The 57,671-nt window shown below is 34.6% G+C and carries 41 protein-coding genes (1 of these 41 running past the window's edge); 22 read left to right on the forward strand and 19 right to left on the reverse strand.

What is annotated here, in order from left to right; genetic code table 11:
- Positions 1–446: 446 nt before the first annotated feature.
- Positions 447–950: a SixA phosphatase family protein gene (locus ABID42_RS15470; RefSeq protein WP_367284431.1), complete on the reverse strand. Its 504-nt coding sequence runs from the start codon at positions 948–950 to the stop codon at positions 447–449.
- 16 nt (positions 951–966) lie between these two features.
- Positions 967–3,066 carry a DNA primase gene (gene dnaG, locus ABID42_RS15475; RefSeq protein WP_367284432.1) on the reverse strand — a complete coding sequence of 700 codons (2,100 nt, stop codon included), beginning with the start codon at positions 3,064–3,066 and terminating at the stop codon, positions 967–969.
- Between the two features lie 98 nt (positions 3,067–3,164).
- On the opposite strand from dnaG, the gene ABID42_RS15480 reads away from it, so the two are divergent.
- The 4 genes from ABID42_RS15480 to ABID42_RS15495 all read left to right on the forward strand — a co-directional run bounded on the left by ABID42_RS15480 (position 3,165) and on the right by ABID42_RS15495 (position 9,360).
- Positions 3,165–4,334: an aminotransferase class V-fold PLP-dependent enzyme gene (locus tag ABID42_RS15480; protein WP_367284433.1), complete on the forward strand. Its 1,170-nt coding sequence runs from the start codon at positions 3,165–3,167 to the stop codon at positions 4,332–4,334.
- Between the two features lie 552 nt (positions 4,335–4,886).
- Positions 4,887–7,235: a ChbG/HpnK family deacetylase gene (locus ABID42_RS15485; RefSeq protein WP_367284434.1), complete on the forward strand. Its 2,349-nt coding sequence runs from the start codon at positions 4,887–4,889 to the stop codon at positions 7,233–7,235.
- Positions 7,236–7,331: 96 nt separating this feature from the next.
- Positions 7,332–8,195, forward strand: coding sequence for a DMT family transporter (locus ABID42_RS15490; RefSeq protein WP_367284435.1), 864 nt, complete (start codon positions 7,332–7,334; stop codon positions 8,193–8,195).
- A 58-nt stretch (positions 8,196–8,253) separates the two neighbouring features.
- Positions 8,254–9,360 (forward strand): M15 family metallopeptidase, encoded by a 1,107-nt coding sequence (locus ABID42_RS15495; protein ID WP_367284436.1) that lies wholly within the window; start codon positions 8,254–8,256, stop codon positions 9,358–9,360.
- A 61-nt stretch (positions 9,361–9,421) separates the two neighbouring features.
- Here ABID42_RS15495 and ABID42_RS15500 read toward each other — a convergent pair whose 3' ends face one another.
- Complete coding sequence (locus ABID42_RS15500) at positions 9,422–9,766, reverse strand: response regulator (protein ID WP_323256303.1); 345 nt, start codon at positions 9,764–9,766, stop codon at positions 9,422–9,424.
- A 329-nt stretch (positions 9,767–10,095) separates the two neighbouring features.
- Here ABID42_RS15500 and ABID42_RS15505 point away from each other — a divergent pair, with 329 nt between their 5' ends.
- The 3 genes from ABID42_RS15505 to ABID42_RS15515 all read left to right on the forward strand — a co-directional run bounded on the left by ABID42_RS15505 (position 10,096) and on the right by ABID42_RS15515 (position 11,367).
- Complete coding sequence (locus ABID42_RS15505) at positions 10,096–10,404, forward strand: YtxH domain-containing protein (RefSeq protein WP_323256301.1); 309 nt, start codon at positions 10,096–10,098, stop codon at positions 10,402–10,404.
- Positions 10,405–10,496: 92 nt separating this feature from the next.
- Positions 10,497–10,871, forward strand: coding sequence for a hypothetical protein (locus tag ABID42_RS15510; RefSeq protein ID WP_367284437.1), 375 nt, complete (start codon positions 10,497–10,499; stop codon positions 10,869–10,871).
- Positions 10,852–11,367 carry a hypothetical protein gene (locus ABID42_RS15515; protein WP_367284438.1) on the forward strand — a complete coding sequence of 172 codons (516 nt, stop codon included), beginning with the start codon at positions 10,852–10,854 and terminating at the stop codon, positions 11,365–11,367. The genes ABID42_RS15510 and ABID42_RS15515 overlap by 20 nt, the downstream gene beginning before the upstream one ends.
- Here ABID42_RS15515 and ABID42_RS15520 read toward each other — a convergent pair.
- Positions 11,360–11,806 carry a response regulator gene (locus tag ABID42_RS15520; RefSeq protein ID WP_367284439.1) on the reverse strand — a complete coding sequence of 149 codons (447 nt, stop codon included), beginning with the start codon at positions 11,804–11,806 and terminating at the stop codon, positions 11,360–11,362. The two genes, ABID42_RS15515 and ABID42_RS15520, sit on opposite strands and share 8 nt — an antisense overlap.
- Positions 11,807–11,817: 11 nt before the next feature.
- Positions 11,818–13,215, reverse strand: coding sequence for a sensor histidine kinase (locus ABID42_RS15525; protein ID WP_367284440.1), 1,398 nt, complete (start codon positions 13,213–13,215; stop codon positions 11,818–11,820).
- A gap of 363 nt (positions 13,216–13,578) precedes the next feature.
- On the opposite strand from ABID42_RS15525, the gene rpoN reads away from it, so the two are divergent.
- The 5 genes from rpoN (at position 13,579) to ABID42_RS15550 (ending at position 20,594) form a co-directional block, all read left to right on the forward strand.
- On the forward strand, positions 13,579–15,036 hold the full coding sequence (rpoN, locus tag ABID42_RS15530; RefSeq protein WP_323256291.1) for an RNA polymerase factor sigma-54: 1,458 nt from the start codon (positions 13,579–13,581) through the stop codon (positions 15,034–15,036).
- Positions 15,037–15,127: 91 nt separating this feature from the next.
- Positions 15,128–16,594, forward strand: coding sequence for a sigma-54-dependent transcriptional regulator (locus tag ABID42_RS15535; RefSeq protein ID WP_367284441.1), 1,467 nt, complete (start codon positions 15,128–15,130; stop codon positions 16,592–16,594).
- Between the two features lie 77 nt (positions 16,595–16,671).
- Positions 16,672–18,690 (forward strand): ATP-binding protein, encoded by a 2,019-nt coding sequence (locus tag ABID42_RS15540; protein ID WP_367284442.1) that lies wholly within the window; start codon positions 16,672–16,674, stop codon positions 18,688–18,690.
- Between the two features lie 11 nt (positions 18,691–18,701).
- Positions 18,702–19,145, forward strand: coding sequence for a response regulator (locus ABID42_RS15545; RefSeq protein WP_323256285.1), 444 nt, complete (start codon positions 18,702–18,704; stop codon positions 19,143–19,145).
- 12 nt (positions 19,146–19,157) lie between these two features.
- Positions 19,158–20,594: a hybrid sensor histidine kinase/response regulator gene (locus tag ABID42_RS15550; RefSeq protein WP_367284443.1), complete on the forward strand. Its 1,437-nt coding sequence runs from the start codon at positions 19,158–19,160 to the stop codon at positions 20,592–20,594.
- Here the strand turns inward: ABID42_RS15550 and ABID42_RS15555 are convergent.
- Positions 20,578–21,423 (reverse strand): TspO-related membrane protein, encoded by an 846-nt coding sequence (locus tag ABID42_RS15555; protein ID WP_367284444.1) that lies wholly within the window; start codon positions 21,421–21,423, stop codon positions 20,578–20,580. The two genes, ABID42_RS15550 and ABID42_RS15555, sit on opposite strands and share 17 nt — an antisense overlap.
- 4 nt (positions 21,424–21,427) lie before the next feature.
- Positions 21,428–22,375 (reverse strand): YihY/virulence factor BrkB family protein, encoded by a 948-nt coding sequence (locus ABID42_RS15560; protein WP_367284445.1) that lies wholly within the window; start codon positions 22,373–22,375, stop codon positions 21,428–21,430.
- Between the two features lie 220 nt (positions 22,376–22,595).
- Between ABID42_RS15560 and ABID42_RS15565 the strand changes: the two genes are divergently transcribed.
- The 4 genes from ABID42_RS15565 to ABID42_RS15580 all read left to right on the forward strand — a co-directional run bounded on the left by ABID42_RS15565 (position 22,596) and on the right by ABID42_RS15580 (position 26,214).
- Positions 22,596–22,772, forward strand: a complete 177-nt coding sequence (locus ABID42_RS15565) for a DUF5670 family protein (protein ID WP_367284446.1) — start codon at positions 22,596–22,598, stop codon at positions 22,770–22,772.
- A 261-nt stretch (positions 22,773–23,033) separates the two neighbouring features.
- Positions 23,034–24,206 carry an AI-2E family transporter gene (locus ABID42_RS15570; protein ID WP_367284447.1) on the forward strand — a complete coding sequence of 391 codons (1,173 nt, stop codon included), beginning with the start codon at positions 23,034–23,036 and terminating at the stop codon, positions 24,204–24,206.
- Positions 24,207–24,595: 389 nt separating this feature from the next.
- A complete protein-coding gene (locus tag ABID42_RS15575) occupies positions 24,596–25,036 on the forward strand; it encodes a hypothetical protein (protein WP_367284448.1) in 441 nt (146 codons plus the stop codon).
- A 566-nt stretch (positions 25,037–25,602) separates the two neighbouring features.
- The gene (locus tag ABID42_RS15580) at positions 25,603–26,214 is read left to right on the forward strand and encodes a hypothetical protein (protein WP_367284449.1); all 612 of its coding nucleotides are present in this window, start codon (positions 25,603–25,605) and stop codon (positions 26,212–26,214) included.
- Positions 26,215–26,270: 56 nt separating this feature from the next.
- Here the strand turns inward: ABID42_RS15580 and tamL are convergent, their stop codons facing one another.
- From tamL to ABID42_RS15600, 4 genes are all read right to left on the reverse strand, one after another.
- Positions 26,271–28,649, reverse strand: a complete 2,379-nt coding sequence (gene tamL, locus ABID42_RS15585) for a translocation and assembly module lipoprotein TamL (RefSeq protein ID WP_367284450.1) — start codon at positions 28,647–28,649, stop codon at positions 26,271–26,273.
- A gap of 23 nt (positions 28,650–28,672) precedes the next feature.
- A complete protein-coding gene (locus ABID42_RS15590; RefSeq protein WP_367284451.1) occupies positions 28,673–33,607 on the reverse strand; it encodes a translocation/assembly module TamB domain-containing protein in 4,935 nt (1,644 codons plus the stop codon).
- Positions 33,608–33,770: 163 nt separating this feature from the next.
- Positions 33,771–34,496: a hypothetical protein gene (locus tag ABID42_RS15595; RefSeq protein ID WP_367284452.1), complete on the reverse strand. Its 726-nt coding sequence runs from the start codon at positions 34,494–34,496 to the stop codon at positions 33,771–33,773.
- 219 nt (positions 34,497–34,715) lie between these two features.
- Positions 34,716–36,548, reverse strand: a complete 1,833-nt coding sequence (locus ABID42_RS15600; RefSeq protein WP_367284453.1) for an alpha-amylase family glycosyl hydrolase — start codon at positions 36,546–36,548, stop codon at positions 34,716–34,718.
- A 266-nt stretch (positions 36,549–36,814) separates the two neighbouring features.
- Here ABID42_RS15600 and ABID42_RS15605 point away from each other — a divergent pair, with 266 nt between their 5' ends.
- Positions 36,815–37,627, forward strand: coding sequence for a tRNA threonylcarbamoyladenosine dehydratase (locus ABID42_RS15605; protein ID WP_323256263.1), 813 nt, complete (start codon positions 36,815–36,817; stop codon positions 37,625–37,627).
- A gap of 42 nt (positions 37,628–37,669) precedes the next feature.
- Here ABID42_RS15605 and ABID42_RS15610 read toward each other — a convergent pair whose 3' ends face one another.
- The 3 genes from ABID42_RS15610 to ABID42_RS15620 all read right to left on the reverse strand — a co-directional run bounded on the left by ABID42_RS15610 (position 37,670) and on the right by ABID42_RS15620 (position 40,599).
- Positions 37,670–38,491 carry an aminotransferase class IV gene (locus tag ABID42_RS15610; RefSeq protein ID WP_367284454.1) on the reverse strand — a complete coding sequence of 274 codons (822 nt, stop codon included), beginning with the start codon at positions 38,489–38,491 and terminating at the stop codon, positions 37,670–37,672.
- A gap of 187 nt (positions 38,492–38,678) precedes the next feature.
- Positions 38,679–39,413: a proteasome-type protease gene (locus ABID42_RS15615; protein ID WP_184130190.1), complete on the reverse strand. Its 735-nt coding sequence runs from the start codon at positions 39,411–39,413 to the stop codon at positions 38,679–38,681.
- A 190-nt stretch (positions 39,414–39,603) separates the two neighbouring features.
- The gene (locus ABID42_RS15620; protein WP_323256257.1) at positions 39,604–40,599 is read right to left on the reverse strand and encodes an alpha-E domain-containing protein; all 996 of its coding nucleotides are present in this window, start codon (positions 40,597–40,599) and stop codon (positions 39,604–39,606) included.
- A 363-nt stretch (positions 40,600–40,962) separates the two neighbouring features.
- On the opposite strand from ABID42_RS15620, the gene ABID42_RS15625 reads away from it, so the two are divergent.
- Positions 40,963–43,668, forward strand: coding sequence for a TonB-dependent receptor (locus ABID42_RS15625; RefSeq protein ID WP_367284455.1), 2,706 nt, complete (start codon positions 40,963–40,965; stop codon positions 43,666–43,668).
- Between the two features lie 69 nt (positions 43,669–43,737).
- Here the strand turns inward: ABID42_RS15625 and ABID42_RS15630 are convergent, their stop codons facing one another.
- The 3 genes from ABID42_RS15630 to ABID42_RS15640 form a co-directional block, all read right to left on the reverse strand.
- Positions 43,738–45,537 carry an acyl-CoA dehydrogenase FadE gene (locus tag ABID42_RS15630; protein WP_367284456.1) on the reverse strand — a complete coding sequence of 600 codons (1,800 nt, stop codon included), beginning with the start codon at positions 45,535–45,537 and terminating at the stop codon, positions 43,738–43,740.
- A 130-nt stretch (positions 45,538–45,667) separates the two neighbouring features.
- Positions 45,668–46,135, reverse strand: a complete 468-nt coding sequence (locus ABID42_RS15635; protein ID WP_323256251.1) for a MarR family winged helix-turn-helix transcriptional regulator — start codon at positions 46,133–46,135, stop codon at positions 45,668–45,670.
- Positions 46,136–46,355: 220 nt separating this feature from the next.
- Entirely contained in the window at positions 46,356–47,495 is a 1,140-nt protein-coding gene (locus ABID42_RS15640) for an MFS transporter (RefSeq protein WP_367284457.1), read from the reverse strand.
- A 122-nt stretch (positions 47,496–47,617) separates the two neighbouring features.
- Here ABID42_RS15640 and ABID42_RS15645 point away from each other — a divergent pair, with 122 nt between their 5' ends.
- Positions 47,618–48,490 (forward strand): AraC family transcriptional regulator, encoded by an 873-nt coding sequence (locus tag ABID42_RS15645; RefSeq protein WP_367284458.1) that lies wholly within the window; start codon positions 47,618–47,620, stop codon positions 48,488–48,490.
- A gap of 76 nt (positions 48,491–48,566) precedes the next feature.
- Here ABID42_RS15645 and ABID42_RS15650 read toward each other — a convergent pair whose 3' ends face one another.
- Both ABID42_RS15650 and ABID42_RS15655 read right to left on the reverse strand, forming a co-directional pair.
- Positions 48,567–49,112 (reverse strand): hypothetical protein, encoded by a 546-nt coding sequence (locus ABID42_RS15650; RefSeq protein ID WP_323256247.1) that lies wholly within the window; start codon positions 49,110–49,112, stop codon positions 48,567–48,569.
- A gap of 262 nt (positions 49,113–49,374) precedes the next feature.
- A complete protein-coding gene (locus ABID42_RS15655) occupies positions 49,375–50,607 on the reverse strand; it encodes an ROK family protein (protein ID WP_367284459.1) in 1,233 nt (410 codons plus the stop codon).
- 653 nt (positions 50,608–51,260) lie between these two features.
- On the opposite strand from ABID42_RS15655, the gene ABID42_RS15660 reads away from it, so the two are divergent.
- The 3 genes from ABID42_RS15660 to ABID42_RS15670 form a co-directional block, all read left to right on the forward strand.
- The gene (locus ABID42_RS15660) at positions 51,261–54,347 is read left to right on the forward strand and encodes a SusC/RagA family TonB-linked outer membrane protein (protein WP_367284460.1); all 3,087 of its coding nucleotides are present in this window, start codon (positions 51,261–51,263) and stop codon (positions 54,345–54,347) included.
- 16 nt (positions 54,348–54,363) lie between these two features.
- Positions 54,364–55,971: a SusD/RagB family nutrient-binding outer membrane lipoprotein gene (locus ABID42_RS15665; protein ID WP_367284461.1), complete on the forward strand. Its 1,608-nt coding sequence runs from the start codon at positions 54,364–54,366 to the stop codon at positions 55,969–55,971.
- 254 nt (positions 55,972–56,225) lie between these two features.
- Positions 56,226–57,671, forward strand: partial view of a VCBS repeat-containing protein gene (locus tag ABID42_RS15670; RefSeq protein WP_367284462.1) — the start only. Its footprint extends 1,803 nt past the window's final position; 1,446 of the gene's 3,249 nt are visible here — the first part of the coding sequence; it begins with the start codon at positions 56,226–56,228; the stop codon falls past the right edge of the window.

Consider the following 57,671-nt stretch of genomic DNA (forward strand, 5'->3'; position numbering starts at 1 on the left):
CAAAATTGTCAGGAGTCTCCATAATAAAGTGTGTCTGAGTAAAAGTAAAAAAATAAACTTAAATTTAAACTGACACAGTTCGGTGAACAGACTCAGAACAAGTGAAAGCTACTTTAGTCATTATCAACCAAGGTCAATAAAAGAAGCTTTTCGAAAAAACAACCCAATTCCTGATAATTTTAAAACTTTGAGCGAATTATGGGATTGGCATAAACCATTAATTGAAGCAGAAAAAAGGAAGAAAAATGAAAGCTGACACAAGTGGTTTTACTCATCTCGTTCAAGACTATATCTTGGACGTTTGCTTTAATTCAGTTTCAAACGGAATTAAAGTTTATCACAAGTGACGCTTTGCTTAACACTTGGGCTAGTTATGTCAATATCCTCAGAGCCTGACATCGAACAAAAAAGCGGTCAAAAAACTAATTTTGACCGCTTTTTTTATACTAACTATTATACCCCAAAATACTTTCTGGAGAGTCATAGAAAATTAAATCTCCTGATTTCTTCCCTACTTCTGCCCAAGCCTGATTTTCTATTTTCATCCCAACTACTGCACAAGTTGGCATTGCACCAATATCTGCATGTGTTAAGTACTCTGCAAAATAACTAATACTTGGATTATGCCCCACAATCATCACGTGGTTAAGATTGGCGGGAATGGCATTCACTGCATCTAAATAATGTTTTGGCGAGCTTTCATATAAATCACTCAATACATAAACTTTCTCTTCTGGAATACCCAATTGTTCACAAAGTACTTTTGTTGTCATTTGTGTACGTTCGGCATTTGAAGTAATGATTAAATCAATTGGGCTGATTTTGGTAGATAAATTTCTGCCCATTCTTGCGGTATCAATCATACCACTTGAGGTAAGCGGACGAACAATATCGGGACTTACTGAATCTGAAGCTTTGGCATGGCGAACCAAATATAATGTCTTTGTCATGTTGATTAATTAATGTCTATCTACCTACAACCGTTCCTAATTCTTTGGCGATTTCTTTTTCTATTTGCTTGGCTTCCATAAATAAGCCTAACAAATGCGTTTGTTCATCGGCATCCGAAGTTTTGGCAAGTTTTTGCATCAAATCCTTCATTTGCTGTTCGTTGTATGCTTTTTTCAAGCGTAAAATATTCTGAAAAGCTAAATCTGCCAACTTATCGTCTTCTGTCGGTACAATGATTTCGTGTTTCAACCAAGCTTCCGAAGCTGCATAACGTTCGGTAACTAAATTGATGGCTTCTTGTTGAATAATGGGATTAATGTGTGCAATAAAAAACTTAGTATCTAATACAATTCCCTGAATGAATTTCTCACGACACATCGCTAAAAAATTATCATAAATTGGGGTAGTAAAATTCATGCCATCAATTTCTGATAAAATATATTGCATTAAAGTAACACCTGGGGCAACACCTGGATCTACTTCTTTTACGCCATGACTCACCAATAGTCGCACACATTCTCTTTCTTGCAAAGCAATTCCTGTTGGTGTTACTTTAGTGTTTGGCGGAATATTAGCAGGTGTGTTGGATACTGGAGTACTTGTACTTGGAACAAAATCTGTTGGAAAACCTGAAAATTCATCTTCTTCCGAAAAACTTGGTAAATCATCGAAATTTACATTCGGTTGTGAAGTTGGTTGACTAAGTGTTACGCCAGCAGGTAAATCATTTTGCAATCGCTGACGATTGGCATCTCTTTGACTGTCTTTTTCTCGCTGTTTACTTCTTTCAAAGGCAATTTTGTTACTTTCAGTAATTAAAATTGCTTCATCAATCTGCATTAAACTCGCTGTTTTTTGAAAGAAAACAGACCTTGTGATAGAATCAGGTATTTTAGAAATACTCCCCACCATGTCTTTTATCAACTCAGCTCTTTTGAATGGGTCGCTTCCCGCTTCTTTGAGGAATAATTCTGCTTTGAAAGTAATAAAATCGCTAGCGTTTTTGTGGATATATTCTACAAAAGCATCTGAACCGATTTTCTGAACATAACTATCAGGGTCTTCGCCTTCTGGAAAAACGACTAATTTTACATTCAGCCCTTCTTCCAAAATCATGTCCATTCCTCGCAAAGATGCCTTGATTCCCGCAGGGTCACCATCATACAAAACGGTGATATTTTGCGAGAAACGAGCGATTAATCGAATCTGTTCTATCGTCAAAGAAGTACCCGAAGACGCTACTACGTTTTCGATTCCTGCTTGATGCAAAGAAATAACATCCGTATAACCTTCTACCAAATAACAAACATCCTTGGTTCTGATAGCATTTTTGGCTTGGAAAATACCATAAAGTACATTCGATTTATGATAAACTTCTGTTTCAGGCGAGTTCAAATACTTTGCCTGAGATTTATCATTTTTCAGAATTCTTGCTCCAAAAGCAATTACTTTTCCCGAAACATTATGAATAGGAAATGTTACTCTATTTCTAAAACGGTCGAATGTTTTTTGGTTTTGCTGAGGATTTTCTTGCTCATTTTGCTTCAAAATCGTCAGCCCAGCCTTCACCAAAATATCTAAATTATAGCCATTTTTTAGGGCTTCTTTGGTAAAAGCATCCCAGTTTTCAAGGCTGTAACCTAGTTCGAAAGTACGAATTGTTTTATCTGAAAAACCTCTTTCTTTAAAATAAGGATAAGCAATTGACTGCCCTTCTTCATGTTGAAAAAGGTTATTTTGGTAATAATTCTTGGCGTAATTAAGAGCAATTAATAAGCTTTCACGCTCGTTTTGGGCTAATTGCTGTTCGTCGGAAAGCTGTGTTTCTTGGATTTCGATGCCATACTTTTTGGCTAAATGTCGAAGTGCTTCTCCATATCCCAAGCCTTCAATATCCATGATAAAACGGATAGAATCGCCTGCTTTTCCACAACCAAAACATTTATAAATTCCTTTCGCTGGCGAAACTGAAAAGGAAGGAGACTTTTCGCCATGAAAAGGACAGCAAGCCCAAAGGTTTGCGCCTTTTTTCTTCAAAGAAACATAATCGCCAATTACATCGGCAATATCAGCACTTTGTCGGATTCGTTCTATGGTGGCTTCATCTATTCGCATAATTCAAAATTACATCTTTTTGATTTGAACAAATCATTTTTGATTTAAAATCGTCAAGAATCTGTATTTTTGAAAAATTTCAAATCAACATCAGCAACATGAATTTATCTTGTCAAAAACATCTTTTTAGCCTCGAAGAAGGCACACATTATATCAATTGTGCCACGATGGCACCCAATTTAAAATCGGTAGAAGAAGCTGGCATTCAAGGAATTTTACGCAAATCGCAACCGCAGTATATTACTTCTCAAAGTTTTTTTGAAACGACCGAACCCGTCAAAGAAGCATATTCAACATTGATTAATTGTCCCGAACCCCAACGCATCGTTATTCTTCCCTCATCGTCTTACGGCATGGCGATTGTGGCAAAAAATCTTTATCGAAAACCTAATTTGCAAGCGGGACAAGAAATTGTGATGGTCAGTGAAGAATTCCCTTCAGATGTTTATGCTTGGGAAGAAGTTTGTGCAGATAAAGGTTTGGTCATGAAAGTAGTGTCTCCGCCTGAAGGATTAGAAAATCGTGGAAAAATCTGGAATGGAAGGTTGTTAGAAGCCATCACGACTAATACTTGTTTAGTAGTGGTGTCGCCAACACATTGGGCAGATGGTACTTCGTTTGATACTGAAATTATCGGAAAGCAATGTCGTTCGGTGGGTGCATTACTCGTTTTAGACGGTACGCAAAGTATCGGAGCGATGCCTTTTGATGTACAAAAAGTACAACCAGATGCCATTATCAATCCCGGATACAAATGGCTTTTAGGTCCATATTCGGCAGGAGTGGCATATTTCGGTGCTTATTTTGATGAAGGAACTCCTTTAGAACGCAACTGGATTAATAGAGTAGGTTCAGAAGATTTTAAAAACCTGATAAATTACCAAACTCAGTATAGAAGTATGGCTGACAGATATAATATGGGCGAAAAAAGTAATTTTATCTTAAACCCAATGTTAGCGGCGGCTCTAAGTCAAATCAATACTTGGGGGGTAGATTCTATAAATCAATATTGTGATGAATTGTTGAAAGAACCTTTGAAGCTTTTACAAGAAAAAGGCTATTGGGTAGATGAAAAACCCTACAGAAGTAGTCATTTGGTAGGGATTAGGATTCCGCCAAAAGCTGATTATCTAACCATACAAAAGGCTTTGCAAGAGCGTAAAGTATTTGTTTCGTTCAGAGGCGAAGCCATCCGACTAGCCCCACATGTTTATAACGATGCCAATGATATTGATGTGTTGATGGATGGGTTATTGAAGGGGATTTAAGGGGTGGTTTAAGATTTTAATTAGTTATTGGGCTTGATATAACCAATGATTCGTATCAGAATACCAATTTTGGTTATAAAAGGATAAAATTTTCTTCTTTTAGTAGGAAAATTGATTAAAAAAGAGGAAAATTTTATCCTTTTAGTAGAAATGTTGCTACTTCAAGTAGAAATTTTCCTTCTTTTTTGCGGATAATTGCGGTTTTTAGTGCCAACTTTCCTATTTTAAGTACCAAAGTTCACTCTTTAACTATCAAATGTCCCTCTTTTTTGCGGAATTGTTCGGTTTTTATAAGCATTGTTCCCTTTCACTCATGGCATGACTGACAGAATATTTCCATATTCAAAATAACTCCATGAGTCATGCCATGAGTATTTTAGGGTATTTACTCGACTGACAGAATCTTTCCCTACTCAAAATAACTCAATGAGTCATGTCACGAGTATTTTAGTGTATTTACCCAACTTACAGAACAGGATTATCGGATATAAGTATTAGCTTTAATTTGTTTAAAAACAATCAGCTTTTCATCTTTAATCATCTTCTTCGGTAATGAGAAAAATATTGATTCTCCTCTTCGTTAGTGTTCAGTTATTGGCTCAAAAGCCTGTTGTTCTTCCAAGAAGTACGCCTGAAGCAGAAGGCGTTTCGTCTGAAGCTATCATCAATTTTTTGGAGGCTGCCTCAAAAAGTAAACATGAATTTCATAGTTTCATGATGCTTCGCCACGGGAAGGTCGTGGCTGAATCTTGGTGGAATCCTTATCGTAATGATTTAAAACATACCATGTATTCGGTGAGTAAAAGCTTTACAGCTACGGCGATAGGTTTTGCGGTATCGGAAAAGAAAATTACGGTGGAGGATAAAGTAATTTCGTTTTTTCCTGATGATTTGCCAACACAAGTAAGTCCGTATTTGGCAGAATTGAAGATTAAAGATTTGTTGACGATGAGTGTGGGACATCAAACTGACCCAACTGGTGAAATTGGTGCTAAAAATGAAAACTGGGTGAAGGCATTTTTGCGTACTCCGATTGTGAATAAACCGGGTTCAAAATTTCTGTATAATTCTGCCGCTACTTATATGCTTTCGGCAATTGTGCAGAAAGTAACGGGTCAAAAAGTAATTGATTATTTACAACCAAGATTATTTGAACCTTTGGGAATTACAGGAATCGACTGGGAAGTTGACCCCAAAGGCATTAATACTGGCGGTTGGGGAATCCGTTTGAAAACCGAAGACATGGCGAAATTTGGGCAATTGTTTCTGCAAAAAGGATTGTGGAAAGGCAAACAGATTTTGCCTGCTGCTTGGGTGGAAGAAGCAAGTACCATGAAAATCATGCAAGACCCAAATGCCACACAAGCTAAAAAAGATTCAAGCGATTGGCTACAAGGTTATTGCTATCAGATGTGGCGAAGTAGAAATAATGCTTACAGAGGCGACGGTGCAAATGGTCAATTTATCATTGTATTGCCAGAAAAAGATGTGGTGATTATTGTTACTGCCGAAGCTCCCGATATGCAAGGAGAGTTTAATTTACTTTGGAGATACCTTTTACCAGCGATTAAAGACCAGAAATTGCCCGCTAATCCTGCAATGTTAGCCAAATTGAAAGAGAAATCGACATCTTTAGCCTTACCGATTCCTAATAAAAATGTTAGTTCAGGTATAGAATCAAAGGTTTCTGGCAAAACTTTTGGCATGGTAACGGGCGATAGAAGTTTTGAAAATGTAAAATTCGATTTCAATAATGGTGTTTGTAAAGTAAGTTTCAAAACAGATTCGGCTACGCATCAAATTCCGTTTGGAGCAGGCAAATGGGAATTGTCTGAAACTACCAAATTTGGTCCATATTTAGTAGCTGCCGCCAAAGCCAATAGGGTAGGACTTCCAGCTTTTAAAGTAGCGGGAAGTTATACTTGGAAAGACGAAAATACATTAGCCTTAACACTCCGTTATATCGAAAGTCCACATACAGAAACGATTATTTGCTCTTTTGATGGCGATAATGTTTCGATAGATTTCCAAAGTATTTTTAATATCAATCGTAAAAGAACCATTTCAAAAGGTATTGTATTTACGCCAAAAGCCAATGCACCGAAATTAATCGTCAGAGGTGATGACATGGGTTATGCACATTCGGGGAATGAAGCCTTGATAAAATCGTACAAAGAAGGCATCGAAACTTCGATAGAAGTAATTGTGGCTTCGCCGTGGTTTCCAGAAGCAGTAAAATTACTGGCTGAAAACAAAAGAGTAGATGTTGGTTTGCATTTTGCTATTACGAGTGAATGGGACAATGTAAAATGGCGACCACTCACCGAAGCCAAAAGTTTAAGAAATGCCGATGGATACTTTTATCCGATGCTTTTCCACAACAATAATTATCCAAAACAAGCAGTGCTTGATAATGATTGGAAAATAGAAGACATTGAAAAAGAGTTAAGAGCGCAAATAGAAATGGCATTGAAGTATATTCCAAGACTAAGCCACGTTTCTGGACACATGGGAAGTACTGCTTTTACACAAGAAGTAAAAGATATGGCAAGAAGAGTAGCCAAAGAATACAAATTGACGATGGTGGATGTAGATTCGATGAAAGACCTAAAAGTAGCCTACACAGGTTTTGATTTCAACAATAAAAATACCGAGCAAAGAATAGAAGGATTCATCGGAATGTTGGATAAACTAGAAGACGGCAAAGCGTATGTTTTTGTAGAACATCCTGGTTTAGATAACGAAGAACTCCGTGCAATTTCACATATTGGTTATGAAGATGTAGCACAGGGTCGTCAAGATGTAACGACGATTTTTACCAGTGAAAAAGTAAGAACAGCGATTCTTCAAAAAGGAATTCAATTAGTAAGTTATAAAGAAGTAATAGCAGGAAGTAAATAATTGTTGGAAAAATATTGACCTTTTGCATCAATAAAGCATTGTTTTAAACTAAAATTGTCAATTTTGATGAATTATTGAAAAGGCTAATAGTTTAAAATGAAAAATTTCTTAGCAGGATTATTCTTTGCGATGCTTTGGGCTTCCGCTTCGGCAGCCACCAAAATAGGGCTTTTATCGGCTCAACCCTTTGTAATTGGTACTTGTAGATTTTTCTTGGCGGGCATATTAATGATGGTTTATAGCCATCTCGTCAAGAAAAATCCACTACCAAAAGCTAAAGAATGGAAACAAATTGCGATTTATGGTTTCTTGAATGTTACTGTTTATTTAGGCTGTTTTGTGGTGGCACTCAAATACGTTTCTGCGGGAATCGGCAGTTTGGCTGTAGCGACCAATCCATTAATTATCAGTATTTTGTCTGCTTTTTGGTTAGGTCGTTCAGTAAAACGTACAGAAATATTGGGTTTAGCCTTGGGTATTTTAGGCGTGGCGATTGCTACTTATCCACTTTTTCAACAAAGTTATGCAAATGTTGAAGGGCTACTCATTCTTTCAGCAAGTATGATTGCCTATTCGGTAGGAACAGTTTATTATTCAGCGCAAGAATGGCATTTGCCTTTATTTACCATTAATGCTTGGCAAGTATTGTTAGGTGGGATTTTCTTGTTGCCCATTACTTATTACTTTACCGATTGGTCACAGAATGTTTATGATTTTAATTTTAGCATGTCTGTACTTTGGTTGGCTATTCCAGTATCCATCGGGGCGGTGCAATTGTGGTTATATCTCCTTAAAATAGACCCAGTCAAAGCCTCACTTTGGCTTTTTCTTAATCCTATTTTTGGTTTTATTTATGCGGCTGTTATTTTAAATGAACCCATCAGTAGTTTCACTTATATCGGTACTTCTTTGGTGATTGCGGGTTTATATTTGGCGCAACGAGAAAAACTAAATTCCTAAATACATTAGAATTCCCTGCTATTTTTTGTATTTTGGTATTTATAATCCTTAATACTTTATGATTTTATCTGCCTTAGTGTTTAGAAATTTCCTTAAAATACTCTTTGCTTCTGTTTCCTTATTTGCCTGTAATTTGATAGACAAAACATCAAATTTATTTGAAGATAATTCGTGGAAAGACTTCACTTGCGATACTGCCCAACACGTTAGTGAATTAAAGATTTATACTTTAGCACAGCCATATTACTTAGCCGATACTTTACTGAAACAAGCCTTGAAACCCAGAAATATTTATGTAGCTTTTGCGGATGCTACAGGTAATATTCAAACAATGGCTTTGCAGGCTGACAGAGAGGAGACTTCTCAATTGCTTCAAACAACAGCTTTTCCTACTTTAAATACTTCTTGGCAAGAACAAGCTTACCTTTGGGCTTTGGTCAAACAGCCCAATTATTTATATAATCGTTGGGAAAATTTACTGACAGATGAGCGTAAGATTTTTCTTGAAAAAAGAGATTCTATCGTAGCGATTATGAAAGAAAAACACCGTTCTATTAAAGTAATTTCTGACTTACGTTCTACAAGCCGTCAATTACATTATTTAGGAAAAAAAAGAACAGCGACGCCACTTTCAATGCACAATTTTGGCTTGGCGGCAGATGTAGCCATTTATACACGTCGTAAAAGAATTTCGAATAATCTTGCATTGTATCGTCCACTAGATAGTTTAACCGAAGCTTACGGACTTACTTGGGGCGGGAATTTTGTAGGTTTTATTGATTCTGGACATTTACAATTGTATAAAAATGGAGCAGAATTATTGAGGAAACATCCTGAGTTAGTTTTTGAATTTGAACCTTTCAGACCACAGTATAATGCTTGGATGAATAAAATGATAAGTTTAGGAAAAGAAAGTAAAGCAGAAGATACCAAAGAATTATTGCAGGAATTGAATAAAATTAAACAAGATCAGCCTTGCCAATGTTTGAATATACAAGGTAAAACGCCTTATGCTTTGATGGAAAAAATTCAGGCACAATTGGCAAATTCAGATGATTATCAATACGAGAATGACTTATTATTGGTTGGCGATTTGGCTTCGCAAACGGTGACTTTAGTAAGTGCAAAAAATAAAATTACTTTTCCTTTGGGCTTGTGGAAATAGCAAATGCTTGAATGGGTAGCAATAGCTTTAAATGGCATGGATGGCGGTATCCGATGCCATTTTATAAAGCCATTGATTTTTCAATTTTATTGAAGTCGAGTGGTTTCTCGATGAATGAATCAGCACCAACACTTGAAGCAAGCTCAAACAAATTCCCCATCGCACTAATCATAATAATTTTAGAATTTGGTGAAAGAGATTTAATTTCTTTTACACGGTCAATCCCAAAACCATCAGGTAAGTTATTATCTAAAAATAACCAATTTGGTTTTACTTCCAAAGCCTTTCCAATTCCTTCTTGAAGCGTTAGTGCATAGTATGAATAAATTCCTTTTCTTTTAAGAAAATGTTTTAATAAAAGACAGGTGTCTTTCTCGTCATCGATAATTAAAGCTACATTTTTCATGACATTTGGCAGTCCAAATCGTTTCGTCTTGTCAGCCTTTTAAACAAAATTGTTATAGGGAACAGCATAAGATTTCTGATGAACTCTTTTAGTTACACTTTTTTGAATAGACATTGTTAAAAAATCGTGCCAGAGATTAATTGATTAGGCAGAATTAAAAAGATAAATTCCACAATTTGAGGATACTGTACCTCAAAACTATCCAAAAAAACAAGCACAAGGTTTAGGTATGAAAATTTTGAGATTTAGAGAAGAAATGATGCAATTGAATAGATTTGATAAACTATTCAGCTAAGGTATTAAAGATTCACGCTAAAACAATTTTTATCATGTCAAACAACGCAAAAATTATTATTGGAATTGCTGCCGCCGCAGCGGTAGGTGCAGCAATTGGATTAGTGTTTGCCCCAGAAAAAGGAGCTGATTTGAGAAAAAAAGTAAAGAAAAATGCCAACACTTGGGCTGATGAATTATTGACCCTAATTAAAAAAGGCGAAAATCAAGCTAAAGGTTTAGTAGATGATGCTGAAAACCGAGCAAGAAATTGGAAAAATAAAGCGAAAGATGAATTTGACGAAATCGCAGAGACGGCAACCGGTTCTGTAAAATCAATTCAAAGAGATGTAGCAGCGATATAGTTTTTTAAGCTGACCAAGTAATTAAAGGCTTGGTCAGCTTATCATTTACTCTTTGATTTTCCTAAAAATTTGTTTCTAACTTAATTCTTAAAATGATGGCAGCCTTTGAACAAACAAATGATATTGCTGAAGACATCTTCGAACACGCTAGTGATTATGTTGAGGCTCGCTGGAAGTTAGGAGTATTGAATACCTCATCAAAAGCAGCCAATGGTATTGCAGACCTTGCAACGATTTTACTTTTTATTTTACTTTTTATGATTGTCTTATTATTTATGAGTTTGTCGGTGGCTTGGGTGCTGGGACAATACTTCAACAGTGTGGCATTGGGCTTTTTTGGTGTTGGTGTTTTTTATGTAATAGCAGGAATTTTACTTTGGTTTATCAAAGACGAATATATTAAACTGCCTTTGGTTAATTCTTTTTTAAAGAAATTTTATAGCGAAGATGAAGATAGAAAATATTGAACAGCTAAAAGTCGAAAAGCTAAGGCTTGAAAATGATATTTTAATAGCCAAGGCAAAACTTACTGAAGATATTAAAATGCTTCAGACTGAAATTCAACCCGTTCGACAAATGGTTGATGTTTCTAAAAATCTATTTGTGGAGAGTAACCGCAACAATAGCCTCGTAAATATTGGGCTAGATTTAGGAGTGGATATGCTACTAAGAAATACACTTTTACGCAGTTCATCTTGGTTGGTTCGACTTGCCGTTCCTTTTTTTGCCAAAAATTTACTGAGTAATTATGTTGCCAAAAATAAAGATGAAATGGTGAATCAGTCAGTTGCTTGGTTCAATGAAAAGACTAAGCCCGAAAATACTTTGCAGCTTCCACAAGCCAAAGCAAAGCAAGGCTTGCTGGAAAAATCTTTACTTTGGGTAAAAAAAGTTACCAGCGAAAAGCCTACAGAAATGATTGAGCATTCGGGAAATCAGCCTAAACTAGCCATTACTACATAATAGCAGGTGGAAGTGTTACGATTTCTAACCAAAACTTTGTCATAGTTGACAGAATTTCAGTGAGTTCAGTAAACGAATTAGGTTTTACGATATAAGCGTTCGCACCCGAAGAGTAACATAGATTTACATCTTCTTCCGCTTTTGAAGTCGTCAAAATGATGACTGGAATTTTCTTGAAAAGTGGATTCGCCTTGATTTCCTTCAAGGTTTCTCTGCCATCTTTTTTAGGCATATTCAAATCCAAAATAATGATTGAAGGCTTAGGGAAAGTATATTTATCAGCAAATTGTCCTTCATTTTTTAGATATTCTAGTACTTCAACGCCATTTTCAACAAAATGAATGGGGGTGTTCGAGGTACAATCCTCCAAGGCTGATTTTACCAAAAACTTATCATCATCATCATCATCAGCAATTAAGATATTACATCTTTTATTCATTTTATCAATTTTTAAGCAGTTATCGGGAAATAGACACTGAAAGTGGCTCCTTCGTAGGGATTGCTATCGGCAAAGACAAAACCATTGTGGTTTGTCATCACTCTTCTGCAAATCGCTAAGCCAACACCAGTACCTTGATAGGTATTACGGTTATGTAAACGTTGGAAAATTACGAATATTTTCTCGGAATATTCACCTTCAAAGCCAATTCCGTTGTCCTGTATGGAGATTTTATGGAAAAAACGCTCTTCATGAACACTAGATAGCTGAGGTATCGTATTTCCTTGAACGGTAGAGTATTCGATGATAGTATGTGGGTTTACGCCTTCTTTCGTATATTTCAGAGAATTGCTGATTAAATTCATAAAAAGTTGATTCATCTGAAAATTATAGGCTTTCAATTCTGGAAGCTTTGCAATAGAAAATGTAGCTTTTTTCTGAGTAATGATTTCAGAAAAATCACTCAATACATTATCAATAATTTGGTTGAGATTCACAGAAGTCAAACTATGAGTTTTATGATTTACTAATCTTGAAAAGTTCAGTAAATCATCAATCAATACTTGCATTCTGGCTGCTGAGGTAGAAATCTTATCCAATGTTTCCTTTCCGTCATCGTTCAAAAACATTTTTTGTTTTACTTGCAGTTTATCACAAAATGCCCTGATTTTTCGGAGTGGTTCTTGTAAATCGTGCGAGGCTACATAAGCAAATTGCTCTAGTTCAGAATTTGAACGGTTCAATTCTTCAATTTTACTTTCTAATGCTTGCTGGAATTTAAAACGGTTTTTAAGTTCAGTATAAACTAAGTAAAAAGAAATTAACAAAAGAGCAAAAGAAGCAACAGCCAACATGATTTGATAAATTGGCAAAAGCGATTGCCCATGTATTTTAGAGCGTACTCTGGTTTCAAGAATCGATTTTTCGTTATTTTGAAAGGTAGAAATCCAAATTCTGAGATTATCCATTGCCTTTCTGCCCTGCTCAAATTTATTGATTTCTAAAGGTCTATTATTTTTGATAGTTTCAATGTTATAATCAACATACTTAATTTTCTCATAAACCATTTCTTCAATTTTTGCCAAACTTCTTAACTGTACAGGATTATCCGCCACCAAAATCTTTAGTGTATCCAATCTTGAAAATACTTTTGCTTTCCCTTCTGTATAATGAATTAAATTGCTTTTTTTCCCAGTGATGATATAACCTCTTTGTCCTGTTTCCACATCTTTCATGGAAGAAATAAGTTCTTCGCTTACCCACAAAACCGATTGTGTGTGTTCCACAAGTTGAGTATATTCCGTATTCTGAGCGATTTGTTCGAAAGAAACCCATGATAAACCGCCAAGCATAAAGGCAAAGCCTATAAATGAAGCTATGATGAACTGTAGGGTCTGAGATTTTTGCATCGTTTTAAAATAGCTTGTTAAAGCAACATGTTGATTAAATAGTAATGGAAAATGTTTTAAATTTTAAGCGAGAACACAAGTAATAAGAAGGAATCTTCTTTTTGGCAAATAAGTTAATTTAAAACACTTTCTACAAAGTGTGGATTTTTTTACACAACTTGTACCAAAGTATCGCAATATGTTATTTGTCTGTTTTCAGAAATAATAAAATATATAATTTTGCTATAAAATATTTGCTATATAAGTAATTGATTTTCAGGTGTTTGTTTATTTTGTTTTTGATTTTCTGAAAAAAATAAATCAAAAACAAAATTACGGCTCATTAATTGAAATTAGGTAGTAGTCTCCTAAAACTATGTCAACATGATGAATTTATCACAGAGCCAGCGTCAGACTTTCAAAATTACGCCTTTGCAAATACAAATGCTTAATTTTTTGCAATTATCAACGCTTGAGTTAGAAGAGCGTATCAAAAACGAATTAGAAGAGAATCCATTATTGGAGGAAGGTGCTACAACTTCTGACGATTCATCCGATGATTTTGAAGCTGATGGCGATTCAGATGAATTCCCAACACTTACTCAGCCTGATAATGATTATGCCGATTGGGATGAGTATGCTCATGATGATATTCCTGATTATAAAACCAAAGTAAATAACCATAGTGAAGACGACGAACTCTACAGTTTGCCTCTTGCACAAAATACTGATTGGCGAAGTGAGCTGAAAAGTCAAGTACATTTTTTGCCTTTGAATGAAAAACAAAGTGTTTTAATTGATTATATCATTGACTCATTGACCGATGAAGGTTTTTTAACCTATTCAGCAGAAAACATTGCAGATGATTTTTCTTTTGCCAATGGTGTTTATGTAGATATTGATGAGGTAGAAAAGTTATTGAAGGTACTCAGATTGATGGAACCTGTTGGAATCGGTTCGGCTGATTTACAGGAATGTTTGATGAGACAACTTCAGCATAAAAAAGAAAAAGGCTTAGAAGTCTCTTTGGCAATTGATATTGTGGCTTTTAATATGGATGAACTTGCGGTGCGTAATTATGAAAAAATTATGCGTTTAAGAGAAGTAAGTTCGGATGAATTAAAAATGGCTCTTGCCCAAATCAGTGCATTGAATGCCAAGCCAGTAATTGATGGAGAAACGTCGTCTATTGCCATTAAGGATAATATCATTCCAGACTATATCATTACTTATGAAACCAATATGTATGGCGATACGCAAATAGATATTGCTTTGAATAATAGCAGAATTCCATCTTTGAAAATTAACCAAGATTTTGCTAGTTCAATTGCTTCAAGTAAAGATAAAGCTGCTAATCAATATGTTAACAGTAAAATTAATACGGCTAATTGGCTAATCGAAGCCATTCAGCAAAGAGAAATGACGATGTTGAAAACGATGCAAGCCATTGTTTTTTTTCAGAAAGAATTTTTCAAAAATGGTGATGTCAGTAGTTTGAAACCGATGATTTTGAAAGATGTGGCGAGCCAAATTAATATGGATATTTCAACGATTTCAAGAGTAACGAGTGGGAAGTATGCACAGACACCTTTTGGGATTATCAATTTAAAAGATTTATTTTCAGAAGGAATTAAGATGGATTCTGGCGGCGAGGTTTCAAATCGTGAAATTCAGCAAGCTATCGCCAATTTAATTGCTAATGAAAACAAAAAAAGTCCATTCAATGATTTTCAATTGATGGAACTGCTGGCTCAACAAGGCTATCATATCGCCAGAAGAACAGTAGCTAAATACAGAGAAAATTTGAATATTTCTTCAGCACAACTCAGACGACAATTATAAAACGCTGAAGAGTAATTAATAACGAAGTTGATTCATGGAAATACGGTTTGTGGTAATTTCATAATTGTCTCTTTCCTTTAATAATAAAACTATGCAACGGATTTTAGTAATCGACGACGATACAGATATATGTTTACTTCTTCGTCGTTTTTTGACCAAAAACAATTACGAAGTTGCTATCGCTCATGATGGCAGTACTGGCTTGGCTTTGCTTCAAGAATTCAGACCTGATTTAATCATGACTGATTTCAGATTGGGCGATACCGATGGCGGTACTATACTTCTGAAAATTAAAGAAAAATTTCCTTTTGTGCCTGTATTGATTATTACGGGTTATTCAGACATAAAAATTGCAGTGAATGTCATGAAAATGGGTGCTTATGATTATATCACAAAGCCACTTTTTCCAGACGAAATTTTACTGACCATCAAAAAAGCCTTAGAAAGTGTAGAAACTGAAAAAGGAAGTATGCAAGATTTGGGTGAAGAACATGATGGTATAACGACTTCACATCAAAAAAAGAAAAGCTCGAAACCTGCCAATTATATTTTTGGCGATGGAGCAGAATCAAAATTCTTGATTCGTCAGATTGAACTTGTTGCGCCAACCAATTATAGTGTACTGATTTATGGCGAAAGTGGTTCTGGAAAAGAAGCCATTGCACAAGAAATTCATTTACATAGCAAAAGAGCGAATCAGCCTTTTGTGGCGATGGACTGTGGTGCTATTTCTAAAGATTTAGCTGGTTCAGAATTGTTTGGACACGAAAAAGGTTCGTTCACAGGAGCATTAAACCAGAAAATCGGACACTTTGAAATGGCAAATGGTGGAACGATTTTTTTGGATGAAGTTGCTAACCTTCCTTATGAAGTACAAGTACTTTTATTGAGAGTTGTTCAAGAAAGAAAAATGAAACGAATTGGAGGGACAAAAGAAATTCCTTTAGATGTTAGAATTTTGGTTGCCTCTAATGAAAAATTGATTGAGGCTTCTAAAAAAGGTAAATTCAGAGAAGATTTATATCACCGTTTTAATGAATTCAGTATTGATGTTCCGCCACTTCGTGAACGTAAAGCTGATATTATGACTTTCGCTAAGTTTTTCTTGGATCAAACCAACGAAGAGCTTGGTAAAAAAGTAAAAGGTTTTTCGAATGATGTTATTGATAATTTTATGAATTACGCATGGTATGGTAATCTTCGTGAAATGCGAAATGTCATTAAAAGAGCCACTTTATTAACCGACGGAGAATGGATTGAATCAAAAACATTGCCTTTCGAAATTTCTAATTACGCAAAATTACTCTTTACTGAAACCTCAACTCCGCCAGTTACAGTTTCAGTGCCAGTTGTAGAAGTTGTTCATAATGTTTCAGAAAGTAATGCTTCGAATGAAGTTGTCTCTAAACCTTCCTTGAAGTCGGCAGCGATTGAAGCTGAATATGATATGATTTTGAAAGTACTAAAAGAAGTAAATTTCAATAAAAGTAAAGCCGCCAGAATTCTTGGAATAGACAGGAAAACACTTTACAATAAAATGAAAGTTTTTGAATTGTAAGCTGCTGCAAAGTTGGATTATTTCCTTGCTCAAGTTTTCTGAAATTACACAAGTAGTTTCTTTAATAATAGAAATTAATGGACGTGCCTAATCATTTTTTTGAAGTATTTAACACTGATAATCAGTCTGATTTTTTGAATGGCTTTCTGGAAGCCATACCTAGTTTCGTTTATCTGTTAAATTTAACAGATAAAAAAGCCGTTTACCTCAATGCCAAAACTGAAATTGTTGCTAACTATTCACCAGAAGAATTATTAACGACCGACCTTTCAGTTTTTCCAATCGAAAATTTCAGTTCTTCCGAACATCTGTTTCAATATTTACAAAAAACTTTTGAAGACGTAGCCATTAATGCAAGTGAAAGCTTTATCCTGAAAATTGTTAGTAAATCAGGCAAAAACATCACGATTAATAATAAGTGTACTTTAATTAAAAAAGACGTTTCGAACCATCCAAGTATGTTATTGGTTTTGGCGGATGATATTACGATTGAAAATGAATTGCTCGAAAAAACGAAGCAAGTTCAAAATCAATCGAATGAAACAGAGCGTTTATTTAATTATGGAAGCTGGGAATGGAAGGTTAATAATGATTACGTAATCTGGTCGAATGGGTTATTTGAAATATTCGGATACGATCAAGCGGCTTATGAAAGTTCTCAGATGCCTTATGGTACTTATCAAAAGCATATTCCTGAAGAAGACGTACAACGAGTACGAGAGCTGTCGTTGAATGCCATAAAAGAGAAAAAAACTATTTATGAGTACGAACATGAAATCATAGATTTAAAAGGAAATAGAAAACAAATTGCAGTAAGAGGAAGGTGCTTTTTGGATGACAAAGGTGAAGTAATGCGAGTAATTGGTACTTCGCAAGACATTACTGAAATCAAGCAAATCAAAGGAGAATTAGAAACCAAGGTTGAAGAATTGTCTGTAGCTTATGAAGAACTCAAGAAAAACAAAGATTTATTCAAAGAAGCAGAAGCTTTGATGAGTTACGGAAGTTTTGAATGGGATGTTAATAAAGATGAAATACAATGGTCGGATGGTTTGAAAAAATTGTACTCTGGAAGTGATATTTCTAGGCTACCTGTAAAAATTAATATTGAATTTTATTATGCCAGAGTACATGATGATGATATTGCCAATGTTAAAAAAGTAATTCAAGAAGCAGCAGAACAAAAACAACCTTATGCTTTTGAACATAAAATTGTTGATTTAGACGGCGTTGAAAAATACGTTCAAACGAAAGGTTGGGTAAGTTCAGACGAAGCAGGAAAAGTATTGAAGTTTATAGGAAATACAGTTGAAGTAACAGAACTGAAAGCTTATGAAAAGGAATTAGAACGAAAGTTAGAAGAACTCAATCACTCCAATCAAGAATTAGAGCAATTTGCCTATGTGGCTTCGCACGATTTGAAAGAACCTCTGCGAAAAATAACGGCTTTCGGTGATAGGCTTAATCAAAAATACAAACAACAACTAGACGATGATGCTAGTTTTTATTTGACAAGAATGATTGATTCTGCCAATAGAATGGAAGTATTGATGGAAAATCTACTCTCGTACTCTCGTTTATCAAGAAAATTAGTCGCTTTTGAACAAGTAGATTTGAATAAAACTCTTGAAAATGTTTTGAGCGATTTAGAACTCAAAGTAGGAGAAACGAATGCACAAATTCATGTAGGAACAATGCCGACACTGGAAGCTTCTGCGCCGAAAATGCAACAATTATTTCAAAATTTAATTAGCAATGCCCTGAAGTTTGTAAAGGCTAATCATTCACCCAATATTTGGGTCGATGCCAAGGAAGCCACAAAAGCAGAACTAAGTAAATTGGGCTTAGATTATAAAAATAAGCGTTATTATAAAATTACAGTTAAAGACAGTGGCATTGGCTTTGAGCCAGAATATGCCGAACGAATATTTGTAATCTTTCAACGATTACATGGCAGGTCAGAATTTGAAGGAACAGGATTAGGTTTGGCAATTTGTAAAAAAATTGTTGAGAACCATCAAGGAATTATCTATGCTGAAAGTGAACTAGGAGCAGGTGCAACGTTCATTATGTATTTGCCAATACGCCAGGCATAAACAGTAAAACTATGAATCAAAAAAAAAGTATCGTAATTCTCGTCGCTGATGATGATCCTGACGATAGAATGATGACTCAGGAGGCATTAGAAGAGAATCATATTATCAATCAAATTAAATTTGTTGAAGATGGAGTGGATTTGATAGATTATCTTCGACAAAACGGTAAATTCAATAACTCAAGCGAATTTCCACGCCCAGATCTTATCCTATTGGATTTGAATATGCCTAAAGTGGATGGGAGAGAAGCGCTTAAAATCATAAAATCGGACCCTGATTTGTGCAAAATCCCTATCATTGTGCTTACTACTTCAAAGTCGGATGTTGATATTATAAAAAGCTATGATTTAGGTGTAAATTGTTTTATATCAAAACCTGTTACTTTTACCCGTTTTATAGAAGTAATTCGCACAATCGGACAATATTGGTTTGAAATTGTTCAGTTACCAGATTGATAAAAATAAATCATGAAAGATAGTACTATTAAATTATTATTGGTTGATGACGACGAGGATGATTTCTTGCTTACAAGTGATTATCTCAAAGATATTGAAAATCAAAAATTTGATATAGATTGGGCATTTTCATTTGATAATGCCATCGAAAAAATCAAAAAAAAGCAATATGATTTATGTTTTTTTGATTTTTTATTGGGTTCTAAAACGGGTATTGATTTACTCAAAGTAGGCATTGAACATGGCTTAAAATCGCCAGTGATTTTGTTGACTGGTAAAGGCGATCAACGCATTGATGTTGAAGCCATGACACTCGGTGCTTTTGATTATTTGGTAAAAAGTGAATTAGATTCCGAAAAGTTAGAACGTTGTATTCGTTATTCTCTCGAACGTGCCAGTACACTTTCTACCCTTCGTGAAAGTGAGCGAAAATACAGAAATATTTTTGACCAAACCAAAGAAGCCATCTTTACTGCTCGTTTAGATGGTACATTCAATTACTTCACACCCTCTACTGCCGAACTCTTTGGTTATACCGAAGAAGAACTCTATCAGTTAAAAAGTTACTCCGTTTTTGTTCGTGCTGCCGACCGCCGTCAATTCATCAATCAATTGGAAGCTGAAGGTGAAATCAGTGATTTTGAAGTACTTTTGGAAACTAAATTTGGTGAAAAAAAACAATGTTCAATTCACTGCAATCGCCAATTAGATAGTGATGGAAATCCTTATTATTTAGGTATTATTCATGATATTACTGCTAGAAAAAAAGAAGAGCGAGATTCTTTACTTTTTCAAAAAATGGCAGCTACTGGGCGTTTGGTTCGTACTTTGGCACACGAAGTTCGTAATCCTTTGACGAACATAAATCTATCAATAGAGCAAATGGAAGTTGATTTTGAAGATGAAGACGCCAAGTTTTTTATTGATATAATCAGAAGAAATAGCCAACGAATCAATGATTTAATAACCGAATTATTGAATACTTCCAGACCTTCAGAAGTAACTTTTAGTCGATATACTTTACAGGAAATTCTAGAAAGTACCATTGAACAAGCAATAGATAGAATCAACCTGAAAAATATTAAATTAATCAGTAATTATCCTTCTGATATTTGGATTGATGTTGACAAAGCAAAAATTCAGATTGCGCTATTAAATATTATTATCAATGCTGTGGAGGCAATGAAAGAAGGAGAAGGCATTCTGAAAATTCAAGCTACGCAAAGGAATAAATTTGCCATCGTTACCATCGAAGACAATGGAGTAGGAATTAGCCAAGAACATATTGAACGCCTTTTTGAACCTTATTTTACTTCAAAAAACAATGGTATTGGCTTAGGTTTAGCCGCAACATTGAATATTATTCAATCTCACAAAGCTAGGGTGGAGGTTGAATCTGAATTGGGAAAAGGCACAAAATTCATTATCACTTTCACTCTGGTATCGTAGTGTCTTCGGGCAGTTTTTTCTTGGAAGTAAACATTAAAATAGTTGAAGCCATAATTGTACTAATAACTACAATGACGATTCCTAAAATAGCACTAAAAACAATGTATTTATAAAATACTTCTGCTTGATAACGAGCTAAAAGAATACCTAATAATGCCCAAATAACGGCTAGCCCTATGTAGCCGTTTCTTAAATCAATTACGAGCAAAAAGGTAATAAAACTACCCGCTAAAATCATGATACTTGCCCAAGACTGTCCAAGTATATAACCGTCAGTCCAGCCAAAATGAACCAGAAAAGCTGTTGCATTGGCGATTGTCGCAATACAAATCCAGCCCAAGTACATTCCGAAAGCAGCTTTCAGAATAATCTTTGTATAGCCACTAAGATACACCTGAGTAGTTTTTATATGAAGATTTATTTTAACTAATGATATTAAAATTCCAATCATGATAAGCATCGACGCAATCATGAACTCAAAATGCCAAGCCAAAATCCAAAGTGAATTCAAAACGGCATTAACGATAAACCAATAACCAACTCCATTCACAACAAGCCCTAAAGTAGTATCGGGTTTCTTTTGGAAAAGAGATTTTGACTGCTCAATACAAAAGAGCAACAAAAGAAAGTAAATAATTCCCCAAATAGAAAAAGTAATACCAGCTGGAACGAATAAATTAGGGTATTGATTCGATAATTGTCCAGTCGTTTTACCATTCAATGGTAAGCCATTTGCCAAACCATTCATTATTACCATTACAATAAAGAATACAAAATTCAGTACTTGTAATGCTTTTATTTTAATAGGATTAATCGTGTTAGTTTCCATAAAATTATGCTTTTTGTTGAACTGTGGACTGTTTTTTTACTTCAAGTTCTTGTTTTAAAATAAAAACAGCATTGCTATTGGGTTGAATAGGAGTACCGTATCTCAGTGTATATACTTTAGTAAATTCTGCGCCGAAGTATAAAATGATAGAGGAATAATACACCCACAAAAGGATTAAAACAATCGAACCAGCCGCACCGAAAGCTGTGCTAACAGTTGACTGTCCAAGATATACACCTATCAAAAACTTCCCAATCATGAATAATAATGAGGTAATACCTGCACCCACGAGGGTGTCTTTCCATGAAATTTTACCATCTGGAAGTACTTTGATGATGACCCCAAACAATAGGGTAATAATTGCCCAGATAACCAACGTATTTACCAACATAAAAACGAATACTGTAAAGCTACTTTCAAAATACATTTGCAATTGCTTATCGAATAAACTCAATAGTGCATTAATTGTTAAAGAAATTAATAAAAGAAAGCCCAATGCCAAAATCAGCGAAAAAGAGAGGAAACGATTGATTAAGTACTTTACCCAGCTATTTTTTGGTTTTGCTTTTAATGACCAGATGAAATTGATGGAATCTTGAATTTCGGCAAAAACACCAGTTGCACCTATTAAGAGTGTAACAAAACCAATGATAGCAGCCACGCCAGATTTTTTAGACTGCTCTGCATTTTTAATTAATTCCTGTACCTGTTTGGCAGCTTCGTTACCAATCAAGTTGTTGATTTGCCCAAAAAGCTCGCCTTCTATGGCTTCTTTCCCTAAAAAAATACTTGCTACGGAAATTACTATCAATAGCATTGGTGCAAGCGAAAATATCGTGTAGTATGATAAAGAAGCGCTTAGCTTTGTAGCATTGTCATTTGAAAATTCTCGAAAAACTTCTCCTGTAAAACTAAATAATTCTTCGATTTTTTCTTTGAAGGAGTATTTCATTATTTGTATTATTTTGATGTTATTGTATTGCGTAATATTATAATACCAGTCCTTTTTTTGTTAAACTGTAGAAAATGCTCTACAATTTTTAATGTTGAGGTTTTAAATGTTAGATTTTTATTTCTGGTATGGAAATTTAGGCAAAATTATTGTTAGTAAAATGTTACTTATTGTATTTTTTATCGTTTCAAGTAATTGAAAATCAACAAGTAATTTTTATATGTATAATTTTTGTAAAGTATTAGTAGTGAAAAATGTTTTTTATAAGATTGCCCTTTTATTAGTATTGAGCTGGGCTGTTAGCGTTTTTGTATTAGGAATTAAAGGATTGATTCATCTTTTTTTAGTATTTGCTGTAATTGTAATTTTAATTTCAATTATCAAGCATGAAATGTAATTATTCTAATTTTTAATAAAGTGCTGAGAATATTGATTTTTGGTAAGTACTTTCGTTTTCAGTCAATGCAAGTATTATTAAGGATTATGGTCTTAAAATTTCTTTTTTTCTTTGTTTGGTAATCATGCCAGATGATAAGTAGGCTAAAGGGATGTAAATTAATACAGCCCTTTTTTATTGAGAATGATAAATGTTTTAAATTACAGTTATAATTCTTGCACAAAAAGTTAATTGCTATTACAAAATATAAACTCTATTCCGATGGCTCAACGATTTCCCTTTATTATAAAATTTGCTTTCTCACTCATTTCTGTCACTATTCTGGTGTATTGGATGATGGTTTTGCAAGATATTTTAGTGCCTTTTTTTGTAGCTGTCATTCTTTCGATGGCTTTATTCCCATTATCTAATTTTTTGGAAAAAATTGGCTTAGGGCGTACTTTATCGATTACTATTTCATTATTATTTTTCTTAATGATAACCGTGGGAGTAATTTGGCTGGCATCTACCCAAATAGCAAGCTTTAGCGAAATGTTTCCACAATTAGAAAAACGATTTGAACATTTGTTTTTACAAGGTCAACGTTGGACGGAAGAACATTTTCATGTTGGACGAAAAACACAGAATGCTAAATTGCGCCAGTATGGAACAGGTATTTTAAGCAGCGGTGGTTCAGTTTTTACTTCTGCACTTTCAATGACGGGCAACATGATTGGGAATCTTTCATTGATACCGATTTACATGTTTTTCCTGTTGTATTATCGAGATTTCTTCAAATTGTTTTTTTACAGAGTTTTTAAAAATACAAGTAAATATTCCATTGATACTGTACTGACAAAAATCTATGAAGTAGTGCATAGTTATTTAAAAGGGCTTATTACTGTAACCATCATCGTGGGAAGTTTAAATACTTTGGGCTTACTAGCACTTGGGATAGATTATGCCATTTTCTTTGGTTTTTTGGCAGCGGCTTTATTGATTATTCCTTTTGTGGGTATTTTGATAGGTTCAATTTTACCAATTATTATGGCTTTAATTACCAAAGACTCACCGATGTATGCAGTAGGGGTAGCAGGCGTTTTTATTTTTGTTCAGTTTTTAGAAGGAAATTTTATTACACCTCAAGTGGTTGGTTCTAAAATAAGTATCAATGGTTTGGTTGCAATTATTGCTTTGTTACTTGGTTCGGCGTTGTGGGGAATTGCTGGTATGGCGCTTTCTTTACCAACAGTTGCTATTTTAAAAGTAATATTCGACTCTGTGCCAGATTTGAAACCATTTGGCTTTTTATTGGGCGAACCAGACCATAATAGAATCATGAAAGAAAAGAAAAAGAGAATGTTGGAATTTGTGCCAGAATTGGTTGAAACCATTACAGAAACTACTGAAGATGTAAAATCATTAGTAAAAGGGAGAAAAAAGAAATCAGAGTAAAAGACATTCATTAGCATATTTTAAAGGCTTTATCATGGCGAGTATCATTTTGATACTCGCTATTTTTTTTACCCAATATGATACGATAGGTGATAAATTTCCCCCGAATTGTGGTGCTTTAACCTCATAAGTTTCATTCAGCTTTATGGTATGTATTTTTTATGATATTAAACAAATACAGAAATCTATCAACAGTGGTATTATCATTTTCCTTGTTGATTTAGTGTATAGAGAGCCATTTTTCTATATGAAAACAGATGGTTGTGTATAATTTTCTACACAATTCCCCATAAATCATAAAAATGAGGCATTGCTTGCCCGCTTTTTTTGAAGGCTCAATTTTTTTTAAATTGGTATATTTTTTTTGTTTCAAATTAAATCATAAAAGAATGAAGAATTTAATAATTGCTTTTATTGTCGTTTCGACCTTTTTCTCTTGTTCTAGAAATGAGAAAAAAGATATAGCCGAAAAAACACAAGATGCTCAAGACCTTGTTGAATCTAAAGCCGACAGCGTAGTGGATGATTTGAAAGATGGAGCTGAAGAGGCTAGCCAGAGTATTCTATTAGAAAAAGAAGCCTTGGTAAGCAAAATTGATGATAAAAAAGACGAAATCAACAAAAAGCTGAAAGAAGCTGATGAAGAAATAAAAAATGCTACAATTCAAGAAAAAGCCAGATTGGCTTCCAAAAAGAAAGAATTACAGAATTCTTTGGATGAATTAGATAAAGCATTAAATGATTTGAAAAGTGAGAAAAAACGTGATTGGAAGGACTTTAAAAAAGATTTGAATAAGCAAATTGATAAAATTCAAGAGAAGATTCAATAGTTTATTTAATCCTTTTCACGAAAAAATATTAGTCTTTTTCATAGTGGTTAGATTGTGATAAATGGGGAGTGGTACTCTACTCCCATATTTTTAATCTAATCAGTATGAATAAGTTAAAAGTGGTTATAGCATAGTTAAACAGGGAAGTTGAATGGATTTCCCTGTTTCTTTAAAACTTAGTTTTGACTACTTCAAAGATTATTAATTTAGTAATGGTTAGGTATTCGATAAAGGATAGGGAGAATCCTCCCTTTGCCTTTTTACCAAAAAACATTACTGAATTTGCCAAAATAGATAGGGTTGTAGCGTTGAGTTGGCATTTTTTAAGAGAATCTTTATAGATAACAATACTAATTAAGCAGTTAGGGTTTTTGGTTAAAGGAACAGCTTCTATAAGCTATTCCTTTTTTGTTTTATAGTGAAAAATTTTAATCTTGCTTTCCAAAACATTCATTTTAAATACTTAAATTACCCCGAAATAGGGACAAAATTACCCTAAAATACATAGTTTAGTCGTGGAATAATTTATGTAGTATTTTATAAACAATTTCTAAAAATTAAGATTTATGAAAAACTTACTAGCTGTAAAAGCACACTTATTAATACTATCGTTAGTATTAATTGCTTTATCAACCAATGCTCAAAAATCAGATACTATTAAGCGAACGGTTGTAGTAGAAATAGATACCGTCGTGAAAGGAGCGAAGCAAAATGTAAATAAAGTAGCAACAGAAAAGTCTGGAGAAGTAGTTACTTCGGCAGATGCCAAGGTTCAACCTGTATTTTACAGAGGCTTATTAGTGGTAGAAGGTGGTATTATGTACAAAGATAATGTACTCCCTGTTTTATTAGCGGGCGAATTTGGCTTGGCAAGAAACATTGGTTTAGAAGCCAGAACTTGGTATGGCAAAAATGGAATATATGAAGACGGTTTCTTGGGAGTAGGTTTGAACTATCACTTCTCTGGAGAAGATAACCAAAAGCCAAGTAAGTTTGACCCTTACGTCGGTGGAATGTACGGTAAAATCTTAGACGGTTCTGGAACAGCATTTTATGCACAAGCTGGTGGAAGACTTTTCTTATTTAAGAATTTAGGTGCTTTTGCTAACTTAAATGTAGGACTTGTTGGTAAACGAGGAACAAATTTATCGTTCGGGCTTTCTTATAAAATACATTAAGAGTAATTAATATTTAAGCAAAAGCCTCTTCAAGATTATTTGAAGAGGCTTTTTGTTTAAAAAGGATAACCAATGGCAATATTTAAAACCAGATTTTCTTTTCGCCATTCAGGATTTCCCAAATTGAAATCTTTTAAAACCCATCGTTCATTTTCAGGTAAATATGGTTTTCTGACGGGCGTTGCTAAATCAAAACGGAGTACTAAATAACTAAAGTCAAATCGTAAACCAATTCCAGTACCGATGGCTACTTGCTTGTAAAAGTCTTTTGTAAAAACAGCGTCAGCACCATAAATATCTTCATCTTTTTGCATCCAAACGTTTCCTGCATCCACAAAAATAGCTCCATGAATGTATTGATTAAACTTTGCTCTTAATTCGCTATTAAATTCCAATTTAATATCACCAGATTGTCCACCAATGGTTTGTTCTAACAATGAGCCTGTTCTCAAATAACTTCCCGGTCCGATGGTTCTTGCTGGAAAGGCACGAATACTGTTATTCCCGCCTGCTACATATTGTTTAACTGTTGGCAAAAAATAAGAATTTCCGTAAGGTAAACCATAACCTACCAAGAAACGATTTGCCAAACGAAGGTTTTGTGTTAAACGATAACCGTATCTAAAATCAGCATCAAATCTTGCATATTGTGGATAAGTAACTCCAAAAACAGTAGAAACAGAAGCATCATTGTTTGAACCTAATTTTGCCAATAAACTCGCTAAATTTCCTGCTACTTCAACACCGCCAGTGAATGAAAAGTTGTGTCGGCTACTGGCTTTGTTTTGTGGCATATACGAGAATGTATAAGCCGTACTCATGATAATTTTATTATCCAAAATCTCTTCATACAAAATCGGGTTTCGGAAATACTCTAGTGCAAAATCTTCACTAAAATTAGAAGCTTTTACTAAATTGACTAAAAGTGGTGTTACAGAATGTTCAATGGAAGCATTTTGTTTCCAAGCATAAGTCAAAGACGTTCTGAGCGAAGTAAGGTTGTACAAACCACCTCTTTTGAGCTGCTCGTAGCCAATATTAATATTTGTTTTAGGTAAAGCTTGGTTTTTAGCTGGATTGATCGTTACAAATGGGATGGTAAATCTTGGCAATGAAAGATTACTTTCTATTGAAAAACGAGTCGTATTCAAAGCCCCAAGTGTACTGCTTGCTCCACCAACTTGGAATTCCAAACCTGCATTTGCCGTAATTTTTAATAATTCTGCTCCTTTAAAAGCATTTTTGTTGAGCCACGAAATACTAATGTTTGAACCCGTGTAATTATTTGATTTTGTTGTTGCGTTTAAGTCGGCTACAACAGATTTTGCTTTTAAAGGTGTCAAGAAATAAAATACATCTAGCAGTGCTGAATCTGAACGAGGCACTAATTCAAAAGTATTTTTAACAAATTTGAAATTTCCATTTAAGTTGATTAATCTCGACAAGGATACGTCTTGAATAGCACTTCCATATTTTCCTCCACGACGAAAACCAATCGCATCTGCAAAAATTTTAGGTCGGAATGAACCTGTTCTATCGAATATTTTGATGCCTTTATAATTACTTTCTAAGTCTTTAATACTATCGTTTACTGCACTTTCGCCATAATCAGCTAAAACGTGTACATCTCTGATAAAGTACATTTTTTTAGCAACCTGCGAGGTCGAAGGTTTAACCTCAAAACTAAGATTTACTTTATGATTAGCCAATGAAGAATCTGCCTTGATGATGATAAAATCGGGTCTGAAATAATAGAAACCTCTTCTTTTTAGCAAATTGTCAATTCTTTCTCGTTCAGCACTAATGAGGTCGAATTGGTAAGGTGTTCCTTTTTTGATTAAAGACCTTGCTTGTGCAGCTACAAAGGCTTTTCCGAAAGCAGAAGTATCTTTAGTGGAAAATTTAATGGTATCAATAATGTATCTTTCATGTAAATTGATGGTGTAATTTGCCGTCGCTTTTCGTTTTTTTTCAGTCAGTACTCCAGAAGCTGAAGAACGGAAATATCCTTGATTATTCAGTAATAAACCAATTTGTTTGGCATTGGCGCCAATTACACTTTTACTTGCCAATACTGGCGGTTCGCCAAATCTTTTTCTGAAAAAACTTTTAAATCCTGATTCACTTTTTGGCTCACCGAAAAGGTAATAAAACCAAACTTTGTAAGGAAAACCTAAAATTGCAGAATTCGGCTTGGGCTTTACAAAAGCTTCAAGCTGTGTTTTTACGGTAGCAATTTCTTTTTTATTGACAGCTGAGTCGGCTTGCATTTTAATATTTGCGCCAACGTAAAGGCTTTCGCCAGCGGGTAATTTTTTAGTAACCGAACAGCCAGAAATGAACAATGCTGTGCATAAAAATAGGAGAGACAGTATCTTTTGTAAAGACAACTTTTTCCCGAATGTTGAAGAATATGTAAATGTTTGATTATTCATGTTGATTTCTTGCTGGAGAAAAGCTATTTACTTTTTGGCTTTTTGAAAATTTCTTTGAAAGTCCCATATTCTATTGTCACGGTGAAACCTACGCCTGTTTCAACCACAAAACCATCTAAAACAGACTGGAACTGATTTTTTCTGAATGCTTTGAAAAGATAACGGCCATCATTTGTTAGTTTGTAGTTGACAGTAATGTTATCAAATACTTCTGCTGAGTTCCTCGTGATGCTCGTTTTGTTTTCTAATTCAAAGTTTCTACCTACTTTAATTTCAATTTTATCATTGAAGAAAGCTTTCGACAAACCCAAACTTAAATCTGTTCTAGCACTTGATTTTCCATTGAAAAAATCTTGTGTTGATGATAAATTCACGTCTAAATCAACACCTTTGATTAGGTCGGAAGCCAACATGTCTAATTGGTCGGAAAGTAATTTACTCACACTTTGTCGTGCCAAAGCTTCTGGATTTGCACCGCCGCTGCTAGAGAAAAAGTCGGAAGATTTTTCTGAGAAAAATCTATTCAAAATCAGCAAAGCAAATACTTGTTTGTTTACTTCGTTAGCGTCTAGCTTGTTCAAGCGGTTTTGTACATCCGTAATCACTGAACTGCTGACTAATTTTTGTGTTTTTGAAGGACGAATTTTGAAGGAAATATCTGGTTTTGTCAATCGTCCAGCCATCGTTAATAAAACATCAAATTGAATTTTTTGTCTGAAACGAGTGTCATCATCCGTTTCGTTTGACATCAAATCTAGCGGAGCAGTTTCGGTATTATAAACAGCCGTAATGTTTACTTCTGCATTCATTGGGTCGCCAGACCAAATAATATTACTGCCTTTTTCGATAGAAAATTGTCGCTTTAATACTTCAAAGGTTAAGCCATAACTGCCTTCTGTTAAATCGTAAGAACCTAAAATAAATGGTTGTCCATCAGCACTTAATCCAGCGTTTAGTCTGGCATTTCCTTTTACTTTAAGATTGTCGCCATTCAATTCATCAACCACAATGGTAAATTCAGATTTATCGTCAGCTTCAATATTCAATGACATTTCCGAAACGAAATCGTTCATGAGTGATACTTTTGTCGTAGAATCTTCCTTGACGAGTGCTTCGTTTTTATGGTTGACAAAAACCACAACTCCGTCACTTTCGCTTTGTTCGTCGAAGCTTTCGGGAACGATGATAGAAATATTACTATTTTCACGTACTTTAATATCGCCTTCAATTTTAGCTGCCGCCGAAATTCCCTGAACCGATAAACTAGCGTCAACAAAGCCTTTTCCGTAGAAAAAATCATTGTCTTTTCGGCTAGAATTCAACACCATGAAGTTTTTGGTATTAATCGTTAAATCATATCTAACTTCTGGAATATTTGCCAGCGAAATATTTCCATCAATTTTCAATGGTTGATTTAAGGTATCACTGAGTGTAAACTGTTTGAGTTGAATTGTTTTTCCTTCAAAAAACAGTTTTTGTTTGTCAATCAAATAACGGCTACCCAATTGCGTAATGTTGAAGCCAACATTGCTAAAACCTAAATCTCCAAGAATTTGTGGTTGAGTACTTGAGCCTTTGATGGTGGCTTGCCCTTGTAAAATACCTTTGGCTTGTTTCAATTGCCCAAAACTGAAAGCCTGTACTGTTTCTGCACCAAGTTTATTGATGGATAATTTAAAATCGAGTGGGTTTTCGCTATTGAGGTAATAATTTCCAGTGAGTTGTAAGTCGTTTTTAGCACTTAATAAAGTAACTTTTGCGGTAATTTTTTCAGCAGTTTCGTTAAATACATTTACGTCTAAGTTCCCTATTGGACTTTGTTGAAAAGTAAAATCTGTCACCTTTACATCGCCAGTAAAAGATGGCGACGCCATGTAATTACTCAGTAAAATTTGTCCGTCAATTTTACCACTAGCCATCAATGAATCTGTCACGAAAAGTGTAACAAAGTTCTCAATTCTGAAATTTTCGGCTGTAATATTAATGGGTCCATTGGCCTCTGTAGAAGTACTGTTGACGAACAAACGCTGTTTTTGTTGCTCCATTTGGAAATGATTGACGAGTAAACCCGCTTTTCCATATTGCACAAAACCCGTTGAATCAACTTCCCAATTTTTATAATTTAATTTTAAACCGCCTTTAACTAATCGGACTCTATATTGATTGTCAAAATTCTGAACTAAACCTGCTACTTCATTTCTGTTTTGGTCGATAGAATCTTTAAAAATAGCTTTAAAAGTTGCCGTATTATTAGCTACACTTCCATTTAAAAATGTCTTTCGGATTCTAAAGCTATTCATTTCAACACCCGAAAGTCCGGCTTGATAAGTCAACTTTTCAGCATTTGCACTCAGGTTTACTTTTACATTGGAAACTTTGATGGTATCATATTCCAGATTGGGCGAAAATATAGACATTTTCATCAGCGTATCAGTCTGACTATTCAGTAAAGCCGAAAAGCGAACAGTATCAAGTTTGGTAAGACCGGGTAAAAAAGCCTTGAAAACTGGATGTTTTACCATTTTTGCCTCAATAGAAAGTTTGTAAGGCTCGGTAATTGGTGTGAAAGTAATATCAGGAATTGTAAAATAGCGATTGATATTGCTGATGAAAATATCAGATAGTTGTAAATAATTAAAATCACCTTTGATATTGGCTATCAAGAATGGCGATTGAATATCAAACCTTCTGCCATCTTTCGTATTTTGGGCAGTCAGCGTTGTGTTTTCAAGTTTAATGGGCTTACCGTCTTGATAGATTGTTGCCTCGTGAATTGTTATTTTTCCATTTGGATTGTTTGGGTCAGTTGATGGCATATCTACATCAATATCTCCATGAATTCCAATGTTATCGGCATAAAATCCTAGTGGTTTTAGATTTAATTCAGCAATTTCAATATTCCCTTTTACGCCTGGAAAATTTTGAGATAAATCAACTTTTGTGTCGATTTTTAATGAAATGTTTGGATCAGTAATATGCGCATCGATTTGTGCGATTTGATTAGCGATATTAGTCTGAAATACTAAATTTTTATAATTATATCCTTTTACTTCCGCTTGCTGAATAGTGCCTTCAATAGCAGTATTCATCGTTTTTAAGTCTAAACCTTTCCCTTTTACTTTTGCATTGAGCGTTAGCTTGCCTACATTTCCTGTTTGTTTAATGAATTTGCCCATTTCAAAAGCATCCAAACTCATTACACCTTCATATTGCTGATTTTTATCGGCAGTAATATTGACCAGTTTTCCGTTAAAAGAAGCACCGCCCATATCGGTTTTTACTTTGGCATTAATGGCTAAGTTTTGGATTTTTCCATTGATTGTTCCTACTAAATTTACTTTTTGTGGCAACTCTATATTACTAGGAATACTATTGGCTGGTGCTAGTTTTAAAATATCATTTTTAGTAAGAGAAACCTCTTTGATATTCAGTTTTAAAGCCATTTTATTGGCGTCTGGCAAACCAGTAATTACTCCTTGTAAATTGGCTTTAGTTTGTCCGAACCCAGTTAATGAAAACTTGCTAACATTTAAATTATTGACTGTTCCCGTTGCTAGTCCATCAACTTTCAGTAAAACTTTTTCATTGCCTTTAAAAGGAGGCATTTGAGCAAAATCTGGCATTAACAATAAAATATCTTTGAAAGCAATCTGACTATTTTTGAGATTAAGTTTGATTTTTGAAGCACCAATATTTTTACTGAATTGCTCAAAAGATGTGTAACTCAACGATAATTCATCTCTTAAAATCGTGTTGGGCGTTTTTACATAGAGTTTCTTCAAAAACGTCTGACGATTGGTATAGGCAAAATCTGTCTGGAATTTTTGTAATTCAAAACCAGATTTTTCTTTGAATGAACTTGAATACAACCAACCAGAAATATTGTCGGGAGAAAAACGAAAACGTTCTAAATTTACTTTTAAATTATTGATTTTTAAATTATTGTAATCTAATCCTTTTTTTAAAGCAACTTGGTTTTGGTCTTGATACTGAATGTTATTACCATCTAAAATTATTTTATCGACCAATACTTTCCAGTTATTTGGTGACGATGTTTCTGTTTTAACCTTTACTTTTTCTTTCTTTACTTTTTTCAAGAAACTTACTTTTGCGTCGGTATTGTAAAGATTTACCGATTTTAAATGTACTTGTTCGCCTGCTAAGTAAAGTTTGTCGCCTTTTACATTTAATGAACCCAATTTTACGGTATTGACCAACCCCGCACTTTCTTCAGTGATTTTCCATTGAATATTTTTAGCATCAAATTCTCCAAAAGCTAAGTCCAAGCTGTCTGATTTTACAGTACTTTCAGATGTTTTTGTCAACGCTTCATAAATGCGAAGAGATAAGTTTCCGCCATTTAATGATACTTTGTCTAAGTGATATTTTGAAGTACTTGGGTCAATGTCTTTGAAAGAAGTTTGAGCATTTGCTAGGCTGACTTTTGCATCTACGCCAGTGACATCATCGAGATAAGCGATGTTAACTTGTTTAAGAAGAATATTAGATAGCTGATAATTGAGAGGAGTGCCTTTAGTTGTGTCGGTACTTTTATCAGGACTCTCAAATGCTTTTAAGATGTAGTTGAAATTGAAAGTAGTATCTGGAAGTGTACGTTTTAAATTAAGATTGATATTATCTAACTCTATTTTATTGATACTTACCTTGTTTTGTAATAAAGCCAACATATCAATATCCAAACGCATTTTGTTTCCGTAAAGCAATGTATCATTCTGATTATCGGGCAAATAAACGCCTTCCAAAGCAATCCAATCTGGAATGTTGTAGCTTATTCTTTTAATTGAAAATGGTTTGTTGAGTTTCTTTTGAAGATAGAAAACTACTTTTTCGGTTAGGTATAATTCACCAGCGGGCGTTCTGAAATAAAAGATTAGACTTATCAGAATAAGTACTAAACTTAGAAAAATGATGCCTGCTATTTTTACAAACTGTTTCATTTAGTCTTTTTCATGTGGTTTAAAGCTCATTAAAGTATGTCAGCCTTTAATGTCAATTACAAAAGAAAAGGTAATAGGTATATTTTATTTTGATAGACTATTCTTTATTACAAAAAAATATCAATCCTACCTTTCGATTGGATTGATATTAAACCTAAGCATATTAACGTTTGAAAGTTGTTGTTTCAAAAGTTGGATTGAAAATAAAAACATTCGTCAATTTAACCGTTTTTTTATCAATACTACTATAATAAGTACCTGCTGAAGGGTATTTTAAACCAAAATCAGAAGTTGTATAAACGTTATAGTCTTGTGTGATTTCTTCTCCACTTGGTAATTTGTATTTTGCTTTCGTTAAGAAATTCGTGATGTTATCGAAATACAAATCGTGTTTGATGTCTTTCCCTTTTAATTCAATATGATGTAATCTTTGTGCCCCGATAACTTCTAAACCAACATAAGTAGCAATGTAGCCTTTTTGCTCGTAATTCAGAAAAGGTAAAAGGAAATCATCTACTTCTCTTTTCATATTACTTTGTTCTTTAGCACTCAAATCTTTCACATCATAAACGATGGCTTTATCACGGCTTCCCGTCGGAATTTTCAAGAAAGCATCTGCTGTACCTACGCCATAAATAAAACTACGTTTCATGATAGTTTTGGTCTTTAGCATAGATTTATCCGTTAATGAAGCCTTCACTTCCATATCATAATCTGTTGCAGCATTGGCTACGAACGACTGTTTCAACGTATAAGTTTTTACTTTTTTCCAAAGTGGCAATCCGCCAGTACTTTGGTAATATTTATTGAAAATCGTATCAGGCGATTGTGCAAAAGCATTGATAACGAACAAACTCATCATCAAGGTAATGATACTTAATTTTTTCATGAGATATATTTGAAATTTAAGGTTTTAATACTGTTTGTCTATGGAACTCTAAAATACTCACTGATATTGTTTATAGAAAGAAGTGTTCATTATTTTAATATAAATACCGCATAAATAAATGGAATAGTTATATTTTGAGGAAAGATTTTTTTCTTTATAAAACAACACAAGGAATGCCGTAACATTCCTTGTGAATATATGCCCTCTGCCCACCGCTAATTATTCGTCTTTATCTTGTGAAAATATCAATGCTGTATAAGCTGCAATAGATATTGTAGCATAATGTTGCATGTTATCATATTCGCCTGCTTGGGTGTTGATATGATGGGAATCAAAATTATCGAAGTCTTTATCATAGCCTTCCCAATCGCTATTGAATCTTAGTTTCCAAAGTCCTGCTTGTGGAAAACCTATTGCCAAATCTTCATAAGATTTATTCGAAAAATTAAGGATAATGACGGTATTATCGCCTTGTCCACCTTTACTCCATCTTTGAAAAGCAATGATTTTATGCGTTTCATCTACTCTGATAATTTGAGTATTTTGCCCTGTTAAGCCTTCGGTATTATTGTAATAATTAAGGCGAAGTTTTATTAAATCTTTATGTAAACCAGTAAAAGCTTTGAACTTTTCAGCCTTAGTCCAGTCAATCGGGTCAGTATCCGAAAACCATTTATCTTCCAATAATTCTTGTCCTTGAAATAACATCGGAATTCCTCCAGTTGTCATCACTAAAGCAGTACCCAATGATGCTCTTTTTTTAGAAAACCAATTGTTCACATTATCAGAAGCAATTTCTTCTGCTACTCTTGCTTTGCCATTGGCTACCTCATCATGCGATTCTGTATAAATTACTCTTTTAAAAGTATCACCAGAATATTTATTAAGAAGTGCCAAACAAATACTTTCCATATTTCGATATTCGTCTTCTTGCTCAATCAAAGCTTTACGGATAGGATGAACAAAATCAGCATCCCATTGGCTACCAAAACCCAAACCACATTCGTTTCCTAGATGGTCTGTTATGGAATCTAATCCATGTAAATCTTCTGCAATGATTATTTTCCAAGGGAATTTTTCAGCTACTTCGCTATTAATCCATCTGATTAAACTTAATCCTTCTTGTAAAATAGAGCTTGAATCTTCATTGGCTTTTACATTTCTAATGTAGGGCGTCATGTCCATTCTTAGTCCATCTACTCTAAATTCTTCAAGCCACATCATTGCATTATCACGAATGTATTGGCGTACTTCTGGTCTGCCATAATCAGGGCGAGTATCTCCCCAAGGAGTGTTCGCTCGCCAATCATTATAGAAATAAATACCACCCATTCCGTTTTCTTGCCAGCCGTCAAATTGCCAAAGATCCATATCTGTCGGTCCAAAATGATTGTAAACAACATCCAGAATTACAGCGATACCATGCTCGTGTGCAGCTTTGATAAAAGCCTTAAAAGCATCTGGCCCACCATAACTTGATTCTATAGCAAATGGATAGGATGGATTGTAACCCCAAGAAAAATCACCTGGGAATTCAAAAGGAGGCATTACTTCTATGGCATTAATACCAAGGTCTTTTAAATAGTCTAGCTTTTCGATAAGACTGTAGAAATCACCAACCTGTCCTTTGTTTTTTACATGGTAAGTACCCACATGCAGTTCATAGATAACCAATTTATTCCAAGTTGGCATCTGAAAATTATCTTCTTCCCAGTCAAAATTATTGGGGTCATATACAATTGAATTCCCTGCGGAATTAGTTAGTTTGCGTGAATAAGGGTCATTTCGTTTGAGTTCCCCAGATGGTGTTTTTAGATAATATTTATACTCATCTCCTGCTTTTGCTTCAAAAACATTTGTACTCCAATAACCATTTCCTTCTTTTTCAAGGATTGCTTCATTAGGATTCCAATCATTGAACGAACCAATAACACTTACTTCTTGCGCATTTGGTGCCCAAACTCTAAAAAATACTCCGTTGTCGTGGATGATAGCACCCATTCCATCAACGTTTATTTTGTCACTGACTGTATTGTTCGTCTTGTTATTCATCCTTTTCTTGTTAATAGTTGTGAGAAATGTTGTGAGTAATATTATCGTACATTCAGAACTTAAATTTATATGCCAGTTATAAAAACATAATCGGACGTAATTTTTTTGCTACAAATTCTACAAAAAGAAATTTGTTGTGGCTTTTTCTCTACAATTCTAGTGTAGATTTAAAAAATTAATGATAGTTCTGTAATTTTGTAAAATCGGGGAGAATAGCCCTTTTATCGACTCATAACATTGAAGTTTATGAGTATAATTTTTGAAAAATGAGTGATTTAGCTTGGCTTGGAAGAACCAAATTATTAATAGGAGACGAAGGAATCCAGAAGTTACAGAATGCTCACGTTTTGGTGGTGGGGCTTGGTGGTGTAGGCTCTTTTGCCGCTGAATTTATTGCTCGTTCGGGTGTTGGTACCATGACTATCGTTGATGGTGACGTGGTTGATCCTTCTAACAGAAACAGACAATTACCCGCACTTTCTACCACACATGGACAACCCAAAGCAGATTTAATGGAAGAACGTTTGTTGGCAATCAATCCTGAATTGAAGCTGACAAGTATTCGTCAATTTCTTTCGCCAGAAGCGGTTGAAGAGATTTTAACCAATAATAATTTTGATTATGTGATGGACTGTATTGATTCAATCACTCCAAAATTAATGTTACTGACAACGGCACATCAGAAAAACCTTAGAATTGTAAGTTCGATGGGAGCGGGCGGTAAGGTTGACCCAACAAAAATCCGTACCGCAGATTTGTTTGATACTCGTGAATGTTACTTGGCTTCACTTGTCAGAAAACGACTGCGTAAACTTGGTATTCGTTCGGGTATCAAGGCGGTTTATTCTACTGAAAAAATGATGGAAGAATCGTTGATGTTGACTGATGGTTCAAACTACAAAAAATCTGCTTATGGTACGATTTCCTATATGCCAGCAGCTTTTGGTGGCGTTTGTGCGTCGGTCGTTTTAAGGGATTTATTAGGTTTCCCAGTAGAAATGGAAAAGAAATTAAAAGCTTTGGCAAGTCGAGAAAAGAAGCAACAAGAATTAGAGAAAAAACGAAAAGCGGCTAAATAAAAAAGAGAGGCAATTGTTTATTATGACAATTGCCTCGTTTTTTTAACTAAAATTTTTTTCATGTTCCAAGAACAACTCTTGAAGCTTCTTCGTGATTTTCCCAACTTTACCTTCGCTAAATACTGTATTGTCGGTTTGTGTAATAGCAACAATTCTTTTGGTACTTCCAGTTGTAAATACTTCGTCGGCATCGTAATATTCTTGTGTACTTAGGTCTCTTTCCTCTACTACAAAATGCCTTTTAGCGATATTCAGTACGTGTTTTCTTGTTACTCCAAACAATGCGCCATCTACAGGAGTAATAATCTTTTCGTTTTTAATGACAAAAATATTACTTCTTGAAGATTCTGAAATGAAACCATTTTGATGGTACAGTACATCATCAGCACCAAATGCCTTCATTTTGGCTAAAGCCCTGATGGGTGTAATATAATTTAGAGTTTTAATTTCTGGGATTTCTCTTCGGTACTCAACACTCATCAGTTTCATTCCCACATCAGCAGGTTTGAATTCAAATGGTTTTCCCATAACGATTAAATTAGATTTTTCCGCAGGAGTATAACCATCAGCAGAGTAACCGCCCGTCATTACCATTTTCACGCCTAATAAATGTTGTGGATGTAAGCGAATGATTTCTAAAATGATATTCCTGAGTTCATCACGAGAAGCAGGAATTTTTAAACCCATTAAATTGGCAGAATTCTCAAAACGGTCGAGATGGTCTTCTATAAAAATAGCTTTTCCATCAATGGCACGAAAAAAATCAAAAATGCCATAACCTCTTAATAAACCAAGGTCACTAACATGGATATTAGCGTTCTCGGCTGGAATAATTTGTCCGTTTAAAAAAATATACTCTTTCATTTTGTGGCTAATCAAAAGAATCGAAATGTATAATTATCAAATACTTGATTAATCTGATTCAGTAAATAATACTGTTCAGTTATTATAAAATTCCGAAATTAGAAGAAGGAGATGATGAATTTGAAGATGATGGATAACGAAAATAGCAGACTTGATATATTGAAAAACATACCAAGTCTGCTATCATTTATTGAACTTCACAGCTTTTTTCTAAAATATTTTGTAGCCATTCATTAGGCAAATTATCGACAGAATCTTTCAATAAAGCATTCCACTTTTTAGTTACTTCGCTCATATCATCTTTAGTCAGGCGATGTTCAATAACGTTGAAACTATCTTTTTGATAAACAATCACATCAATCGGATAATCAACATCGCTTGCACTTACTTGCGTAGCATCGAACGAAAGAAAACCTAATTTTAGGGCATCTTCTAACGAAGTTTCGTAAGATAAAGTACGATTCAACAAAGGTTTTCCATAATTAGAGTTACCAATAATTTGGTACTTTAAACCTTCGTTAATCTCAATCCAATTACCTTCAGGAAAAATCAAAAACAATTTATGCTCATCATCATGTGGCATTTGTCCACCCACAATTGAATGCAAATTGAAATTATAACCTTCTGCTTTTAGTGTTGCTTTATCTTCTTGGGCTACTTTTCTAATCATATCACCGAAGGCATTAACAGCTTCGTACATATAGTCAAACTTGCAACCTTTTTCTTCAGTAAGTCTGTTAAAATAGATGATAGATTTATCACGGACTGATCTTAGACCGGCCGTCATGATAAAAAGAGAATGGTTACCTACTTCGTGGATAGAAACCTTTTTGTTGGAGTAAACCTCCGTACCAGCGGTAATTCTAGTGTCAGCGATAGCCACGATGCCTCCACGTACTTTAATCCCTAAACAGTATGTCATTTGCACAGTCGATAATTTGTTTGAATCAATTAGTTAATCTCTATTTTGTACAGCAACTACCAAGCGTTAAAATGCAGGTTTAATCGTACAAAATCAGGTATATGTAAAACTAATGATTCCAGCGTTTTTGTAAATAGTGGTTGGCTAGTTATAAGTAAAAATAACTAACATACAAAAGTAAAAAAACTACTTATTGTTCTACCATATTTAAGTGTATTTCTTCTTCAATTACTGGTTTTAAATCAAAATACGTTTGATAGATTGCTTTGCCTACAGCATTATTTTTTTGTTGAAATTCGTCAAGATATTGATGCAAACCCGTATCAAAAATATCTTTAATTTCAGTGAATTCTACTTCAGAACGCAATTTACTAAGTGCTTTTTCAGCAGGATTTGAGTATGAAGCTGTGATAGCAGTGCCTGATATTTCGTACAATGATAATTCTGCCTGACGAATGCAGTGCATTACCGAACGTGGGAATTTTTTATCGAGTAATAAAAAATCGACAATTGCTGTCGGATTCATTACTTGATACTGCTGACGAAACATATTGTAAGCACTCACCGATTTTAATACAGATGACCAAAGCATCAAATCGAGTGGAGAGCCTACTGCACCAATTTCTGGCAAAAGCGTAAAGTATTTTACATCCAAGAATCTTGTCGTTTTATCAGCACGTTCTATCAACCTGCCCAAACGCCCAAAATGCCAACCTTCGCCTCTGGTAATGGTTGAATCAACAATACCATAAAACAATTGGCTACCCGTTTTGATATTCTCTAAAAAACCTTGGTATCTTGCCAATTCCCATGACTTACTTTCGGCAGCAGCATCTTTTACTGTCCAATAAATTTGGTTGACGTACTCCCACATTTCACGAGAGATACTCTCACGAATGGTTCTTGCATTTTCACGAGCTTCAAGCAAACAGGATAAAATCGAGTTTGGATTTTTTACATCAAAAGCCATAAAATACAATACGTTTTCACGAGTAGGCGCATCATAATGCTTTTGGAAGATATAATTATCAGCCGTGGCAATAATCAGCGGTTCCCACTGTTCAGGTACGTCAGGAGGTAAGTCAAGTGCTAAATTGAAGTTTACCGAAATAAAACGGGCATAATTATCGGCACGTTCGATGTACCGATTCATCCAATAGATAGAATTTGCTACTCTGCTAAGCATACATTATGGGTTTAATCCGTTAATGGGAAATTTATAAAAACGATTTACTTCATCAAAGACTGTTTTAAGATACCAAATGAAGTTGAAATAGACATTTTCTTGAAAATTACGTATTCATAAAATTAGAAGAAAAATCTATTTAATCAACACCTTCCGATGGATTTTAGCAAGTTTAAATGGTTTTCAATATTGTGCTCTTTTTTTAGTTATATTTTTCCTTAGAAAATAATTATTCCTTTTTTCAAACTTCATAAATAAAAAAAAGAGGGTATATGAAAATATCGTTTTTATGTTATATTGCAAATAGTTATTTAGCTTTTAGTTAAAATAACCAAATTAATATTAATCTTTTCTAAAAAACACATGAAAAAAATTTTTCTACTTACAATTCTAGCGATGCTAGGATTTAGGGGGCTAAACTATGCCCAAGACAAAACGCTGACTGGAAAGGTCAAAGATGCGAAGGATGGTTCCGTATTAGCCGGAGCTTCAGTTGTTGCTAAAGGAACATCAATCGGAACGGTAACTAACAGCTTAGGAGAATTTACGCTGAAAGTACCCGTCTCGGTGTCTGTCATAACAGTATCATTTATTGGTTATGCTTCCAAAGATGTACCTGTTGGTACTGGTGTTTTGAATGTTTCGCTTGATGTTGCTAGTAATCAGTTAGAAGAGGTGGTGATTTCAACGGGTAGTCGAAACTCTAAAAGAACGATGACCGACACGCCGCTTCCCATTGATATTCTTTCTGCGGCAGATTTGAAAACTACGGGACAAACTTCTTTCGACAAAGCGCTTCAATACCGAGTACCATCATTCAACACGGTGAATACTCCTGTAAATGATGCTACTTCTTTACTTGACCCTTATGAAATTAGAAACATGGGTCCAAGCCGTACCTTGATTTTGATTAATGGGAAACGTAAAAACACAAGTGCTTTAATGTACATTCAGACTTCTCCTGGTCGTGGGGAATCGGGTGCTGATATTTCGGCGATTCCACAACAAGCGATTAAACGTGTAGAGATTTTGCGTGATGGTGCATCTGCTCAATATGGTTCTGATGCGATTGCAGGTGTAATGAACATTATCTTGAAAGATAAATTTGATTATGGTTCGGCTACGCTTACAATGGGTGTTACTGCTAAAGGAGATGGAAAACACATTGGTTTTTCGGTGAACAATGGTTCAAATTTTGAAAAAGGATATATCAATTACACGATTGATTTTAGTCGCACAACTTTGGCGAATCGTCCGGGTACAGTGAGTGCCGAAGCTGAAGCTGATGCAAGCTTGGGTTTTGATGCTCCCTTGGCACAAGTAAAGAGTTTCTTGGCACTTAAACCTGATGCTGGTAACATCAATGGTCAGCCAGAAAATACGGCTGCAAAATTCCTAGTGAATGGTGGATATTCAGTGGGCGAAAAAGCAGAATTTTATTACACGGCGGCTTATGTGTATAAAAGAGTAAACAGTTTTGCGAATTATCGTACTCCGTATTGGCGACCAACTGACAATGGACTTTTAACCCCAGCAGGACAACCTTATTTGGGTTATGTACCTACTTTCCAAGGAGATTTGAACGATTACACTGCAACCATCGGCGTTAAAAGTGAAACAAATGGTTGGAAAACAGATTTAAGTTTTACAACGGGTGGAAACAAACAATTATATACTGTTTCGAATTCTGTAAACAGAAGTTTAGGTAAAGGCTCGCCTACTTATTTTAAACCAGGTGGATATGAGTTTAGCCACAACGTTGGAAATATTGATGTTTCTAAACAAGTAAATGATAAGTTGAGCCTTTCGTTTGGTTCAGAGTTTCGTGCAGAAACCTTTACTGTTTTTGTAGGAGATACTTCTTCTTATGTTGGTTCTGGTGCGGATTCTTTTCCGGGAACTACACCGAACAATGCAGGAACGAATACTCGTTTTAACTTTGGTGGATACGTAGATTTAGGATATGATATTACCGATGAATTTTTAGTAAATGGTACTTTACGTTCTGAACACTACAGCGATTTTGGTGATGCGACAGTTTATAAAATTAGTTCACGTTATAAATTTAGTGATAAAGTAACATTGCGTGGTTCTTATTCTACTGGTTTCCGTGCACCTTTATTACACCAAATTTATCAACAACAAGCACAAGCTAGTTTTGTGCCGGGTCAAGGAATTCAAACAAAAGGTGTTGTAAATAATGTAAGTCCACAAGCTTTTGCTTTAGGAGTACCAAAATTAACTCCCGAAAAATCAACCAACTTTACTGTAGGTTTAGGCTTGAATCCAACGAAAAACCTAAGTGTTACGTTAGACTATTACAATATCAAAGTAAAAGACCGTATCGTTTTAGGCTCTGAAATAGCAGGAACAGATGCAGGAAACACGGCTTTAGATAATATTTTGACATCAAACGGTATTGTTGCAGTAAGCTTCTTTGCAAATGCGTTGAATACAACTACTTCTGGGCTTGATTTTGTAGTTTCTCAGAAGAATATTGAATTAGGAATGGGAAAATTGGGAATCAATTTAGCAGGTAATTATACTTTCGAAAATAAATATACTTCAATCAACAACCCAAAATTGATTGCTGATGCTGGCAAATCAATTTTTGATAGAACACAAGATGCTTTATTGTTTTCATCTCGTCCAAAATACAAAGTAATTCTTGGATTCGATTATTTAATCAAAGGCATTAATATCAATTTGAATAATACTTTATTTGGAAAAACTCGTTTTCATCAAAATGGCTTAGACGCTGATACTGATACGGAGTTTACTCCAGCAGTCGTTTCTGATTTAGCAATTAGTATTCCTTTCTCATCAAAAACTACTTTTACATTTAACGTCAACAATGTGTTGAATGTATTACCAAAATGGGATTTTATTGACCTTAAAACAGGCGTTAAAACACGTTACGATGCTAACAACAACGTACCATCTGCAAAATATTACGAACAATATAATTTAATTACTTTCAATGGACGTTATTCAAGAGTTACTTATGATGGTTCTCAGTTTAGCCAATTAGGTACTATTTTTAACGCAAGTTTGAATATTAAATTCTAATTCTTTAGAAATAACAAAAGAGGTCTTTACTCGACGAGTAAAGACCTCTTTGTATATCAAGTAATGTTGCTAAAAAACATAACTATTTTTTTCAATAGATGCTTCAGCAATTCTTCTGCGGGCTTCTTTGAGATTCATCGGTTCTATTTTTGTAAAGCGTTTTAAGCCCATTAGCATTACACGGAGTTCATCGCCTTCGGCAAAACTTGTAATGGCAGATTTCCCTGCATTATTTGTTTTCTCAACGGCACTGTGTAAATAGATTAATGCGGCATCTTTTTGTAAAGTACAAGCTGCTTCGCCACGTACTGATATTAATTTTTCAACTCTTAGTAGCGTCGATTCTGCGATATAAAGTTCTATCATCATGTCAGCCAAATTCATAATGATTTCTTGTTCTTGTTCAAACTTCATCATGAATTTTTGTAATGCTGCACCAGCCACCATCAAAATGGCTTTTTTCATATTTTTGATTACTTTTTTCTCTGCTATGAAAATACCTTCTTCATCAGAAATACTAAAATCAGGTATCGACATAATCTCTTTGCCAACTTCCATCGCCGCAGGCATTAAGTTGATTTCGCCTTTCATGGCACGTTTTACAACTGTTCCTACAGAAAGCAAACGGTTGATTTCGTTAGTACCTTCAAAAATTCTGTTAATTCTAGAATCTCTGTAAGCTCTATCCATTGGTGCTTCGGCTGAGAAGCCCATTCCACCATAAATTTGTACACCTTCATCAACAATAAAATCCAATACTTCTGAACCATGTACTTTAAGCATGGCACATTCTATGGCAAATTGTTCAACGCCTTTTAGTTTTGCTTGAGATGACTCTACGCCACTTGCTAATAAATCTTCAATGGCATCGTCAATATTTTGACCTGCACGATAACAAGCTGATTCTGAAGCAAATACTTTTACATTCATCTCGGCAATTTTATGTTTGATTGCTCCGAAGTTACTGATTGAAGTACCAAATTGCTTGCGTTCGTTGGCATAATTAACAGCTTTACCAATAATCCCTTTAGAAGCACCGACAACTGCAGAGGCTAATTTGATACGACCAATGTTCAAAATATTTACCGCAATCTTAAAGCCTCCTTCACGAGTATATAGTTGATTCTCAACAGGTACTTTACAATCATTAAAGAAGATTTGACGAGTAGATGAACCTTTGATACCCATTTTTCGCTCTTCTTCATTCATCGTAATACCACCAAAATCTTTTTCAACAATAAAGGCCGTTAACGATTTATCGTTATCAATTTTAGCGAAAACAATAAATAAATCGGCAAAACCACCGTTTGTTATCCACATTTTTTGTCCGTTGATGATATAATGTTTACCATCTTCCGATAATTCAGCTTTGGTTTTTCCAGAATTTGCATCCGAACCTGAATCTGGCTCAGTTAAACAATAAGCGGCTTTCCATTCGCCAGTGGCTAATCTTGGCAAGTATTTGGTTTTTTGCTCTTCGTTACCATAATACAAAATAGGCAAAGTACCAATACCAGTATGTGCTGACAAGGCTACTGAAAAAGAATGCCCACCACCACAAGCCTCAGCTACCAACATTGAAGTATTGAAATTCATCCCAAAACCACCATATTCTTCTGGAATAGCCGTTCCCAATAGACCTAGCTCACCAGCTTTATCCATTAGTTCAACCATCAAATCGGTATTTTTGGCGTAATCAATATCGTCTAAACGTGGATGTACTTCTGTACGAAGGAAATCCAAGCAAGTTTGGGCAATCATTTGTTGTTCTTCTGTAAAATCTTCAGGAGTGAAAATTTGCGAAGCGTCGATGTCTTTAATTAAAAACTCGCCTCCCTTGATGGAAGCTTTATTAGCTGTGATTGTCATGTCTTTATCAATTTAATCTGAATAAAAGCCTAAAATATGATGCTTACGTACTATTTTATGTAAAGATAAGCAATAAAAAAAATGTTATGCAAGCATAACATTTAAAATAATTTCATTCCAGATTTTTTCTTTAGATAAACTCATCTTCGCCAATGTTATCGGCTTTATAACCAGCAGTATCGATATCTACAACTTCGCTGATTTTTTCCATGACTTCAAAGAAAATCTCTAACTTTTCAGCACCAATTTTTTCATAAATCGCATTGTTGAAAATTAATACGCCTTCACGAGCTTTATCTCTTTTGCGTTTGCCTTCTTCGGTAAGATATACCTTTACTACTCTTCGGTCTTCTTCATCGGTTTCTCTTCTAATCCATTTTTTGTCTTCCAAAGATTTTAGCATTCTGGTTAAGCTTCTAGGTTCTAAGCCTAAAGCGGGTGCTATTTTAGTAGCAGGGGTTCCTTTTTTATCAATGTTTAATAAAACATAACCAATTGCCATTGTCATGTCGAATGGAGCAGCAAAAGAATTGTACATTCTACTGATGGCATGCCAACCTGATTTTATGTGATAATCTACGGTTTTATCTGCTTTCATATTGGATGAATTGTTTATAAAAACTTAAGATACAGTATTAGGGAAATTTTAATTGAATGTTATGCTTTGCATAATATGGTAAAAATGGTAAAGAAAAAAATGTTCTGCAAGCATACTACTAAAATAATCATGAAAAACATTTAATAAAAATGCCATTTTCCAATGAAATAAATTCATAGAAAAATGGCAAGAAATTAATGCTGATGTTTATGATATGCTTTTAATTTCTACGTTTAAATAGATAGAATACAATAATCCCCATAGTTAGAAACCAGATTCCTGCAAATGCGGTGTATTCCATTCTTCCGTATTTTATAATAGCCGCTCCACCTACTATAGCACCCATCGCATTACCAAGGTTGAAAGCAAGTTGTCCAAGAGCACCTCCCATCATTTCACCACCTTTTGAACTCAGAAAAAATAATTGTTGAATTGGTGCCGAAAGTCCAAAAAAGCAAGAAGCTCCTATACACAACATTGTTAATGAAACTATAGGTTGGTTACCCCACATGTATAAGGTAACTAATGCCAACGCTAGTACTATTTGTATATAAATGGTTGTTGTTTTAGGGCTAAATTTATCAGAAAGTTTTCCGCCTAGATAATTACCAATGCACATGCTTCCTCCTGATAAAATCATCAATAATGGCATAAATTTCACATCTATTTTGGTTACATCTGTCATAAAAGGGTTAACATAGCTATACCACGCAAAGATTCCAGTATTGATAAGTACAGTAACGATTATCATAAGCCAAGGATTTAGTTTTCTTAAAAACCTAAATTGTTCCCAAACCTTTGTTTTGGGTAGCGGAGGAAGCTCTGGAATCCATTGATAAATGAAATAAATAGAGAATAATCCAATAATTGCATTTAAAAGGAAAAGAACTCGCCATGAAATATAGTGACCTATTAGGTTTCCGAGGGGTACACCCAGTAAATTTGCAACCGTCATGCCCATCATTACTGTTGCTACTGCCGAGGTACCTTTTCCATCGTCAGCTAGTTTGTTGGCTACAATGGCAGCTACTCCAAAAAAAGCTCCATGTGGTAAACCAGAAACAAATCGTCCAATGATAGTTAGTAGATAGACATTACTAGCAGCCGTCAGTAAGCTTCCTAGCACAAAAATACTCAGTAATATTACTAAGATTGTACGCAGTTTTAAGTTACGTGTAATCGTAATGAGTAGGGGAGCTCCTGCACAAACTCCCAGAGCGTAAAAAGCTATTAAATTCCCCGCTTTTGATATAGAAATATTTAACCCTTCGGCTGCGTCAGGTAAGATACTCATCATTAAGAACTCCGCCATCCCAAAAGCAAATGCTCCCATCGACAAAGCATATATGTTTTTTTTCATTTTTAATAAAGTAAGTATTTAAAATAGGATGCAAAAGAACCAAAATCATAGCCATTTAGATTGTTCTAGATTACTCAATTATTGTCTTATTTTTGTATTATTACTAATTTAAAAGCTTCGCAATGACCGATAAAGTGAAATTTGAACAAATAGATGCTGATTTTCAAGCTTCATACCGTTATGTCTGTTCAAAGAAGAACTATAAGGAGGAAATTTCACTGCACTTTCATCCAGAAATTGAAATATTATATGTTAAAAAAGGATCGGGTTACCGTATGGTGGGTGATTTTGTAGAATCTTTCAATGAAGGAGAGGTTATTTTTGCCCCACCAAACTTGCCGCATTGTTGGATGTTCGATCCTCAGACCTGTAATCCTGATGGATCTAGAGAAGTGTTGTTTGTACAGTTTCATCCTTCGTTTTTAAGTAATGGGCTAGCTTTTTTTAGTGAATGGATTTCTTTAGTAAACAGATTGCGCTCTATTCAACATGGCGTGAGGATAGTGGGTGAAACAGCTGAAAAGATAATCATCATATTAAAAAAAATGCAACATGAGGGTAGTATCACCAGACTGACGTCATTGATGAAACTTATAAGTTTATTAAGTAAACAAGAAGATTTTTTAATAATTGGTCCCGCCAACAAGGTGTCAAATGGTATTAGCAAAAATATGAAGCGCATGCAGACCATTGTAAAATACATCATGGAAAACTATAGCGAAAAAATTTCTCTGGAAAAAATTGCAGCAATAGCCTCGATGAGTCCCGCAGCCTTTTGCTCTTTTTTTAAGAAGGAAACTGGAAAAACATTTACTACTTATATCAATGAATATCGTTTAGGAATGGTCTGTTCCATACTAGATACTTTCCCTGATACCAAAATTAATGAAGCAGCATGGAAATGTGGTTTTGCGGACATTAATTACTTTAATAGATACTTTAAGAAAGCAAAAGGAGTTAGCCCACAAATTTGGATGAGGTCTTCTATAAGATAGATACCAATGTGATATAAATAAAAAGAGCAAGCCTTTTTGAGCTTACTCTTCAATGAATATTGTTATAATCTGAAATTTATTTATACTGCGACTTTATTTTATTCCCTTTCATTCTTCTTACTTTTACCTTCATATTGGTAAAAACACTTCTTGAAAGCATAATGCGTACTCTTGGTTTTTTGTAGATTACTAAGTATTTACTTCCTTCGTAATCTATGCGAGAAAACATAGGACTACCATTATTGTCAACCAATTGATAAAAGTATTCTCCTTTTTCACCCGCTACTGGCCCAAATCTTAACGAACTTTCTTCATTACTTTTCTCAAAAGCAATCATTAAATGTCCATTATTTTCAGTTTGTACAATACCGGGAGTATTTTTTTCCAAAGCAATTCTATTGATGTATCTGCCATTTTTAAAAACTACTTTCCCAGATTTGATATTGGCATCTGAAGAAGGTACTTCCCTTTCTAGGTAAAGCGGATTGTCATTATAAAATTGTATTCGAGTGAGGTCAAGTTCATTTTCTTGAAGTTGGTGCATTAATGAACCCGTCAAATAAACATTTTTTTGACAGCTTGCTAAAGTTATAACACAGATGATAAATAGAATCTTTTTCATTACTCTGGCGAATTAGATTGGAGGCGTGACCATAAAAATACTCAAAAAGTTAATCAAAATCCAAATTTACAGTGATTATCAGCATGATAAATAATTTACAGGTGAAAAAGAAGGAAATTAAGAGGATACTTGATGATATTTTATTGGATTAATTCAAAATGGATAAGCAGAATGGAAGTAAGGTGTACAAATACAAAAGTAATTTAAGTATATCATAGTCAACAGAAACCATGATATACTTAAACTTTATAAATGAGTATGATTATGAAACCATAATATTTTCGATTAGATATACTTGTGTACCAAGCATTCTGGCAGACTCGCCCAAAGTGGAAATCTCGATACTTAAATTACTTTTAAAATCTACCAAACAGTATTTATTGATAGCTTGCTCGATTGGGTTACTGATAAATCTGCCTGCTTTAGCCAGAATTCCATTAACAACAATCGCTTCTGGATTAAACAAATGTACTGCTATTGAAAGCCCTTTTCCCATTTCTTTACCAATATCGTAAAGTAAATCAATTGCTAAGGCATCGCCACCGTTGGCAACTTTGATGACGAATTCTATATCAATTTCTTCAAGATTTGTTTTTGCTAATTTAGAGACTTTCCCTTCTTTCAGACATTCTTTAATTCTACGTATTAAGGAAGCCGCCGAAGTAAGGGTATCCAAGCAACCTACTTTTCCACAATGGCAAAGTTCTCCGTTTTCTTTTACTTGAATATGCCCAAGTTCACCAGCGAAACCATTTGAACCTTGAAATACCTTTCCATTTAATACAATTCCTAAACCAACGCCACCCCAGTCCATATTAACAGAGAAAACATTTTGCATTCCTTTAGCCAAGCCAAATTGATTTTCACCAATTATAGTGGCTTGAGTATCATTAATAAGATAAAAAGGTAATGAAAAACTATTTTCAAGCCATTCAACCATTGACTGCGTTTCAGGATTTACTCTTCTGTAAGTATAATTAAAACCACTTCTTGGATTAATTAAGCCCGGCATCGAAATCCCAATTCCGATAAGTTCACTAAGACCAATGCCGTACTTCGCTACAATTTCGTTGATTGAAGCAGCAATTTTATTTAAAATAAGCGGACTGTCCTCTAAACAAAAATGCAAATCTTCTTCAAAGAGCACTTGATTTTGCAAGTTGAGGATGGCAGCCTTGGAACGATGCACAGCAATATCCAATATAATAGTATATCGATTCTTGGGATTCAATGAATATAGGATAGGCTTTCTACCAAATTGTGCTTCGGCAGGACCAATTTCAATAATCCAGTGCTCATCCATCAACTCCTCTAATAAAGCCGTAACCGAAGGCACACTAGAGTGTATCTCTTTAGTTAATTGAGCGATGGTTTTATTGCCATTAAAGTATAAGTCTTGTAATATTTTACGTCTTAAACTATTTTTCTTCTTATCGACAATCGATTCTTTATCAAATACTTCTAATTCAGAAGGTTCTATGGAAGTGAAAGACATGTTTTAATCAATGGAGTTTATGTGAAAAATAAGGTTATCAATTTTGAGCATAATCAACCCTGTAAATCTTCCTAGAAAGGCTTCTTTACTGAGCTAAAAAGCGATAGTTAAAATGGTTTCATTACAAAAGAACAAAAAAATAAATTTCCTTACAACCGAGTTGTCAGGAATGTAAATAATTCGTTCTTTAATTTTTAATATTTTTTACTAATTAATATTTTGTAAAAATATGGTGTAGGTTTAAATTTTTCTCAAAATGGGTAATATATTTCCGTTTTAAAGAAAATTTTGCATTTTTTTTTAGATTTTTTAATAATTTTGGTCAACACTTACAGTATTTTCTTATATTTATTAACTTTTTAATCAAAAAGAGGAAATGAGATATTTTAAATAAAATTATTATATGTTAAATATATGTAAATTTAATTTAAGAAATAGTCTTATTTTGATGAATAATATTAAATAAATTTGCTTGTAATATAAAAAAATAGAGGTGGGCTGTGCAACTGAAATAATCAATTGAATGTCAAATTAATTAATAATATAGTCATGTACACGAAAACCCAAGTCCCGCCCTGAAGCCATCTGTTAAGTATTTTGGCCAAGGTCATGTTTATTAAAAAAGTCTATTTTTCACTGTAATCTTAAAAAAAATGAAAGCATGCAAAAGTAATTTTACAATGTTAATTACTGCATTACTACTCTTTTCAAGCTCGCAACTTTTTGCGCAAGCGATAAAAGGTAAAGTAACCGACAGTAATAAGGTTGGCCTATCAGGGGTTAGTATCCAGATTAAGGGTACTACAAAAGGAACCACCACTGATGCTACAGGTAGCTATTCAATTGGTGCTACTAAAGGTGCAACATTAGTATTTAGTTCAGTAGGATTTGTCCCTAAACAAATTCCAGTAGGTGATGCATCAGTAATTGATGTTACATTAGATGCAGATAATCAATCTTTAGACGAAGTAGTCGTTACTGCTTTAGGTGTATCTAAAGAAGCGAGAAAAATTGGTTACGCAGTAACTAAAATTGATGGTGGTGTAATGACTCAAGCTCGTGAAACTAACGTAGCTTATTCATTAGCTGGTCGTGTAGCTGGTTTGAATATCTCGGGTACAAGTGGTGGACCAGGTTCATCGGCTCGTATTTTATTAAGAGGTATGGCAAGTTTTACAGCTTCGTCTCCTTTGATTGTTATCAACGGTGTTCCAATGGACAATACTCAAAGAGGTGCTGCTGGTGAATGGGGTGGTGCTGACCAAGGTGATGGTATTTCAAACATCAACCCTGATGATATTGAAGACATGACAGTATTGAAAGGTGCTTCAGCATCTGCACTTTATGGTGCTAGAGCAGCAAATGGTGTTATCCAAATTACTACTAAAACTGGTAAAAAAGGTAAAATGTCTGTTGACTACAACTTAAACATGGTTGCAGATCAAGCGATGAATAATACAGACTTCCAATATGTTTATGGACAAGGTATGAATGGGGTACGTCCTTCATCTGTTACTAGTGCATTAAACAGTGGTATGTTGAGCTGGGGTGAAAAATTAGATGGTGCTTCTACTATCCAATTTGATGGTAAAATGTACCCATACTCAGCTGTAAAAGATAATATTAAGAATTTCTATAGAACTGGAGCTTCAGTTACTAACTCTCTTTCAATTTCTAATGCAAATGACCAAGGAGCTTTCCGTTTGTCAATTGCTAATTTAGATAACAAATCTATCTTAAGAAACAGTGGTTTAGACCGTAAAACTGTGAACTTTACTGGTTCTCAAAAAATGGGAGAAAAACTGACTGTAAACTTAATGGTTAATTATATTGATGAAAAAGCAGATAACAAACCACAATTAAGTGATGGTCCTTTAAATGCCAACAACATTCAATATTTAGCAACAAGTGTAAATCAACTAGCACTTCAACCAGGATACGATGTGAATTCTCCATTGGGTGCTGAAATTCAATATAACGATGATATCTATGTAACAAACCCTTGGTTTGTTGTGAATAGATATAATAATGATGTTACTAGAAAGCGTTTGATTTCTTCTCTTTCAGCTAAATATGAATTTACTAAATGGTTGAACGGTCAAGTAAGATTAGGTTATGATTACATGAATGATGGAATCAACAAAATTACTCCAACAGGTACAGCTTATTCAAATGGCTTGAAAGGTGGTTTTGATGAATTATCAAAAGCTACTACTTCTGAATTGAACGCTGATGCTTTCTTATCAGCTTCAAAAGATATCAACGAAGATTTCAGTATTGATGTAATGGTAGGTGCTGCTTTAAGAAAAAATAAATACGATAAAATTTCTATTGGTGGTGGTCCATTCGTAATTCCTTTCTTCTACAGCCCGAACAACGTACTTTCATTTAACAGATCATATAGCTATAACGAGAAAGAAACACAATCAGCTTATTATTCAGTAGATTTCGCATTCAAGAAAATCTTCACTTTATCAACAACTGGTCGTTATGATGCTTTCTCAACATTACCAGTAGGTAATTATGGCATTTTCACTCCATCAGTTTCATTGAGTTCTGATATTACTGACATCGTGAAAATTCCAAGCTTAAGTTATGGTAAAATTCGTGCATCTTATGCAGTTGTATCTGGAGAACCAGCTAATCCATATAGTACTTCTCAATACTACAGTGTTGGTTCAGCAATTCAAGGTATCACTACAGGTTCATTCAGCTCAACACTTCCAAACTTGTTCTTAAAACCATACACTTTGTCTGAATATGAATTTGGTACAGAATTGAAATTCTTCCAAAACAGATTGGGTGTTGACCTTTCATATTTCAATCGTAAAACGAAAAATGAAATCATCAATGGTTCTCTTTCTGATGCAACAGGTTACACTGGTCAATATATCGGAACGGGTTCAACTCAAAACTCTGGTATAGAATTAATGTTGAGCGGTACGCCAATTCAAACTACTGACTTTAGCTGGAAAACATCTTTGAACGTAACTACAATTTCAAACAAAATTGTTGATATTTCTGGTACTGGTGCTACTTCAGAACAGTTAGGTCTTGGTACTTACCGTCCATTAAATGCAGGAACTGCTTTAGTAAAAGGTATGTCTGGTCCACAAATTATGGCTTACGACTACGTAAGAGATGCAAAAGGAAACATTGTTGTTGATGCTACAGGTGTACCAAAACAAGCAGCTACAAGAACGCCAATGGGTTCTGTTTTACCTAAAGTTTATGGAGGTTTTAATAACGAATTCTCTTACAAAGGTTTCAACTTCGCATTCTTGATTGACTATAAATTTGGAAACAAAGTATTATCAGCAACTAACTACTACTCAATCTTCAGAGGTTTAAACCAAATGACTTTAGAAGGTCGTGAAGGCGGTGTTGTAGCAGTAGGTGTAACTGAAAGTGGTGCAACAAATACTATCAACGTTCCAGCACAAACTTACTACCAAAACTTAGCTAGAAGAATTTCTGGACTTAACGTTTTAGACGGAGATTTTATCAAGTTACGTCAAGTTACATTTGGTTATACGCTTACTAAAAAGCAATTAGGTTTCTTACCTTTCCAATCAGTAGGAATTTCATTAGTAGGACGTAACCTTTTAACGTTATTGAAATACACGGATAATATCGATCCAGAAGCAGGATTCTCTTCTCTTATCGGCTATGCAGGTATTGAAGGAAACAGTTTGCCAGCTGCAAGAACTTATGGATTTAACTTAAACATTAAATTCTAAACAACATTCTAATAATATGAAAAAAGTATTAGTATATATCGGACTAACAGCATTACTTTTTCAAATTGGATGTACTTCTGATTTTGAAAAGATTAATACTGACCCCAATGCAACAAGTGCAGAGGTTTTTAACCCTAATTACCTTTTGTCGCAATCTCAATATGAGTACGGAAACACGGGGTATTCTCAATTGCTATATCAAAGTATGTGGACGCAGTCGCTTGCTTCTACGTTCTCTTACTACGGAAATGGCGATAAGTATCTAGCATCAGGAAGTTTCTTGGCTTACCAAGGTAGAATTTTTGGTGAAGACTATCGTTCTGCTTCATTAGCAGTTGAAATGCAAAATCTTACAAAAGATAAACCAGCATTATCTAATTTGTATAATATCGGTGCAATTATGAAAGTAATCAACATTGCACATATTACAGATTGTTACGGAGATGTACCATATACAGAAGCTTTGAGAGCGAAAGAAGCAATCACACTTCCTAAATATGATACGCAACAATCTATTTATACAGGAATGTTGACAGAATTGGAAACGGCTCTTAAAAACTTAGATGTTAATAAAGCTGGTCCTACAACAGACTTGATATACAATGGAGACGTAGCTAAGTGGAAGAAGTTTGGTTATTCATTGATGCTTCGTTTAGCAATGCGTATGACTAAAGTGGATGAAGCTAGTGCTAAAACTTGGGCTGAGAAAGCTGTAGCTGGTGGAGTATTTACTTCAATTGCTGACAATGCAAAAGTACTGACCGACAATAGTACACAAGGAAATAACACAACAGGTGCATTAAGAGTACCTGATGATTATCGTGAAGTGCGTTGGAGCAAAACTTTTATCGATTATTTGAAAGTAACAGCTGATCCAAGATTATCTGCTATTGCAGAGGTTTCTCTACCAGGTTATGCAAATAACTCTAACCAAGATTTAGCTGGTGATAACACTCCTTCAGTTCAAATTGGTTTACCAAACGGTTATGACTTAAACGGTGGTGCTACAGATATTTCTAAACACCCTTTACATCCTGGTGCTTCTGGTACTGGTAGTGATGTGGCTGGTGTTGGTAAATACTCTCGTCCAAGAACAGCGATTTTCTTAGATCGTAGTGGTGTAAACTTCGTATTGACTTATGCTGAAACAGAATTATTATTAGCTGAAGCAAAAGTAAGAGGATGGAATGTGGGTGCAACGTCAGCTTCTGAACACTATAATAATGGTGTATTAGCAGCAACAGCTTCTTTAGCTCAATTTAATACTGCAGCTTCTTCGGATGCAGCTATTAAAACTGCAGTAGCAGCTATCCCAACTTACTTGACTGCGAATCCTTTGAATGTTAGTTCTGTAGCTGCTTCATTGAAACAAATCAATGAGCAAATTTGGGTAACTACTTCAATTACATTTAATTTTATCGAAACTTGGACTAACTGGAGACGCTCTGGCTACCCAGTTTTAACGCCAGTAGTTTATGCTAACAACTTCTCGAACGGAACAATTCCAAGAAGAATTCCTTACAAAGTTGAAGAAGCATCTACTAACCCTACTAATTATGCAGCAGCTGTTAGTCGTTTAGCTGGTGGTGACACTTTCACTTCAAGAATCTGGTGGGATAAGTAATAAACCGCTAATTCTAAAGAGCAAGGTATTTTTACCTTGCTCTTTTAATTGGAAAAGACTTTACTATTATTCAAAAGATTTAGAATTCAGGTTAGCATAATATCCTATTTTTTCTCAACTTCGACTAATTCCTTTTGGTCGAAGTTTTTTATAAGATTTATATGAAGATTCCAGTGATGAGCAAATTTTCTTTCCAAATCCTTTTCTTGTTTTTTGGGTGCTTGATATGCTTTGAAGTATCATCTCAACAAACTTTGTTTCAAAAGCTTGATTCAAAGAAAACTGGTATTGATTTCCAAAATCAAATTGACGAAACAGAAGAGTTGAACGTAATGGCTTATGAGTACTTTTTCAATGGTGCGGGCGTAGCTGTTGGCGATGTAAATAATGATGGTTTAGAAGATGTGTTCTTTACCGCCAACATGAAAGCCAATAAACTGTACTTGAACTTAGGAAAATTACAATTCAAAGACATTACCAAAGCGGCTTCAAAAGATTTGGAAGGTAGAAAAGGAGCTTGGAAAACTGGAGTAACCATGGCGGACGTGAATGGCGACGGATACTTGGATATTTATATTTGTTATTCAGGAAAAGTAGAGGAAGACAATCGCCGAAATCAGTTATTTATCAATCTTGGCAAACAAAAAGATGGTTCTGTAAAATTCATCGAAAAGGCAAAAGAGTATGGTTTAGATAGTCCTTGTTACAGTACGCAAGCGGCTTTTTTAGATTATGATTCAGACGGAGATTTAGATATGTTCTTGCTTAATCATAATGTAAAGAAGTATGATAACATGGAGTTGGCTCGCCTCAGAAATGAAATTGACCCTCTAGCTGGAAATCGTTTATTTGAAAATAAAAACGGACATTTTGAAGACGTTTCTGCCAAAGCTGGTATTCATCAATATCCACTTACTTTTGGTTTGGGTGTTGCCATTTCAGACATCAATAAAGATGGATTGCTGGACATTTACGTTACCAACGATTATAACGAACCCGATTATTTGTACATCAACAAAGGCAATGGTACTTTTCTGGAAGACACCAAAAAGTCATTGCAACATCTGGCTCAATTCTCGATGGGCGTGGACATTGCCGATATAAATAATGATGCTTTGCCTGATATTCTTTCGCTGGATATGCTTCCAGAAGATAATCGAAGACAAAAGCTATTACAATTACAAGAAAATTATGAGTCTTTTGAACTCATGCAAAATCAAGGTCTTCAGAAACAATATATGCACAATATGTTGCAACTGAATCAAGGAAATGACCGAAATAAAATTCCATTTTTTAGTGAAATTGCTCGCCTTTCGGGGCTATCAAGTACCGACTGGAGTTGGTGTCCGCTCATTGTTGATTTTGACAATGATGGATTGAAAGACGTTTTTATCAGTAATGGTTATTTAAGAGATTATACCAACAAAGATTTTTTACGATATTGGGGCGACTACAAAATCCGAAAAGCAATGGACAGAGAACCCATTCAATTGATGGATTTGGTGCGTGCGATGCCTTCAACAAAATTGCCCAATTATATCTTTAAAAATAATGGTGATTTAACTTTTAGTAACCAGCAAGAGGCTTGGGGAATGTCTGCTCCAAGTATTTCAAGCGGAGCAGCTTATGCAGATTTAGACAACGATGGTGACTTAGATTTGTTGATTAATAATATCAACGAAGAAGTTTCTTTTTATCAA

This window comes from Arcicella rosea (assembly GCF_040543805.1).
GTDB classification, from domain to species: Bacteria; Bacteroidota; Bacteroidia; order Cytophagales; family Spirosomataceae; genus Arcicella; species Arcicella rosea.

Excerpts from the sequence above, each read along its gene's own strand:
- ABID42_RS15470 (WP_367284431.1), bottom strand. The coding sequence starts at position 950 with ATGACAAAGACATTATATTTGGTTCGCCATGCCAAAGCTTCAGATTCA.
- dnaG (WP_367284432.1), bottom strand. The coding sequence starts at position 3,066 with ATGCGAATAGATGAAGCCACCATAGAACGAATCCGACAAAGTGCTGAT.
- ABID42_RS15480 (WP_367284433.1), top strand. The coding sequence starts at position 3,165 with ATGAATTTATCTTGTCAAAAACATCTTTTTAGCCTCGAAGAAGGCACA.
- ABID42_RS15485 (WP_367284434.1), top strand. The coding sequence starts at position 4,887 with ATGAGAAAAATATTGATTCTCCTCTTCGTTAGTGTTCAGTTATTGGCT.
- ABID42_RS15490 (WP_367284435.1), top strand. The coding sequence starts at position 7,332 with ATGAAAAATTTCTTAGCAGGATTATTCTTTGCGATGCTTTGGGCTTCC.
- ABID42_RS15495 (WP_367284436.1), top strand. The coding sequence starts at position 8,254 with ATGATTTTATCTGCCTTAGTGTTTAGAAATTTCCTTAAAATACTCTTT.
- ABID42_RS15500 (WP_323256303.1), bottom strand. The coding sequence starts at position 9,766 with ATGAAAAATGTAGCTTTAATTATCGATGACGAGAAAGACACCTGTCTT.
- ABID42_RS15505 (WP_323256301.1), top strand. The coding sequence starts at position 10,096 with ATGTCAAACAACGCAAAAATTATTATTGGAATTGCTGCCGCCGCAGCG.
- ABID42_RS15510 (WP_367284437.1), top strand. The coding sequence starts at position 10,497 with ATGATGGCAGCCTTTGAACAAACAAATGATATTGCTGAAGACATCTTC.
- ABID42_RS15515 (WP_367284438.1), top strand. The coding sequence starts at position 10,852 with ATGAAGATAGAAAATATTGAACAGCTAAAAGTCGAAAAGCTAAGGCTT.
- ABID42_RS15520 (WP_367284439.1), bottom strand. The coding sequence starts at position 11,806 with ATGAATAAAAGATGTAATATCTTAATTGCTGATGATGATGATGATGAT.
- ABID42_RS15525 (WP_367284440.1), bottom strand. The coding sequence starts at position 13,215 with ATGCAAAAATCTCAGACCCTACAGTTCATCATAGCTTCATTTATAGGC.
- rpoN (WP_323256291.1), top strand. The coding sequence starts at position 13,579 with ATGATGAATTTATCACAGAGCCAGCGTCAGACTTTCAAAATTACGCCT.
- ABID42_RS15535 (WP_367284441.1), top strand. The coding sequence starts at position 15,128 with ATGCAACGGATTTTAGTAATCGACGACGATACAGATATATGTTTACTT.
- ABID42_RS15540 (WP_367284442.1), top strand. The coding sequence starts at position 16,672 with ATGGACGTGCCTAATCATTTTTTTGAAGTATTTAACACTGATAATCAG.
- ABID42_RS15545 (WP_323256285.1), top strand. The coding sequence starts at position 18,702 with ATGAATCAAAAAAAAAGTATCGTAATTCTCGTCGCTGATGATGATCCT.
- ABID42_RS15550 (WP_367284443.1), top strand. The coding sequence starts at position 19,158 with ATGAAAGATAGTACTATTAAATTATTATTGGTTGATGACGACGAGGAT.
- ABID42_RS15555 (WP_367284444.1), bottom strand. The coding sequence starts at position 21,423 with ATGGAAACTAACACGATTAATCCTATTAAAATAAAAGCATTACAAGTA.
- ABID42_RS15560 (WP_367284445.1), bottom strand. The coding sequence starts at position 22,375 with ATGAAATACTCCTTCAAAGAAAAAATCGAAGAATTATTTAGTTTTACA.
- ABID42_RS15565 (WP_367284446.1), top strand. The coding sequence starts at position 22,596 with ATGTATAATTTTTGTAAAGTATTAGTAGTGAAAAATGTTTTTTATAAG.
- ABID42_RS15570 (WP_367284447.1), top strand. The coding sequence starts at position 23,034 with ATGGCTCAACGATTTCCCTTTATTATAAAATTTGCTTTCTCACTCATT.
- ABID42_RS15575 (WP_367284448.1), top strand. The coding sequence starts at position 24,596 with ATGAAGAATTTAATAATTGCTTTTATTGTCGTTTCGACCTTTTTCTCT.
- ABID42_RS15580 (WP_367284449.1), top strand. The coding sequence starts at position 25,603 with ATGAAAAACTTACTAGCTGTAAAAGCACACTTATTAATACTATCGTTA.
- tamL (WP_367284450.1), bottom strand. The coding sequence starts at position 28,649 with ATGAATAATCAAACATTTACATATTCTTCAACATTCGGGAAAAAGTTG.
- ABID42_RS15590 (WP_367284451.1), bottom strand. The coding sequence starts at position 33,607 with ATGAAACAGTTTGTAAAAATAGCAGGCATCATTTTTCTAAGTTTAGTA.
- ABID42_RS15595 (WP_367284452.1), bottom strand. The coding sequence starts at position 34,496 with ATGAAAAAATTAAGTATCATTACCTTGATGATGAGTTTGTTCGTTATC.
- ABID42_RS15600 (WP_367284453.1), bottom strand. The coding sequence starts at position 36,548 with ATGAATAACAAGACGAACAATACAGTCAGTGACAAAATAAACGTTGAT.
- ABID42_RS15605 (WP_323256263.1), top strand. The coding sequence starts at position 36,815 with ATGAGTGATTTAGCTTGGCTTGGAAGAACCAAATTATTAATAGGAGAC.
- ABID42_RS15610 (WP_367284454.1), bottom strand. The coding sequence starts at position 38,491 with ATGAAAGAGTATATTTTTTTAAACGGACAAATTATTCCAGCCGAGAAC.
- ABID42_RS15615 (WP_184130190.1), bottom strand. The coding sequence starts at position 39,413 with ATGACATACTGTTTAGGGATTAAAGTACGTGGAGGCATCGTGGCTATC.
- ABID42_RS15620 (WP_323256257.1), bottom strand. The coding sequence starts at position 40,599 with ATGCTTAGCAGAGTAGCAAATTCTATCTATTGGATGAATCGGTACATC.
- ABID42_RS15625 (WP_367284455.1), top strand. The coding sequence starts at position 40,963 with ATGAAAAAAATTTTTCTACTTACAATTCTAGCGATGCTAGGATTTAGG.
- ABID42_RS15630 (WP_367284456.1), bottom strand. The coding sequence starts at position 45,537 with ATGACAATCACAGCTAATAAAGCTTCCATCAAGGGAGGCGAGTTTTTA.
- ABID42_RS15635 (WP_323256251.1), bottom strand. The coding sequence starts at position 46,135 with ATGAAAGCAGATAAAACCGTAGATTATCACATAAAATCAGGTTGGCAT.
- ABID42_RS15640 (WP_367284457.1), bottom strand. The coding sequence starts at position 47,495 with ATGAAAAAAAACATATATGCTTTGTCGATGGGAGCATTTGCTTTTGGG.
- ABID42_RS15645 (WP_367284458.1), top strand. The coding sequence starts at position 47,618 with ATGACCGATAAAGTGAAATTTGAACAAATAGATGCTGATTTTCAAGCT.
- ABID42_RS15650 (WP_323256247.1), bottom strand. The coding sequence starts at position 49,112 with ATGAAAAAGATTCTATTTATCATCTGTGTTATAACTTTAGCAAGCTGT.
- ABID42_RS15655 (WP_367284459.1), bottom strand. The coding sequence starts at position 50,607 with ATGTCTTTCACTTCCATAGAACCTTCTGAATTAGAAGTATTTGATAAA.
- ABID42_RS15660 (WP_367284460.1), top strand. The coding sequence starts at position 51,261 with ATGAAAGCATGCAAAAGTAATTTTACAATGTTAATTACTGCATTACTA.
- ABID42_RS15665 (WP_367284461.1), top strand. The coding sequence starts at position 54,364 with ATGAAAAAAGTATTAGTATATATCGGACTAACAGCATTACTTTTTCAA.